This is a genomic window from Propylenella binzhouense (assembly GCF_009866965.1).
GTDB classification, from domain to species: domain Bacteria; phylum Pseudomonadota; class Alphaproteobacteria; order Rhizobiales; family Afifellaceae; genus Propylenella; species Propylenella binzhouense.
Genome location: NZ_SPKJ01000021.1, coordinates 1 through 52826 on the forward strand (window position 1 = coordinate 1; position 52826 = coordinate 52826).

The window sequence follows — 52826 nt, forward strand, 5'->3', positions numbered from 1 at the left end:
CGCCGCCCCCGCCCGCCGTCCAGCCCGCGGCGGAGCGCCCGCGGCCGGCGAACGCGGAGGGACGCGGCTGGGTGGCCGACCTCCTGCGGCGGGCCTCCGCCGACGAGGACCTGCCGCCGCTCAGGCCGGAGAAGGAAGACGGCCCCGACGATCAGGCGGTCGCGGGAGCCCCCAACGGCGCCGCGGAGCCCCCGCAGGCGTCTCCCCTTCCGAAGGCCGGCCGCTCCCCGTCTCAGGTCGTGGAATCGCTCAACTCGCTCTCGATCGACATCGCGCGCGCGATCGATCACGAGGCCTCGGTCGAGCTGTGGGACCGCTACAAGCGCGGCGAGCGGAACGTGTTCACGCGGCGGCTCTACACGCTCCAGGGCCAGCGGACCTTCGACGAGATCCGCCGCAAATACGAGCGCGACGGCGATTTCCGCAGGGCCGTCGACAATTACATCAACGATTTCGAGCGCCTGCTGGCGCAGGTCTCGAAGAACGAGAGCGATCCCGCCATTTCGCGGGCCTACCTCACCTCGGATACCGGGAAGGTCTACACCATGCTCGCGCATGCGGCGGGCCGGCTGAACTGACCGCCGGACCCGCAAAGGCCGAAAGCGCGACGGCCCGCCGCAAACCCTGCGGCGGGCCGTCTGCCGTCCTGGCGGATGGTCCGCTCAGATCCGGGCGAGCACCTTCCGGGTGACCTCGACGAAAGCCGCGTCCATCGCGGCATCGAGGGCGGCGACATAATCCTGATTGGTGCTGCCGACGACCGGCGACCGCGCCTGCACGATATCGCTCGCCACCACCCGGCCCGTGCGGTCATCCATCAGCTTCAGCGCGAAGTCGGCGACGGCCGCGTGGTCCGCGATCTCGAAGGCGCGGATGTCGAGGATGATCTGGTAGTCGATGAGCACCCCCTGCCCCGGCAGCGCGGCCGCGCGCACGCGTCCCGTGTCCTGGAGCGTTTCGAGCAGGCGGGCCTGCAGCAGGCTCGGCAGGCTGTCCGCCCAGACGGCACCCGGCAGATAGGCGTATTCGGACGCGGACGGCCTCGCCGCGATGCGCTCCGAGGCCAGCGCGCGCACGGCCGAGGGGGTCGGGACGAGGATTTGGGCATTGCTGCCTGCCGGCACGGAGAATCCCGTCGGCGCGCTGAGGTCGTAGATCGCGTCCGGGGTCTGTGGCAGGAGCCGCGCGCATCCGCCGACCAGCGCGACTGAGATCGCGATGGCCAGGCCGGCTGCGAGGCCGGACCGGCCGCCGGCGGTTCGTGTCTTTCCGTCTCGGACCACGCGCGCTTCCACCCTCTTCAGCGGCGCTGGGCGCCGCGATACTCTGGTACCCTGTCGGGGCCGAAGATGACCTGGCTCGGGTCGCGGCTCAGATTCCCGATCACGACGTTGAGGCGGCTCACGGTCTGGCGCCCCTCGTTGATGAGGCTCTGCAGGTCGCGGAGCCCGCGATTGGTGAATTCGCTCGCGCCGCCGCCGATCGCCGTCACCTGCTTGTCCAGCGTGACCGCCGCCTGGCGCACGGCCGTCAGCGTGTCCCGTGCCTGGGCGACGAGGCCGTCAGTGCCCTCGCCGGCCATTCCGTTGAGCTTGGTGAGCAGCGCATCCGCCTTCTGGCTCAGCCCGTTGAGGCGATCGGCCACCTCCCGCGCGTCCTGGACGATCCGGTCGACCTCGTCGCTGTTGCGCCCGAGCGCGTCCGCAAACTTGTTGATGCCGTCGATCGACTGGCCGACCTTCTGCGAATCGACCGCCGCCAGCAGGTCGTCGACCCTGGCGCCCATCGTCGGCAGCCGGCTCGTGAAGGTGCCGACATCCGCCGAGATGCTCGTGAGCTTCGTCACGAGCTGGTCGATCTCCTCGCGATGCGCGCCGACCGTCTGGGCAACGCCGCTGATGGAATCGACCGCGGACCGCACCTGCTGCGGATCGACCGCCGCCGTGATCTCGTCGATCCGCACGACGGCGCGGTTAACGGCCTCCGGGTCGACTGCGGCCGCCACGTCGCGCACCCGCTCGCCCGCCGCCGACACGTTCGTCATCAGGGCGTCGGCCCGGTCGCCGAGCCCGCCGAGCCTTGCGGTGAATCCGCTGATATCCGAGGAGATCGCGGAAAGCCGCGTCACCACGGCGTCGATGTCCTCGCGCCGCGCGCCGAGCGTGTCCGCCACGCTGCCGATCGAATCGACGGTGCTGCGGACCTTCTCCGGATCGACGGCCGCGAACACCGAGCGGACCTGCTCGCCCGCGGCGCCGACATCGGCCATCAGCGCATCCGCCTTGTCGCCGAAGGTCCCGAGCCGGGCGGTGAAGCCGCTCACGTCGGAGGAGATCGCGGAGAGCCGCGTCACGACCCCGTCTATGTCCTCGCGCCGCGCGCCGAGCGTCTGTGCGACCCCGCTGATGGAATCGACGGCCGCGCGCACCTGCTGCGGATCGATCGCGCCCGCGATCTCGTCGAGCCGGGTCACGGCGCGGTTCACGGCCTCCGCGTCGACCGCCGCGACGACGTCGCGGACCTGCTGCCCGGCCTCGGCGACGTTCGTCATCAGCGCGTCCGCCTTGTCGCCGAAGGTCCCGAGCCGGGCGGTGAAGCCGCTCACGTCGGAGGAGATCGCGGAGAGCCGCGTCACGACCCCGTCTATGTCCTCGCGCCGCGCGCCGAGCGCCTGGGCGACGCCGCTGATCGAATCGACGGCCGCGCGCACCTGCTGCGGATCGATCGCGCTCGCGACCTCGTCGAGCCGCGTCACGGCGCGGTTGACGGCCTCCGCGTCGACCGCGGCCGCGACGTCCCGGACCTGCTGGCCCGCCTCGGCGACGTTCGTCATCAGCGCGTCCGCCTTGTCGCCGAATGTTCCGAGCCGGGCGGTGAAGCCGCCGACATCGTTCGCGATCGTCCCGATCCGCGTGACCAGCTGGTCGATGTCCTCCCCGCGCGCGGCAACGCTCGCGGTGAGGCTTGTCACATTGTCGACCGCCTGGCGGATCTGGGCCGGATCGACGGCGCCCATGATCGCCTCGCCGCGATCGACGAGGCCGTCGAGCTTTCCGCTGATCTGCGCGAGCGCCTTCGAGGCTTCCGAGGCGTTGTGCACGAGTTCGCTCACCTCGTCGGAGCTCGTCGCGAGCGCATCGGTGAAGGAGCGCACGTTCTTGACGATGTCGCCGACCGGCTCCGCATTGTTCTTCATCACGGCTTGCAGCGTCGCCAGCGTCTCGTCGGCGCGGGCGAGAATGCCGCGGGCCCCCGCGAGCAGGTCCTGCATGCCGGACCGCTGAGCCTGGAGCATCGGATTTTCCTGCGTCCAGATGCTCGGCGCGCCGGTCGTGCCGCCGGAAAGCTCGACATAGCCGACCCCGGTCAGGCCCTGGAAACCGAGCGAAGCCGTCGTATCGGTCTTGATCGGCGTGTCGCGGTTGACGGAGAGATCGGCGATCACCTTGGACGGGTTCTGCGGATCGAGGCGCAGCTTCTGCACGTCGCCGATCTTGATGCCGTTGAACACGACCTGTCCGCCGGTTCCGAGCCCGGTGACCGGATCGCTGAAGACCACCGAGATCCGGCCGGTATTGCCGCTGTCGTGCCCGCGCGCGAGCCAGTAGATGAACCCGAAGGCGAGCGCCAGCACCACGAGCGTGAACGCGCCGATCAGGGTCGTATTGGCCTTGGTCTCCATCGCCTCACCCAAGTGCCGCACGCGCCCGCGGGCTGTTGAAGTAGCTGCGCACCCACGGATGATCGAACCTGCGCATCGCCGCGATGTCGCCTTCGATCAGAATGCGCTGTTCCCCCACCACCGCAATCCGGTCCACGATCGCATGGAGCGTGTCGAGGTCGTGGGTTACCATGACCACCGTCAGCCCCAAAGTGTTTCTGAGATCCTCGATCAGGTTGTCGAAGTCGGACGCCGAGATCGGGTCGAGCCCCGAAGTCGGCTCGTCGAGGAACAGGATTTCGGGATCGAGCGCCAGCGCGCGTGCGAGCGCCGCCCGCTTGATCATGCCGCCCGAGAGCTCGGAAGGCATCTTCTGGCCGTCGCCCGGCTTCAGGCCCACGAGCTCGATCTTCAATTGCGAGAGCTGCTCGACGAGCGGCGGCGGCAGGTCAAGGAACTCGCGCATCGGGACGGCGACGTTCTGGGCAACGGTGAGCGCCGAGAACAGCGCGCCGAACTGGAAGAGCACGCCCCAGCGCTTCTCGATCTCGACGTCGGGGCCGTCCGGCCCGACCGCCTGCCCGAACGCCTCGACCGTGCCCGAAGAGCGGCGCACCAGCCCGAGGATGGACCGGAGCAGCACGGACTTGCCCGATCCCGACGCGCCGACGATCGCAAGGATCTCGCCCCGTCGCACGTCGAGGTCGAGATGGTCCAGCACCAACCGGTCGCCGAAACCGACCGACAGGTCGCGCACGCATATGACCGGTGCTTCGTTCGCCACGCGATCGCCTCAGAAGTCGATCGAGGCGTAGAAGATGGCGAACAGGCCGTCCACCACGATGACCATGAAGATGGACTTCACCACGGCGGCGGTGGTGTGCCGGCCGAGCGATTCCGCCGAGCCGCGCACCGCCATGCCCTCGGCGCAGGCGATGCAGCCGATGATCAGGGCCATGAACGGCGCCTTCAGGAGCCCGCTGAAGAGCGAGCTGAAATCGACCGCGTCGCGCAGCCGCACCAGGAACACGTCCGGCACGATGCCGGAATACATCCAGAGCGTCAGGAGCGCGCCGGCGAGCGCGGCCATGGCCGCCAGGAAGGTCAGGAGCGGCAGCACGAGAACGAGCGCGAGCACGCGGGGCAGCACCAGCACGTTCACCGGGTCGAGCCCCATCACCCGCAGCGCGTCGATCTCCTCGCCCATCTCCATCGAGCCGAGCTCGGCGGTGATCGCGCTGCCGGACCGGCCGGCGACCATGATCGCGGTGAGGAGCACCGCGATCTCGCGCAGCGCGATGATGCCGACGAGATCGACGGCGAAGATCTCGGCGCCGAAATAGCGCAGCTGGAACGCGCTCTGCTGCGCCAGGATGCCGCCGATCAGGAACGACATCAGCATGATGATCGGCACGGCGCGCAGGCCTGCCACGTCCATCTGCTGCACGACGGCGGTCGCCCGGAACGTCGACGGATGGAGGATGGTCGTCCCGATCTCCCGGATCACCCCGCCGAGCATTCCCACCAGATTGCGGCCGTCGCCGGCCACCGAGATCATCGTCTCCCCGACATGGGCGAGGAAGTTCTCGCGCCCCTTCACCGGCGGCACCGGCTCGGCGAGCACGTCGCGGACCCGCTTCACGAGCGCCTCGCGGGCGGGATCCGCGCCCTGCCAGACGACCTCGCGGCCGGCCCCGGCCCAGGCGCGCTCGAGCCTGACCAGCAGGTAGGCCCCGGCGGTGTCGAGCGCGCTCACCCCCGACACGTCGATCACCAGCGTCCCGGCGCTCTCCTTCGCGGCGCCGGGCGCGAAATCGGCGAGCGCCGCCTCGATCCGGCTCGCGTCCCCGATCACCCAGCTGCCGGCCGGCCGCATCACCAACCGGCCTCCGTCGAGCTGTCGATCAAGCACTGCGGTCATGGAATCCTGCGATGCTGACGGGAACGGCAGCGCGTGTTACGGAGGTCGTCGCTGCGGTGCAATGTGCCGTCTGCCCGGCCCGCCCGCAAGCGCAGGAAAGCAACAGTCCCATGGACATCCGGACTCCCTACCTTCTGTTTCTGGGCGACGTTCCAGACGCCCTCGCCGCGAAGACGGCCTACGGCATCGTGGACTGGCGCCGCGACTGGTGCGTCGGCCAGCTCAGGCTGCCCGGCTGCCGGGCCGACACGGGACTGCCCGACCTGGACATCGCCGCCGCCCGGCAGGCAGGCGCGGAGACGTTCGTGATCGGCGCCGTCAATCCCGGCGGCGTGCTGCCGGAGCACTGGATCGCGAGCATCGTGGAAGCGATCGAAGCCGGAATGGACGTCGCCAGCGGGCTCCACATGCGCCTGCGCGACATCGAGGCGATCCGCAAGGCCGCCGAGCGCCACCAGGCGGCCCTCCTCGACGTGCGGCATGCAGATCGGAGCTTCTCGGTCGGCAAGGGCGTGCGCAGGAGCGGCCGTCGCATCCTCACCGTCGGAACCGATTGCGCGGTGGGCAAGAAATATGCGGCGCTCGCGCTCGAGCGCGAGATGACGGCCCGGGGCTACGACGCCGAGTTCTGCGCGACCGGCCAGACCGGCGTGCTGATCGCCGGGCGCGGCGTGGCGATCGATGCGGTCGTCGCCGACTTCATCTCCGGCGCGGCGGAATGGCTGACGCCGGAAGCCGATCCCCGCCACTGGTTCGTCGTCGAGGGCCAGGGTTCCCTCTTCCACCCGTCCTTCGCGGGCGTTTCCCTCGGCCTCCTGCACGGCGCGCAGCCGGACGCCTTCGTCGTCTGCCACGAGCCGACGCGGCGGACGATGCGGAACGTCTCGCATCCGATCGCCGCGATCGGCGACGTCATCGAGGAGACGGTCCGGCTCGGCCGCCTCACCAACCCGGACATCCGGCCGATCGGCATCGCCGTCAACACGTCGACGCTTCCCGCCGATGCGGCCGATGCCCTCCTCGCCGCCACGGCGGCCGAGCACGGGCTTCCCGCCGTGGACCCGATCCGCACCGGCATGGCGCCGATCGTCGATCGCCTGGCGGCGCTCTTCGGCACCCCATGACGCTGCGCGTCACGGCCTGCATCGAAAAGTGGCCGATCGCCGGACGCTTCGTCATCTCCCGCGGCGCGCGGACCGAGGCGACCGTGGTGGCGGTCGAACTCTCCGACGGCAGCGCCGCCGGCCGCGCGGAGTGCGTCCCCTATGCCCGCTACGGCGAGACGCCGGAAAGCGTGCTCGCGCAGATCGAAGCGGTGGCCGGCACGCTCTCCGACCGCACGGCGCTCCAGGCCCTGCTGCCGCCCGGGGCGGCCCGGAACGCGCTCGATTGCGCGCTCTGGGACTTGGAGGCCAAGCGGTCCGGGGTTCCGGTCGCCCATCGCTGCGCCGGCATGATGCCGCGCCCCGTGCTGACGGCCTACACTCTGAGCCTCGGCACCCCCGACGAGATGAGCGAGGCGACGCGCAAGGCTGCGGGACGCCCGCTCCTCAAGGTGAAGCTCGGGGGCGATGGCGACGTGGAGCGCATCCGCGCGGTGCGTGCCGCGGCGCCGCGCGCCCGCCTCGTCGTCGACGCCAACGAGGCCTGGAGCGAAGAGAACTACCTCGAGAACATGATCGCCTGCCTCGAATCCGGCGTCTTCCTCATCGAGCAGCCGCTCCCGGCAGGCGCGGACGATCTGCTGCTCCATGTCCCGCATCCGGTCCCGATCTGCGCGGACGAGAGCCTGCACGTGTTCGAGGACCTGGAGAAGATCGCCGGCAAGTACGACGCCGTGAACGTGAAGCTCGACAAGGCCGGCGGGCTCACCGAGGCGCTCAGGACGGTGGAGGAGGCGCGCCGCCGCGGCTTTCTCGTCATGGTCGGCTGCATGCTCGGAACCTCGCTCGCCATGGCGCCGGCCGTACTCCTCGCGCAATACGCCCAGGTCGCCGATCTCGACGGGCCGCTTCTTCTCGCCCGCGACCGCCGTCCCGGCCTCCGCTATGCCGGCGCAATGGTGGAGCCGCCCCTCCCCGCCCTCTGGGGCTGAAAAGCCCTCCATTAAGGCTTTCTCAGCCTTCCTGGGCTAGGAATTCGCGACCGGCCCGCCCGGAAGAGGAGTTTCGAGATGGCCGGCCTTGCACGGCTCGGAGAGCTCAGCGAGGACGATTACAACGAGATCGCCGGGGCGCTTCTCGCCACCGCGAAGGGCCGGGCATTCCTCGGCGAGCACGGCCGGCGTTCCCGGGCGCGCGAGATCCGGCCTCTGCTGCGGTCTCTGAAGCACCTCGAGGGCGAGCTCGCCGCCCTCCGCAGCGATCCCTGGCCGCCGGCGGCCGCGCTCGAGATCGCCGCGATCGCCGACCGCATCGCCGCGCTCGCGCCGGCATCGGCCTGCGACTTTCCGGCGCCAACGACCGCCGCCGAGCGCGCTGACGAGCTCGCCGCGGTCGAGCGCGAATTGCGGGTCCTTTCGGACGTGCTCGCCAGGATCGCGCCCGTCGCCTCCGCGCCTGCGGCGGAAGCCGACATCTTCCCGGACGATGCCGGCGAGGCGCGGACCTGGCCGGCGGTGATCGAGGACGACCTGCCTCTCGCCTTTCCCGGCTGCGACGAGGCGCCTCAGCCCGCGCGGTAGGCGGCGAGCGCGGTCCGCAGCGTTTCGTCCGCGACGTTGCCGCCGGAGATGACGACGACGACCGTGCGCCCCTCGAGCGGGACCTTGCCCGCGATCGCCGCGGCGAGGGCGACCGCCCCGCCGGGCTCGGCGACGAGGCGCAGCCCATCGAAGGCAAAGCCCACGGCGTCGAGCGCCTCGGCGTCCGTGACGGAGAGCGCGCCCGCAAGCCGGCTCCGGTTGATCTCGAACCCGATCCTGCCCGGCGCGGGCGCCAGGAGCGCATCGCAGAGCGAGCCCGAAAGGCGCTCGTTTTCCCGCCGCTCGCCGGCCGCGAGCGACCGGGCGTAGTCGTCGAAGCCGGCGGGCTCCACGGCATAGACCGCGGCGGCCGGGAACGCGTCCGTCACGGCGAGCGCCACGCCTGCGGTGAGGCCGCCCCCGCCGCACGGAACGAGCACGATGTCGGGCCGTGCCCCGGCGGCCTCGCAATCCTCGGCGATCTCGAGCCCCACCGTCCCCTGGCCCGCTATGACCTCCGCATTGTCGAACGGATGGATGAGGGTGCCGCCCTCCTCCGCCACGATGCGGTTCGCGATGGCTTCGCGGTCCTCGCGGATCCGGTCGTAGAGCACGATCCGCGCCCCGCTCGCGGCGGTCCGCTCGCGCTTCACCGAGGGCGCATCCGCGGGCATGACGACGGTGGCCGGGATGCCGGCGAGGCGCGCCGCCTCCGCAAGTCCCTGCGCGTGGTTGCCGGAGGAGCAGGCGACGACGCCGGCGCGCCCCGCCTCCCCGAGCTTCGCCACGGCGTTCCAGGCACCGCGGAACTTGAACGAGCCGGTGCGCTGGAGGCATTCCGGCTTGAGATAGACGCGCGCGCCCGTTCTTTCCGAAAGCGCGGGCGCGGGGAGAAGCGGCGTCCGCACGGCATGGCCGGACAGCCGCCCGCGGGCGGCGAGGACATCGTGGATGGTGGGCCCGAGCATCAGAGGGCGATAGAGGACTGCTCGTGTTCCGGCAAGGACTCCGCGGCGACCGGGCGGCAGTGGACGCTCACGATGTTGGCGCGGAATGCGGCCGCGCTCGCCTCCCAGCTGAACCGCAGCGCGAGCGCGCGGGCATCCTCTCCGCGCAGCGACAACGCTCCGAGGGCGGCGCGGCGCAGGTCCTCGTCGAGGACGCCGGCCCCCGGATCGACGATGACGTCCTTCGGGCCGGTGACCGGAAAGGCCGCCACCGGCAGCCCGGAGGCCAGGGCCTCGAGGAGGACATTGCCGAACGTGTCCGTGAGGCTCGGAAACACGAAGACGTCGCAGCCCGCATAGGCGCGCGCCAGCGCCTCGCCTTCGAGCGTGCCGAGGAACCGCACGTCGCCGAAGCGCGCCTCGAGGTCCTGCCGCGCCGGGCCGTCTCCGACCACCACCTTCGTTCCGGGCAGGTCGAGCGACAGGAAAGCCTCGAGGTTCTTCTCCACCGAGACGCGGCCGACATAGAGAAAGAGCGGGCGCGGCAGGCCGAGATCGCAGTCAGGGCGGGGCCGGAAGAGCTCGGCATCGACGCCGCGCGACCAGCGCATCAGGTGGTTGATCCCGCGCGCCCGGAGATCGGCCTCGAGCGAGGGCGTCGCCACCATGCAGCCGGCGCCGGCATTGTGGAACCAGCGCATGTAGGCGTAGCCCCAGGCGATCGGGACCGGCAGCCGCGCGGCCAGATATTCCGGGAACTTGGTGTGGTAGCTGGTGGTGAAGGCGAGCCTGCCCTTCACGCAGTAATGGCGCGCCATCAGGCCGAGCGGCCCTTCCGTCGCGATGTGGATGTGGTCGGCCCGGGCCGCGTCCAGAAGCTCGGCGATCCGCCGCGGCGTCGTCACGGCGAGACGGATCTCCGGATAGCTCGGGCACGGCCAGGTGCGGAAGAGGTGCGGCGCGAGCACCGTCACCTCGTCGCCGCCCGCGGTCAGGATCTCGACCATCTTCTGCAGGCAGCGCACGACGCCGTTTACCTGCGGCTGCCAGGCGTCGGTCACGATCACGAGGCGCATGCGTCAGGCCGCAACCGCCCTGCGATCCGTCTGCTCCACGAGGTCCGGGAACGCGGCGACCTGCTCGCTCCAGCGGATGATCTCGAAGCTGCCGTCGTGGTGCTCGGCAAGCGCCGTGCAGCTCTCCACCCAGTCGCCGCAATTGTAGTAGGCGACGCCGAAGCGGTCGTGCATCGCCGCATGGTGGATGTGGCCGCAGATGACCCCGTCCGCATCGAGGCGCTCCGCCTCGCGGGCGAGCGCCTCCTCGAAGGCGCTGATGAAGTTCACGGCGTTCTTGACCTTGAGCTTCGCCCAGGCCGAAAGCGACCAGTAGGAGAAGCCGAACGAGCGCCGGATGAGGTTCAGGTAGGTATTCACGCCGAGCGCCACGCCGTAGGCCCAGTCGCCCAGGAAGGCGAGCCACTTGGCATGGCGCACGACCACGTCGAAATCGTCGCCGTGCGTGACGAGGAGCCGCCGCCCGTTCGCCGTCTCGTGCAGGGCTGTCCGGCAGACTTCGATCCCGCCGAAATGGGTTCCGATATAGTCGCGGAGGAACTCGTCGTGGTTCCCCGGGATATAGATGATGCGGCTGCCCTTCCGGCCCTTCCGGAGCAGCTTCTGAACGACGTCGTTATGCGCCTGCGGCCAGTGCCAGACGCGCCCGAGCCGCCAGGCGTCGACGATGTCTCCGACGAGGAAGATGGTCTCGGCATCGTGCACGCGGAGGAAGTCGAGCAGCATGCCCGCCTGGCAGCCTCGGGTACCGAGGTGCACGTCCGAGATGAAAAGGGTTCGCAGATGGCGTGGTGCCGGTTGTTCGAGCATGGCGCTGCCGGATAAGTGCGTCCCAGGCAAAGACACGATTCCGATCTCAGTTTTGTGACGCCGCGGGAATGACTGGCGCCGCGGCGGCGACATCCACGAGGAGAAGAAGATGGACTTGGGCTTGCAGGGACGGAAGGCGATCGTGTGCGCATCGACGCGGGGACTCGGGCGCGGCTGCGCCGAGGCGCTTTCCGCGGAGGGTGCGACGGTCGTGGTGAACGGCAGGACGCAGGAAGCCGCCGAGCAGACCGCCGAGGCGATCCGCCGCGCGACCGGCGGCACCGTGCTCGCGGTCGGCGGCGACGTCTCGACGAAGGAGGGACAGGCGGCGCTCCTCGCGGCCTGTCCCGATCCGGACATCCTCGTCAACAACAATGCCGGGCCGCCGCGCAAGGATTTCCGCGATCTCGACCGGACGGCGATGCTCGACGGCGTCGTCCAGAACATGGTGACGCCGGTCGAGCTCCTTCAGGCCGTGCTCGACGGCATGGTCGCGCGCAGGTTCGGGCGGATCGTCAACATCACGTCCTCGTCGGTGCTGATGCCGATCGCCGGCCTCGACCTCTCGTCCGGCGCGCGGGCGGGGCTCACCGCCTTCCTCGCCGGCATCTGCCGGCAGGTCGCCGCCTCCAACGTCACGATCAACAACATGCTGCCCGGCAAGATGGATACCGACCGGCTCCGCAGCGGGCTGCGCTGGGGCGCCGGTCAGGCCGGCATCAGCGAGGAGGAGGAGGCGGACCGCCAGCGCCGCGTGATTCCGGCCGGGCGCTTCGGAACCGCGGAGGAGTTCGGAAAGGTCTGCGCCTTCCTCTGCTCCGAGCATGCCGGCTACATCACCGGCCGCAATTTCCTGCTCGATGGCGGGCTCGTTCCGACCGCCTTCTGAGGCGCCGCCGGACCTCGCCGGGCGCCGTCCGGCGCCCGGACTCCGGCCGTTCCGCCGCCGCTCAGAACTTCCGGACCGCGGGCTCCTCGTAGCTCTCGAAGACCGGCCGTGCTCCGCCGCCGAGCTTCACCTTCAGCGCGGCGGAGATGAAGTGCAGGTCGGATTCGCCTTCGGCGACGAAGGGCAGGCCGTTGAAGCTCGGGTTGGAGGCCGAGCTGATGTCGATGTCCGGGTCCATCGCCCGGACGTAGCTGTAGGCGAAGTCGAAGGAGAAGCGCTCGTTGAAGCTGTGCGACAGGCCGGCCGAGAGCCAGAGCCGGTCGTCGTCGGCAAGCCGGGTCGAGCGCACCTTGTCGCTGATCGGCGAGAGTTCGTAGCCGATGCCGGCCCGCAGGCTGGTCGCCGGCGTCCAGGCATATTCTCCGCCGACCGAGAAGAACCAGCCGTCGTCATACTGGAAGGACAGGCCCTGCGCGCCCGCCTGGAAGGCGTTGAGATCGACCGGCGCGCCGCCGAGGAGCGGGCTCGTCACGGCCACGTCCCCGAACCGGCTCCAGTTCGTCCACTCCACCGTGCCGGCGAGCGTGAAGGCGTCGGTGATCCGCTGGCGCAGGCCGAGGCTGACCGTCTCCGGCATGTCGAGATCGGCGTCGATCGGAAGCGGCTGCGAGCCGGGGAGCTCGAGCGTGCCCTCGAGCGATTGCCTGATCGAGGAGCGGAAGCCGAGGCCGATCTCGGTGCCCGCGAACGGCCGGACCTGGATGCCGGCCGTGAAGCCGACCGACGTGTCATCGCCGGAGAGGTCCGCGGTCGGATCGCCCGGCAGGACGCCGGTCGCGGTCTTCAGGCTGGTCTTGAAGTACTGGACCTGCAGGCCGGCGCCGATCGAGATCATCTCGTTGAGCTGGTAGGCGATCATCGGGTTCACGTTGACCGAGAACACCTTCGAGGTGCGCGAATAGGCCTGGCCCGCCCAGCTGGTCTCCGGGTTGGTCGCAAGCCCGAAGGGCGAGTTCACCCCGATCCCGGCGATCAGGCTCTCGTTGATGCGGTAGGCGACGTAGCCCACCGGCGCGAAGGCGTCCTGGCCCATGTCGCCGCTCGCACTCGTCGCGGCGAAGCCGCCGCTCAGCGCATCAAGGGTCGCAACCGTCGCCGCCGTCGGCGTGACCTTGATCGTCGGCACGATCAGGGTGCCGCCGAGCTCCGCCTCGAAGCCCATCACCTGGGACAGGACGGCGGGATTCCAGAAGCTGGAGGAGAGGCTGCCGCCCGCCGCCACGCCGGCGAAGCTCATGCCCTGCCCGTACGAGCTCTGCTCCCGGAGCGCGAATGCGCCTGCAAACGCCTCCGACGCGACCCCGCCCAGAATGGCGGCCGAGCCGAGCAGCAATGCGATGCGCCCCGAAACGTTCATCAGCGTCCCCCGATTGGCGCCCGTCCGGGCGCTTTCCACTTTATCGTTCGGGCAAGCTAGCAGGCGGGACTTACCGGGAATCCTGCATTGACAGCCGGAGCGCGATTGGCTGCATTCCCGGTCGACCATGTGATAATCGCGCAACGCTTTTCGTTACCGGAGGTTGCGGACGCCGGCCTGTCGGATGGTCCAGTGATTGTACTTCCAAAGACATGTGAGGAGACGTCGATGAAGTTGGTGCGGTTTGGCGAGAAGGGTGCCGAGAAGCCCGGCGCAATTGATTCGCAGGGTCGCATCCGCGACCTGTCGGGGGTCGTCGCGGATTTCACGCCGGACGTCCTGACCATCGAGATGCGGGACCGCCTCACGGCGCTCGATCTCGAGACCCTCCCCGTCGTCGGAGGCAATCCGCGCCTCGGCGCGCCGATCGCCCGCACCGGCCACTTCATCGCGATCGGGCTGAACTATGTCGACCATGCCAAGGAGGCCGGACAGCCGATCCCGGCCGAGCCGGTGATCTTCTCGAAGGCGCCGAGTTCGCTCAGCGGCCCGGACGACGACGTGATCCTCCCCCGCGGATCGGAAAAGGGGGACTGGGAGATCGAGCTCGGCTTCGTGATGGGCCGGCACTGCCACTACGTGGCGCAGTCGGACGCCCTCTCCGCCGTGTTCGGCTACGTGCTCGCCAACGACGTCTCGGAGCGCGCCTTCCAGATCGAAGGCACCGGGCAGTGGATCAAGGGCAAGAGCGCGCCGACCTTCGGTCCGATCGGCCCGTGGCTCGTCACGCCGGACGAGATTCCCGACCCGCAGGACCTCGACATGTCGCTCGACGTCAACGGGGAGCGGCGGCAGACCGGCAACACCCGGACCATGATCTTCCCGGTCGCGGAGCTGATCGCCTATCTCTCCGAGAAGATGGATCTGGAGCCCGGCGACCTCGTGATCACGGGCACCCCGCCCGGCGTCGGCCTCGGCATGCGCCCGCAGCAATTCCTGAAGCCGGGCGACGAGATGCATCTCACCATGGCGAAGCTCGGCGAGCAGCGCCAGAAGGTGGTCGCGTTCCGGGGCTGAGCGCGGCGGCGCACCGCCGCGCCCTCCGGGAAGGTCAATCCGGGTCGCGGGCTTCCAGGAAGCTGCGCACGGACACCTCGCTCCAGGGCGCGAGCGTCGCGCGGGCCGCCCGGTAGGACGCCACGATGCGGCCGGCGATCGCATCCGTCGCGGCGATCTCGTCCAAGATCGCGGCGGCAGCGCCCTGCGCCGCCCGCACGACGTCCGCCGGAAAGCGGACGAGCTCGATGTCCTTCTCCTTGAGAGCGGCGAGCGCGCGCGCATTCATGAGTTCGGCCTCCGCGAGCGAATAGGCGTTCTCGGCGCGCGCCGCATTCTCGACGACGGCCTTGAGGTCGTCCGGGAGGGCGTTCCAGGCCTTCGCCGAGACGATCAGCTCGCCGGTGCCGTTCGGCTTGTTGAAGCCCGGATGGTGATAGTAGCGCGCGACCTTGTAGAAGCCGCTGGCGAGGTCGCTCTGCGGGCCGAGGAACTCGGCGCCGTCGATCATGCCCGACTGCAGGGCCGGCAGGATTTCGGAGACGGGCGTCGTCAGCGGCGTCGCGCCGAGGCGGCGGTAGATCTCGCCGCCGGTGCCCGCGACGCGCAGCCGGAGCCCTCGGATGTCGTCGAGGCTGCGGATCGGCCGGACGAACCAGCCGCCCATGTTGAAGCCCGGATTGCCGGCCATGAAGGGCTTCACCTCGAAGCGGGCATAGAGCTCGTCCCAGAGCGCCTGCCCGCCGCCGTGCTCGATCCAGGCCATGTGCTCGGTCGGGGTCAGGCCGAACGGAAAGGTCGTGAAGAACACGGTCGCCGGATGCTTCCCCTGCCAGTAGAACGAAGCCGTGTGGCCGGCGTCGGCGGCACCGCCGCGCACGGCGTCGAGCACCTCGAGGCCGGAGACGATCTCTCCGGCCGCGTAGAGCCGCACGGTGAGGCGGCCGCCGCTCATCGCCCCGATCCTCTGCGCCAGCCGCTCCGCCGTCATGCCGGGGCCCGGCAGGTTCTTCGGCCAGGACGTCACCATCCGCCATTCGGTCTTGCCCTGCGCGAGCGCGGGCGTGGCAAGCGAAGCGGCGGCGACCGCTCCGCCGGAGAGCAGGTTGCGACGGGTGAGCGCGTTCATCAGGGGCTCCAGATTGCGTGGAAATGGTGGACCGGCCCGTGCCCCGACCCGATCCGGAGCCGGTCGGAAGCCGCGATCGCGGCCTGCAGATAGGCCTTGGCCGCCGCGACCGAGGCGGCGAGATCGAGGCCTTTCGCCAGGCCGGCGGCGATCGCCGAGGAGAGCGTGCAGCCCGTCCCGTGGGTGTTCTCGGTCGCGATCCGCGGCGCCTCGAACCAGCGCCTCAGCGAGCCGGCCGCCAGGAAGTCGGCGGCGACGGGCTCGTCGCCGTGCCCGCCCTTGAGGAGAACGCCGTTGGCGCCGAGCGCGAGCAGCGCGTCCGCCTGCCGCTCCACCGCCGCCCTGCCCTTCGCGACCGGCTCGTCGAGCAGCCTGGCCGCCTCGTGGAGGTTGGGCGTCACGAGGAGCGCGCGCGGGAAGAGCTCGCGCGTGAGCACCGCGACCGCGTCGTCGGCGAGAAGCTTCGCCCCGCTCGTCGTCACCATCACCGGGTCGAGCACGACAGGGCCCGTCTTCCAGGCGTCGAGCCCGGCGGCGACCGCCTCGATGACCCCGGGATTGGAGAGCATGCCGATCTTCGTCGCGCCGACGCGGAGATCGGAGTAGACCGCATCCATCTGCGCATGCACGAAGTCGGGCGGGACGTCGTGGACCGCCGTCACCGTCAGCGTGTTCTGCGCGGTGAGCGCCGCGATCACGCTCGCCCCGTAGACGCCGAGCGCGGAAAAGGTCTTGAGATCGGCCTGGATGCCGGCGCCGCCGCCGGAATCGGAACCCGCTATCGTGACGGCGATCGGCGTCATGCGCTCTCCCCTGCCGCAACCCGCGCCCCGTCCACGATCTCCCGCAGCCGCCGCGTCGCGGCCGCGACGTCCTCGGCCATGAAGAGCGCCGAGATCACCGCGATCCCGTCCGAGCCGGCCCGCATGATCTGCCCCGCATTCGCCACCTCGATGCCGGCGATCGCGCCGACCGGCAGGCCGGGGCGGCGGGCGCGGACGATGGCGGCGAGCGCGCGCCAGCCGTCGACCCCGATCGAGCGCGGGTTCTCCTTCGACTGCGTGTCGAACACGCCGCCGATGCAGACATAGTCGATTTCCTCGAGCGCCGAGCCGCGCGCCTCCGCCTCCGTCTTGACGCTGAGGCCGATCAGCGCCTCCGGGCCGAGCAGGCGCCGCGCGTCGGCCGCGGCCATATCGTCCTGCCCGACATGGACGCCGCCGGCGCCGGCCGCGAGCGCGACGTCGACCCTGTCGTTGACGAGGAGGGGCACGCCGCTTCCCGCGACCGCGGCGGCGATCGCGCGGACGGCCTCGACCATGGCCCGGGTGCTGCCGGTCTTGTCGCGGTACTGCAGGAGCGTCGCGCCGCCGGCGACGGCCGCACAAGCGAGTTCGGGCAGCGGCCGTCCCCGGCTCCGCGCCGGATCCAGAATGCCGTAGAGGCTGAGGTCGACCTTGTTCATGAATGGCGTTCCAGTTGGTCCCGCGGCCCGGAAAGGCCGTGGAGTTCGTCGAGGAAGAGCGGCACGAAGCTTCCCGGCCCGCCGGCCTTTGCGCCCGCGCGCGCGCCGGCGGCGCCGAACCCTTCCACCGCCGCTATGGTTGCGGCGCAGGCATTCAGAGCCGTCGATAGGCAGGCCGCGACCACCGCGCCGAGGGCGCATCCCATCGCGGTCACCTCCGCCATGAGCGGGTGCCCCGTCTCGACGACGGATTCCCGATCCGCGCAGCCGATCCGGTCGCGGGCGCCGGAAATCGCGACGACGGCGCCCCGCGCCCTGGCGGCGGCGAGGCATGCCGCGCCGAGCGCGGCCGCCTCCGGCTCGTTGAGCCGGATCGCGGAGGGACCCGCCGCGACCAGGCGGCGGGCATAATCGGCCCGTGCCGGCGAGCGGTCCGCGAAGACGGGATCGAGCACCCAGGGCCGGCCGGCGGCGGACGCCGCCGCGACGGCCTCGCCGATCGCCTCCCGCGCGGCGGGCGTGAGCATGCCGAGGTTCACGAGCAGCGCGTCCGCGCCGGCGACGAAGGCGGCGACCTCCGCGGGGTCGCCCGACATCGACGGCACCGCGCCGATCGCCAGCAGCACGTTCGCCGTGAAGGCCTGCGCGACATTGTTCGTGAGGCAGTGCACGCGCGGCCGGCGGGCGCGCACGGCGGCGAAGACCTGCGCTGCGGGTGCGAGCGCGGCCGGCATCAGCAGCACCGGCGCGCTATGTCCGCGGACGTCGTCTCTCTGTCATGCAAGCGCCCATCCCTCCGCCGGTGTTAGCCGGATCAGGTTCGAGGGGTTGGCGTTTCGCCTCTCAGCCGCGTTCGCGGCACCCCCTGGCCAGTTCTCCTCTGCACATAATTCGGGACGCCGCTTCGCGCAACAGGCGACCGAGTTTCAGGCCGGGCCGGCCGCCTCGCCTGCCTCGCGTGGGACGGTCCGGTAGAACAACACGCGCCCGCCCGGAAGCAGCTGGTTCAGGAGGTCGAAATCGACGACGTTGCGCGTGAGGACGGTCAGGCCGAGCTTCGCGGCCTGCAGGTAGAGCACGCAATCGTGGAGCAGGCGCATCCGGTCGTCCTTGGCGTAGCCCTGCGTCCGGGAAAGGATGCCGGCGTAAAGTGCCGCTCTCGCCGATACGTCGATGTCGGGCGTAAAGAGCCTGTGCGGCGGCATCGCCTCGATCACCTTCTCGACCGCACGTGATACCGATCGGCTGCGCCGGTCGTCCGGGTCGAGTACGCCAACCACGTGCAGCAGCTCCTGGACCGCGATCGCGCTGTGATGGACGGTCCGGACCGAGAGCAGGACTTCGAGGACGGCAGGCGCTCTCCCCTGCATCTGGTCGATATAGACGCAGGTGTCGAGCAGGAGACCGTTGCCGGCGCTCGCCTCGGACCCGACAAACGGGAGCTGTTCGTCGCGCCGGCGTTGCAGCGTCGCCTTCGGATCATGCCTCAGGGCACGCCGGACGTCCCTGAACCGCAGGACCACCCCGTCAGGCGCCGAGTTCGAGATCGGCGCTTACAATGCCCCTGATTTCCTTGAACACGCTTGCGAAAACATCCTCCACCGCCAGGCTCGCAAGGGCGAATTCGACAAGCTCCGTATCCGACCTGATGCCGGTTCGAGCCTTTGCCGCGTCGATCAGCTGAGGCGAGACGCGACCGGCGATCCTGCCGGCCTTGTTCGACCTCAGTCCGCTCTCCTCCGCGCAAGCGAGCACGGCCGCTACGCGCTCCTCGCCGAATCCCGACGCCCGCCGTCGGAGCCCGCCCGGCTTGGCCGTCCGCCCGGTTTCGGAGCGCGCCGGCACTTCTTCTGACCCGACCCGATGTGCCACGGTATCACCCGCATTGTTCAACAAGATGGACAATGCGGACAACATAGCCGCGGGCTCCGGGAGCCGCAAGGAACGGCGCGGAGTCCGGCATTGCGGTCGGATCGCCGTTCGCAACGCTTGCCGGCGCGGTCCCGATCCGCTTCACTCCGGCCGATTCCGGAGGCGCGCATGACCCCCTTCTTCGTCATGATCAAATGCCGGCTCGGCAAGTCCTACGAGGTCGCGACCGAGCTCGCCGATGCGGAGATCGCATCGGAAATCTATTCCACGGCAGGCGACTACGACCTGCTGGTGAAGTTCTACGCGAGCCCCGGCGAGGACATCGGCCATTTCGTCAACGAGAAGGTGCATTCGATCCCGGGCATCGTCGACACCAAGACCATCCTCACCTTCAAGGCGTTCTGAGCACGCGGATCAGCCGTGCGGCGGCGTGGCGCGGCGCTGCCGCGCCCGCTTCAGCCCGAGCTGCCGCTCGCGGAGGATGATGAACACGCCGGAGGCGACCACCACCGGGCCGCCGAAAAGGAGCGACGGCCCGGGCAGTTCGGCGAAGACGAGATAGCCGAGCGCCACGCCCCAGATCATCGAGGCATATTCGAACGGCGCGATCGTCGAGGCATCCGCGTTGCGATAGGCGGACGTCATCAGGATCTGGCCGACGCCGCCGAAGAGGCCTGCCGAGACGAGGAGCGCGGCGTCGAAGGCCGAAGGCGCCACCCATCCGAACGGGATCGTCAGCAGGCCGGCCACGCTCGACGTCACGGAGAAGTAGAACACGATCGTGCCGGTCCCCTCGCTGTGGGTCATGCTGCGCACGAAGATCCCGGCCATCGCCGAAAGAAAGGCCGCGACGATCCCGAAGGCGGCACCGGCCAGCGCGGCGCTGCCGAGGCGACCGGACCGCAGCAGCTCGAACTGGGGCCACAGGATGATCATGATCCCGAGAAAGCCGACGAGGACCGCGCTCCAGCGATAGAGCCGCACCGGCTCGTGCAGCACCAGCGCGCCGAGCGCGACCAGGAACAGCGGCGCGGCATAGGCGATCGCCATGGCCTCGGGCAGCGGCAGGCGCTGTACGGCGGCGAATCCGAGGCCCATGGCGGTCACGCCGACCAGCCCGCGGCTGAAATGGACGAGCGGCCTCGGCGTCCGCAGCGCCGCGGGAAACAGCCCCTGCCACGCGAGCATCGCCACGATCGGGATGAGCCCGAAGAAGGAGCGGAAGAAGACGACCTCGCCCTCGGGCACCCGTCCCTCCGTCGCCTTGATCGCGACGAGCATCAGGGTGAAGAGGACGGTCGAGGCGACCTTGAGAAGGATGCCGAAGGCGGGATTCATCGGCGGCTCGTAGCATGCCGCCGGGACCGCAGCCATGGACGTAAGCGCGGGCTTGCCGCGGGAGAAGCCGCCTGCACTTCGCCGCCCCGGCGCCCGCTTCAGTGCGGATCGATGCGGCGGTAGAGGGCCTCGGCGAAGCTGTAGGCGGCGAAGGCCGCGAGGCCGAGGCCGATCGCGAGGAGAAGCAGCCAGCCGAGCGTGTAGCCCTGCACCGCCTTCAGCGCGTCCTGCAGCCCCGGCCGGTCCGCCGGGTCGTAGGCGAAGCCGCCCCTGACCGCGAGGCCCGCCAGGACGAGGAACACGGCCCCGCGCGCGATGAGCCCGGCGCGCGACAGCGGGCGCAGCCAGGGGGCGGCATCGGGCGGAATGCGCATGTACTTCTCGAACCCCGCCGTCGCGCCCTTCCAGATCAGGGCTGCCGCGGTCCCGGCAAGGATCGCGGCGGCGCCCCAGACGAACATCCACCGGAAACCGGCGCCGGGGATCGCCGCGAGCCAGCCGCCGGTCGGATCGCCGCCCCCGCCGTCGCTTCCCCATGTCGAAACGAGGCCGAGCGCGAAGAAGGCGAGCGCGAGGTTGAGGAGGCCGCTTCCGAGAAGGCCGGCGCGGATGACGAGGCCCTTCGCGTCCGTGCCGTGCCGGTCGGGATCGTTGACGGCCTGGATGAGACGCCAGGCGGCATAGCCGGCAAGCCCGATCGCCAGCATCCAGACCAAAGCGGTGCCGAAGGGCGCGCCGAGAACGGCGGCGAGCGCCCCCTCGGTGCCCTTCGCCTCCGACCGGCCGAACGCCGCGAGGGCGGCGAAGAAGCCGACGATCAGGTAGACGACGCCGCGGGCGGCATAGCCCGCGCGCGCCAGGATCTCCACGCCGCTCTCGATCGGGCCGTCCTGCGCGTTCATCGTTGCTGAACGGAAGTGCCCCGGCCAGGTTCCCCGCCGCTCAGCGCGCGGCGCCCCGGATCGCCTCCCAGACGCGCACCGGCGTCGCCGGCATGTCGATGTGGCGGATGCCGAAACCGCGGTCGAGCGCATCGACCACCGCATTCATCACCGCCGGGCAGGAGCCGATCGAGCCCGCCTCGCCGGCCCCCTTGATGCCCAGGGGATTCCATTTCGAGGGAATGTTGCGCGTCTCGAACCCGATCGACGGCACGTCCCAGGCGCGCGGCATGGCGTAGTCGTTGAACGAGGCGGTCACGAGCTGCCCGTCCGCGTCGTAGACCGTGCGCTCCAGGAGCGCCTGGCCGATGCCCTGCACCACCCCGCCATGCACCTGGCCGGCGAGGAGAAGCGGGTTCACGACCACGCCGAAATCGTCCACCACCAGATAGGCGAGCACATGCGTCGCGCCGGTCTCGGGGTCGATCTCGACCTCGCAGAGATGCGTCCCGTTCGGATAGGTCGGCTCCTCGCTCTTGTACTCGCCGGTCGCGACGAGCGTCGCCGGGCCGGCCCTGGCGGCGAGTTCGGCGAAGCCGATGCTCCGGTCGGTGCCGGCGATCCGGGCGCTGCCGCCGACGAGCTCGATGTCGGCGGCCGAGGCTTCCAGCTCGTCCGAAGCGAGCGCCTTGATCTTTTCGGCGAGTGTGCGCGCGGCGATCTCCACCGACGGCACGCCGAGCGGGATCGAGCGCGAGCCGCCCGTGCCGCCGCCGGTATCGGTGAGGTCGGTGTCGCCCTGAACGACCCGGACGTGATCGTAGTCGAGCCCGAGCGGTTCGGCGAGGAACTGGGCGTAGGCCGTCTGGTGGCCCTGCCCGTTCGACTGCGTGCCGATGTGGAGCGCGACGCGGCCGTCCGGCTCGAGCACCGCCTTCGCGACCTCCGAGCCCGGAAAGGCGCAGGCTTCGATATAGGTCGCGAAGCCGATGCCGCGCACCCGCCCGCGCGCTTTGCTCTCCGCGGCGCGCGCCTCGAAGCCGGCGAAATCGGCGCGTTCGAGCGCGCGTTCCATGTGGCCGTCGAACTCGCCGGTATCGTAGAGACGGCCGGTCTGGGTCCGGTACGGCATCTGCTCCGGCCGGATGAAGTTGCGCCGGCGGATCTCGGCCGGCGACAGGCCGGCGACCCGCGCGGCATGATCCATCAGCCGCTCCACCAGATAGGCCGCTTCGGGACGGCCCGCGCCGCGATAGGCGTCGGTCGGCACGGTGTTCGTGAAGACGCAGGTGCAGGCGAGATGGATGGTCCGGATGTCGTAGAGGCCCGTCGCCATGGTCAGCCCGAGCCAGGGGATGATCGGACCGTAATGCGAGAGATAGGCGCCCATGTCGGCGACGAGGTTCACCCGCATCGCGAGGATCCGTCCGTCGCCGTCGAGCGCGAAGGCGGCGGTGGCGACGTTGTCGCGGCCCTGCGCGTCCGCCAGGAAATGCTCGTTGCGGTCGGACACCCATTTCACGGGGCGGCCGAGCGCCTTCGCCGCCTTGGCGGCGAGCACGTATTCGCGGTAGGGCACCGCCTTCACGCCGAAGCCGCCGCCGACATCGGGCGTGACGACCCGGAGCTTCGCCGGCGGCACCTTCAGCACGCCGGCAAGCGAGGCCTGCATGCCGTGGACGCCCTGGGTCGGGAGCGTCAGCGTGTAGCGATCGGTGGACGGGTCGAACTCGGCGACCGCCGCCCGCGGCTCCATGTAGTTGCAGACGAGCCTGTTGTTCTCGACCGTGAGCTCCGCGACGAGCTTGGCCTGCGCGAAGGCAGCCTCGGTCGCGCCCGCATCCCCGTGCTCGTATTCGAAGGCGACATTCGTGCCCCGCTCCGGCCAGACGAGCGGTGCGTCCGGCGCGAGCGCCGCGAGCGAGCCGACGGCCGCCGGCAGCGGATCGTAGTCGACGAGGATCGCCTCGGCGGCGGTCCGCGCGGCAAGCGCGTCCTCGGCCACGACGAACGCGATCGCGTCCCCGACATGCCGCACGACATCGCTGCAGAGGACGGGGAAGAACGGCTTGCCGCCGGGCGACCCGGCCTTGATCGGACCCGTCGCCTCGCACGGCATCGAGCCGAGATCGGCAACGTCCGCGGCTGTCCAGACGAGGTGCACGCCGGCCGCACGCCGGGCGTCCTCGAGACCCGAGAGGCTGATGCGCGCATGCGCGGCGGCCGAGCGCAGCACGTAGGCGTGCAGCGCGCCGGCAGGCGTGACGTCGGCCGTGAAGCGCCCGCTTCCGCGCAGGAGGGCGGGGTCTTCCAGGCGGCGGACGGGCGCACCCAGTCCAAATTTGAGCGGGGCGAGTTCGGTCATGATGCTGTCTCGGAACTTCGAAGGAGGGCACGACGAGAATAGCGCGCCGGCGCACCATTGAAAGCGCCTTGCCGCAATGCAGGAACGGCCGCCCTGCGGGCGCGTTGACGGGCCCTGAGGGGGAAACGGTTCCATGCCGATCAATCTGCCGAGACGCGCCGAGGAGCTGGGGCTCCATTACGTGGAAGTCGGTGAGCTCTGCATCCGGCGCCGCCGGCGCGGCCGCGGCTTCAGCTATGTCGATGCCGACGGGCGGCCGGTCCGCGACCCCGTCGTGCTGGCGCGGATCCGCGCCCTCGTCCTGCCGCCGGCCTGGACGGAGGTCTGCATCGCGGAGGATCCCTTCGCCCATATCCAGGCGATCGGCCGGGACGCGGAGGGCCGGCATCAATATCGCTATCACGAGGAGTGGACGACGCTCAGGAACAGGGTGAAGGCGGAGCGGCTCGTCCGGTTCGGGCGGGCGCTCCCGCGCATCCGCGACAGGCTGGAGCGGGATCTCAGGCGCCGGACGCCGGACCGCATCTACGCGGCCGCCGTCGCCGGCCGGCTGGTCGACCGCGCGCTGCTTCGCTCCGGCCACAACAAGAACGGCATCGAGGATGGCGGCCGCGGCGCGACGACGCTCCTGAAGAGCGACGTGAAGCTCAACGGCACCAAGGTCCACCTCGCCTTCACCGGCAAGTCCGGCAAGCGCATCGACAAGACCGTCCGGGATCCGATCCTGCTCGATCGGCTGAGACGGCTGAAGGCGATCGGGCGCAAGCGCCTCTTCGCCTTCAAGGACGAGCACGGCCGGTGCTGCTACCTCTCCGCGCGGGACCTCAATACCTATCTCCGCGAGGCCGGCCATTCGGACGTCACCGCGAAGGACTTCCGCACCTTTGCCGCCTCGGCCCAGGCGATCGCGGAGCTTGCCCGGGCGGAGCGGCCCGAGAGCGAGCGGGCGCGGCGCCGCATCGTCGCAGCGGTGATGCGCTCCGTGTCGGAGCGGCTCGCCAACACGCCCGCCGTGGCGCGGGCGAGCTACGTCCACCCGCTCGTGGTGGAGGCCTACGAAGCGGGCGCGATCGGGCCGGAGCTCATGAAGGGACCGCTTCGCCGCGGGCTGACGCGCGAGGAGACGGCGCTGATGCGCTTCCTGGAATCCCGGCCTTCGGACGAGCGGCGGCCGTCCCGCCGGGCAGGGCCGAGCGCGCCTGCGCGGCAGGCGGCACGGCCCACCGGCGAGCCCGCGGCGGAGGCCGCTCGGCTCTGATCCGGACGGCGCTCAGAGAAACGCCCTCGGAACCGCGTTCGCCCGCGCCTCCCACTTCGCGACCGCCTCCATGCCGGCGCGGTCGAGGAGCTGGAAGGCCCGCCCCTCCCACTTGATCAGCTTCATCGTCCGCAGCCTGCCGATCACCTTGTTGGTGTGCACGAGCGACAGCCCGAGCGCATCGGCGAGATGCTGCTGGTTGAAGGGAAAGAGCACGGTCTCGTTCACGACGAGCTCGCGCTCTTCCGCCCGGATGTAGAGGTCGAGGAGAAGATAGGCCGCCCGCTCCAGGGCCGAGCGCTGTCCGACGCTGAGGAGTGCCGCGTCGAGGTGCTGTTCGTCGCTCGCCGCGACCCACACCATCTCGTAGCCGAGCTGCGGATGCCGTTCCTGCATTTCCCAGAAGCGCTTCCGCAGGAACACGCAGGTCCTCACCTCGGTCAGGGCCTCGACGCTGTGCTCCGCCGCCGCGAAGATCGAGGATTGCAGGCCGAGGAAGTCGCCCGGCAGGACGAATTTCAGGATCTGCCTGCGCGCATCCGCCAGCGTCTTGTAGCGGATCGCCCAGCCGGAGACGACCGTGTAGAGGCTGTCGGCCTCCTCCCCCTCGTGGAGGATCAGGCTGCCCGGATCGAAGGTCATCTCGCCCCGCTTCAGGTCCCGGACGAATGCGGCCTCCCCCTCCGAAAGGCACCGGAGGAACTTCAGCCCGGCAAGCGCGCAGCGCCCGCACCGGTGCGGGTCGGGGCGCAGGACCCGTCCCACGCCCCCGATAACGGTTCTCTCGGCCACCAGGCCATGCCCCTGCAAGCGCCCGCAGGCGAATACCCCGCTGCCATATCGCGGGACGCCGGTGCGCTCGTCAATGCGGCTGGTGCGCTTTGTCGGGTTCCGGGCGGTCAGCCCGCCGACGGGCCGCCGACGACCGTCGCCGAAAGCGGATCGGCTCCGAACGTGTCGTCGGGATCGAGATGCAGGAGCTCCGCGAGGCGCGTTCTCGCGCGGCTCACCCGGCTCTTGATGGTGCCGACCGCGCATTCGCAGATTTCCGCGGCTTCCTCGTAGGAGAAGCCCGAGGCGCCGACGAGGATCAGCGCCTCGCGCTGGTCGGCCGGGAGCTTCGCGAGCGCCTGGCGGAAGTCGCGCAGATCCATGTGGCTGTTCTGAGCCGGTTGCGACGCGAGCCGGGCGGCATACGCCCCTTCCGCATCCTCCACCTCGCGCCCGCGCTTGCGGACCTGCGAATAGAACTCGTTCCTCAGAATGGTGAAGAGCCAGGCGCGGAGGTTGGTGCCTTCCTGGAACGTATCGAACTTGGCCCACGCCTTCATCAGCGTTTCCTGGACCAGATCGTCGGCGCGCTCGCTGCTCCCGCACAGCGACACCGCGAAGGCGCGCAGGTTGGGAATCGATGCCAACAGGTCTTCCCGAAGTGCGTCAGAGACCGGCATGGTTCAGCCTAGCCTTTGCGCGACTGCTCGAGTTTCGTAAGTAGATCCAGCAGGTGCTTTGGAACCGGCTCATTGATTACGTCGTCGTACATCGCCCGCAGATGCTTTCCGATCTCGGTCTGAATACGCGGATCGATCTGAGCCTCATCCGACGACGCACCCCTTCCGATCTTCTTGGGGGCAGCTTTCATGTCGCGCTCTTCGTTACCGGTCATACTGTCATACTCCAGACGCGGCATTGCTCCGTGCGTCGTCGTCATCGTGTCGTCCATCCGGCTCACAGCGGCGCGTGGAACGCCCGTCCATCCACTCCTCGGTACGACGGAAACGAAACTCGGGCCGCGCTGTTCCGGCAAACGGCAATTTCCTTCAAATTGCACGCAACGTCGTTAGCAAACTCCTACACTCTCCGTCGACCTTGCCGGTTTGCCTCAGCATGGTCGCTACGACCGGTTGGCGCTGTTCTATGGCCGGCACGGCACTTGGCAAGGGCGAAAAAAAATTCGCGGCCTGCGGAACCGAATAGAGGGGCGTCCGTTTTCCGGTTGCTTGGATGTTCAGACCTGGTCACCAGAGCGAGCAAAAAAGCAAAAGCAGACGTGTCCAACGGCCACGGCCGCAGGAGCGGAGCACCAGATGAACGGATCGTCCCAACCGTTCGGTGCCGAGCGCGAGCGTGACTGATGGACACAACCCCGGCCGGCCTCCTCCTCATGCCCCCTTCCCCCTCGCGGTCGGCCGGGGCCCCCTCTCAGGACCTTCCCCTTCGACCCGGCGTCACGCGCCGGCGGTGGCGGGCCTCCGCCCGCCTCAGGACGCCGGACTCCCGCCGCGACAGATGGCCGGATGCCTGATATCCTCGATTCCTGATCCGCCGGCCGGCATGAGCGGGTTATATGCGGGCCGAGCGATGCGGCTTGCCTCGCAGAGGGATGAGCGGAGCTTCCCAGGGCGATCGGCGCGGACAGGCCTTCTCCGGGATCTCGCACGCTCTGAAAGATCGAGACGAGGAGCCCTTCCCCCATGACGCTCGATGACCCTGCTGCGGGGAGCCCCGGCAGTCCCCGGGCGGCGGATGCCGGGCCCGGGCTGCGGGTCGATCTCGCGGCGATCTTCCGCGCCTCGCCCAATCCCTATGTGATCCTCGACCCGGATCTCACCATAGTCGGCGCCAACGACGCCTATCTCCGGGCCACCATGCGGAAGCTGCCGGAGATCGTCGGGCGCAACATGTTCGAGGCCTTTCCGAGCGATCCGGCCTCGGAGAGCTTTCGCCTGCTGCAGGGCTCCTTCGACCGGGTGCGCCGCAACCGGAGCGCGGACCATCTCCCGCTCATCAAGTACGACATCGCCGGTCCCGACGGCCGGCTCGAGGAGCGCTACTGGAGCGCGACGCACGTTCCGCTTTTCGATGCGGCGGGCGGGCTCGCTCACATCCTCCAGCATACGGTGGACGTCACGGAGCTCCAGAGGCTCCGCCGGATGGCGGACCGGAACGCCGGAACCGTGCCGCCCGTCCAGCCGCTGGAGAGCGGCGTCCTGTGGCGCGCGAAGGCGGTGCAGGACGAGAATGCGGCACTCGAAGACGATCTCCGCAGCCTCAGGGAGCTCTTCGAGCAGGCGCCCAGCTTCATGGCGGTCTTGAAGGGCCCGGAGCACGTCTTCGATCTGGCGAACGCCGCCTATCTCCGGCTCGTCGGCAACCGCGCCGTCCACGGCAGGCCGGTGCGGGAGGTGCTCCCCGAGGTCGAGGGACAGGGATTCTTCGAGCACCTGGACAGGGTGTTCGCGACCGGCGAGCCCTTCGTCGGCCAGAGCATGCGCGTCCTCCTCCGCGAGACGCCGGACGCTCCTGCCGCCGAGCGGCATCTCGACCTGGTCTACCAGCCGATCCGCGATACGGAAGGCCGCGTGACCGGCATCTTCGTTCAGGGCCACGACATCACCGAGCAACGGCGCGCCGAGGCGGCCCTGCGCGAATCCGAGGGGCGGTTCCGGCTCGTGGCGGAGAGTGCGCCGGTCATGCTCTGGATGGGCGACGCCAACGGCAAGTGCGTCTATCTCAACCGGGAGCTCCGCCGGTTCTGGGGCGTCGAGGAGGAAGCGACCGGGGGCTTCGACTGGAGCGTGACGCTCCACCCGGACGACCGCGAGACGCTTTTCCGGCCGTTCGAGGAAGCCATGCGGGAGCGCCGCGGCTTCCAGGTCGAGGCGCGCTACCGCCGTGCCGACGGTGCCTTCCGCGTGCTGCGGACGGAGGCGCAGCCCCGCTTCGACCCGGACGGCACGTTTCTCGGCATGATCGGCGTCAATGTCGACGTCACCGAGGCGCGCGCGGCCGAGGCGGCGCTTCACGAGCTGAACGCGACGCTCGAGGAGCAGGTCCTGGAGCGCACGCGCGAGCTCCGCGAGCGCGAGGCCGCGCTAAGGCAGGCCCAGAAGATGGAGGTGATCGGACAGCTCACCGGCGGCGTCGCCCACGATTTCAACAACCTCCTCCAGGTGATCGTCGGCAATCTGGAGATCCTGCAGCGGAACATCGCCGCCGAATCCAGCCGCCTGAAGCGCGCCGCCGACAATGCGATGAACGGCGCGCGGCGCGCGTCCACCCTCACCCAGCGCCTGCTCGCCTTCTCCCGCCGCCAGCCGCTCGACCCCCGCCCGCTCAATGCGAACAGGCTCGTCTCGGACATGTCGGAGCTGCTGCACCGGACCCTCGGCGAGACCATATCGGTGGAGACGGTGCTCTCGGCCGGCCTGTGGTCCGTCGAGGCCGACGCCAACCAGCTCGAGAGCGCGATCCTGAACCTCGCGGTCAACGCGCGCGACGCCATGCCGGACGGCGGCAAGCTCACGATCGAGACCGCCAATACCCGCATCGACGAGGCCTATGCCGCCACCCACGCGGAGGTGGCGCCCGGCCAGTACGTCGTCATCTGCGTCTCCGACAACGGCGAAGGCATGACCAGGGAGACGGCGGCGCGGGTGTTCGAGCCGTTCTTCACGACGAAGGAGCCCGGCAAGGGCACCGGCCTCGGGCTCAGCATGGTCTACGGCTTCGTCAAGCAATCGGGCGGCCACGTGAAGATCTATTCGGAGCCGGGCCACGGCACGACGGTGAAGATCTACCTGCCGCGCATGGTCCATTCCCTCGGGGAGGACGAGGAGATCGGCCAGGCCGCCATCATTCCGGAGGGCTCTCAGGACGAGACGATCCTCGTGGTCGAGGACGATGACGACGTCCGCGGCTATTCGGTCGAGATCCTGCGCGAGCTCGGCTACCGGGTGATCGAGGCGCATGACGGCACCGCCGCCCTGAGGCTGCTTGCGCGCCAGAACCGGGTCGACCTGCTCTTCACCGACGTGGTGCTGCCCGGCGGCATGAACGGCGCCGACCTCGCCCGCGACGCGCGCGCGATCCGGCCCGGCCTCAAGGTGCTCTTCACGACCGGCTATGCGCGCGACGCGATCGTCCACCACGGCCGGCTCGATCCCGGCGTCCAGCTCATCACGAAGCCGTTCATCTATGCCGACCTCGCCGCCAAGGTCCGCGACGTCCTTGACACGGAGCGCCCCTCCCGGCCGCCTCAGCCGCCGAGATAGGCGCGGAGCACGCGGCCGTCGGCGGCGATCTCCGCCGCCGGCCCGGCGCCGACGATGCGCCCGGCCTCGATGAGATAGGCGCGGTCGGCGATCTTCAGGCTCTGCCGCGCATTCTGCTCGACGAGCATGATGCCGACGCCGCGGTCGGCGATGCGGCGGATCGCGCGGAAGACTTCGGTGGTCAGCGCGGGGCTGAGGCCGAGCGAGGGCTCGTCGAGGAGGAGGAGCGCGGGGCCTGACATCAGCGCGCGGCCGAGCGCCACCATCTGCTGCTCGCCGCCGCTCATCGTCTCCGCCGCCTGGGCGCGCCGCTCCCGCAGCCGCGGAAAGAGCGCGAACACGTCGGCGAGACGCTCCGCGCCGGCCGCGCCGTCCGGCCGCGCGAAGGCGCCGAGCGCGAGGTTGTCGGCGACGCTCATGTCGGCGAAGAGCCCGCGCCCCTGCGGCACGGTGGCGATTCCGAGCCGGGCCCTGCGGTGCGGCGGCATGTTGCCGATCGCCTCGCCCCGGAAGCGGATCGTGCCGGCGCCCGGCGCGAGCATGCCCGACAGCACGCCGATCAGGGTGGTCTTGCCGGCGCCGTTCGACCCGAGCACGACCACGAGCTCCCCTTCCGCGACCTCGAGCGAGACGCCGTCGAGCACGGCATGGCGGCCGTAGCCGGCGGAGACGCCACGCACCTCAAGCATCCTCGTCCCCGAGATAGACCCGGACGACCTCCGGGTCGGAGAGGCAGGCCTCGACGCTTCCCTCCGCGATCAGCCGGCCGGCATCGAGCACCGCGACGCGTTCGCAGAGCGTCCGGATCGCCGCCATCACGTGTTCGACGACGACGAGCGTGAGCGCATGGTCCCGGCGAAGGCCGGCGACGAGATCGAGCGCATCGGCGAGCTCGGTCGGCGTCAGCCCTGCCAGCCATTCGTCGAGAAGGAGGATGCGCGGCTCGGTCGCCAGCGCACGGGCGAGCTCCACCCGCTTCTGGTCGGAATAGGTAAGGGCCGCGGGCAGCGCATGGCGGTCGGCGCCGAAGGCGACGCGCTCGAGCAGCTCGTCCGCCAGGTGCCGCGCGCGCTCGATGCCGAGGCGCCGCCGCCCGTACATCGCGGCGACGGCGACGTTGTCGCGCGCGGAGAGCGTGTCGGGCAGCCGCACGAGCTGGAACGTGCAGGCGATCCCGGCGCGGCAGAGCCGCACCGAATCCCGGCCGGCGACGTCGCGGCCGTCGAGCCGGATCGCGCCCGCGCTCGGCCTCTGGCGTCCGGCGATCACCGAGAGGAGCGTGCTCTTGCCCGAGCCGTTCGGCCCGATCAGGCCGAGCACCTCGCCTGGCCGCACATCGAGGTCGATGCCGGCGAGCGCCAGAAGGCCGCCGAAGCGCTTGGTGACGCCGCGGAGCGAAAGCACCGGTGCCGGGGCGGGCGCGCTCACGGCAGGCCGGCCGCCTGCGGGCGCAGCCCGCCGGTCCGGCGCGCCAGCAGGCCGGAAAGGCCGTCCGGGACGAAGAAGACGATCGCCAGGAAGGCGAGGCCGAGCACGATCGAGAAATAGTCCGGCACGGTGGTCGCCAGATAGTCGGAGAGGAGCGCGAGCGGGACGGCGCCGAGCGCCGGGCCCCAGAAGCGCCGCATGCCGCCGAGCAGCGCGGTGACGACGGTCATGAACGAGATCGTCGGATTGAACGCGATGGTCGGATCCATGAAGCTCCAGCGCGGCGCCAGGATCGCGCCGGCAAGCGTGATCGCCACGCTCGACAGGACGAAGGTGGCGAGCTTGAGCCCGATCGAGCCGATGCCGATCTGGCGCGCCACCGTCTCGTCCGCGCCGATCACCTCGAGCGCGTAGCCGATCCGGCTGCGGTCGCGCAGCCACCAGCCGAAGAGGAGCACGGCCGCGAGCGCCGCGAGCTGCCACAGGATCTCCGCCTCGCCGACATCGAGGAAGACGTAGCGGCCGACCGTATGGGTGACGTTGAACTCCCACCAGTTCACGAGTTCGCGCACGAGCTCGGAGAGGCCGAAGGTGAAGATGACGAAGTACATGCCGCGCAGGCGCAGCGTGGCGAGCCCGACGATCGCGGCGAGAACGGCGCCGGTCAGCGCGGCCGCGAGGAGGCTCGGCACGTAGCCGATGGCCTCGCCGAGGACCGCGACGGCATAGGCGCCGGTGCCGAAGAACGCCCCCGCCGCGAGCGAGACGTAGCGGGTCGGGCCGGAGAAGAAGGCCCAGGCCGTCGCGAGCACGATGGCGTTCAGGAGATTGATGAGCACCGAGATGCCGTAGCTGCCGACGACCATCGGCGCGGCGGCGACCGCAGCGGCGGCGGCGAGGATCGCGGCCGGCGCCAGCATGTCCGGCGCCCTCATCGGCGCCGCCTGCCGAGCAGCCCCTCGGGACGCAGCACGAGCACCAGGATGAAGAGCGCGAAGGCGATCGCCGTGACGAGGCCCGGGTCGATGAAGGCGGCGCCCATCGTTTCGGCGAAGCCGAGGGCGAGGCCGGCGAGAAGCCCGCCGAGCACGTTTCCGATCCCGCCCATCGTGACGACGATGAGCGCCTTCATCGTGTATTCGGTGCCGATCGCGGGATTGATGTTGATGAAGGAGGAGACGAGTACGCCGGCGACGCCGGCAAGGAGGCCGCCCGCGGCGAAGGCCCAGCCCGACAGCCGCTCGACGTCGATGCCGACGAGCGGCGCCGACGCCGCGTTGGAGGCGATCGCCCGGAGCGCGCGGCCGGTCCGGGTGAAGCGCAGGACGAGATAGGCCGCGGCCGCCGTCACGAGCGCGCCGGCGAGCGCCAGGAGACGGTTGGCGGCCGTCACGGACCCGAGCACCGTCACCGGCTCGGCGAGATAGGAATAGGCGCGGTCCGACCCGCCCCAGAGCGCGAGCGCGGCGCCCTGGAGCAGGAAGACGAGCCCGAAGGTGGAGAGGATCGCGTTCACCTCGAGCGAGGCCCGGTCGCGCGACCGCCGGACGAGGGGCCGGAACACGAGCCTGAAGAGGAGGAGGTTGAAGGCGAAGGCGACCGGCGCGCCGAGGACGAGCGTCAGGAGCGGCGACAGTCCGGCGAGCGTGAAGGCCCAGAACGTGCCGAAGGCGGCGAGCATCATCAGCTCGCCATAGGCGAGGTCGAGGATGCGCGCGACGCCGTACTGGAGGTTCAGGCCGACCGAGACCAGCGCGTAGAGCCCGCCGGAGAGGAGCGCCGTCATGATGAGGTCGGCGAACGCCATCGGTACGCTTTCCTGCGGGGATCCGGGGGCCGGCCTCCGCCCTCGCTCAGTCCACCACCGGCGGCACGGCGTTCGGCATGTCGGCGGGCGCGACGCCCTTGAACTCGCCGCCCTGCCACTGCCCGACCCACCATTGCTTCACGAGCCGGTTGTTCTCGAGCCTGATCGGCCCGGCGATCGTCTGGAACGTGTCGCTGCCGAGGCTCGCGCTGATCTTCTCCCGGTCGATCTCGCCGACCTTCTCGATCGCCTGCTCGAGCATCTGCAGCGAGGCGTAGGTGAGCGGGCTCGCCCAGCGGTCCGGCTCCTGCCCCGTCACCGCCACGTGCCGCTTGAAGTAGTCCTGCGCCCCCGGCACCGTCGGATCCCAGCCGCCGATCCCGAAAATGCCCTCGGCCTTGTCGCCGAACTTCTGCTTGAAGACCGGGAAGGCCGTCCCGACGGCGGTGTAGAAGACCTTCGGGCGGAAGCCGTTCACCTGGGCCGTCTCCACCAGCATCAGCGTGTCGCGCGGGTAGGAGAAGGCGATGAAGGTGTCCGGCGCGGCGGCCTGGGCCGCCTTGATCTGGGGCGTCAGGTCCTTCACGTCGACCGGGTAGCTCGCCTCGTAGACGATGTCGAAGCCGCCGGCGGCGAGCGCCTCCTTGGCCGGGCCGATGAGCTCGGCGCCGAATTGCTGCGCGACGGCGAGGAGCGCCACCTTGTCGCCGATCTTGCCCTGCTGCCGGAGCGCGGAGAGCATGTCGACGAGCGCCTTCGAGGCCTCCGATGGCATGCCCAGATAGAAGAACACGTCCTTCCAGCGCTTCGTGAGCTCCGGGATCTTCTCGTTCACCGCGGTCACCGCCAGGAGCGGATAGCCGTGCTTGTGGTAGACCGGCGCGACCGCGAGATTGGTGCCGGTGCCCCAGGGCGCGAGCACGAGATCGACCTTCTCGGAGGTCATCAGCCGCTCCGTCAGGCGGACGGCGTCCTCGATGTTCGACCGGTCGTCGAGCTCGATCAGCTCGACCGGAATGCGCTTGCCGTATTTCGACAGCATCAGCCCGCCGCGATCGTTCACGTCCTTCACCCAGAGCCGGTAGTTCGGGACGGTCGTCGTCAGGGTTCCGGGCGCCAGCGGGCCGGAGAGCGAGGCGACGTAGCCGATCCGGATCTTCTCCGGGGCGTCCTGCGCGGCGGCGATTGTTGCGGCGAGCGACAGGACCGCGGCGGCGGCCAGACGCAGCATGGATCTCACGTTCATGCCTTCCTCCCATCCTCGTTCGAGGTTCCAGTTGGTTTGTGCGCAAACTATCTCGGATCGGGAGAGATTTCCAGCGCCGTGATGGCGGGACATGATTGCGGATGGCCGAAGGCCGCGCCGCCGCACTGGCGGAGCGCGGCGGAGGAAATCGCGCGCGGCGGTCGCTCAGGGTCCGGGCGTTTCCAGCGAAAGGTGCATGAACCGGCTGAAGCTGTTCTCCTGGTAGGTCGAGAACGCTTCGCCCTCCACGAAGCCGCGCCTGGCGTAGAGCGCGATCGCGGGTTCGAAGGCGGGGCCCCTGCCCGTCTCGAGGCTCAGGCGGCGCATGCCCCGCGCCCGCGCCTCGGCGATGATGTGCTCGAGCAGCGCCGCCGCGACGCCGCGCCTCAGGTGGTCGGGATGCGTCCGCATGGACTTCACCTCGCCGGTGCCGTCGCCGAGTTCCTTGAGCGCCCCCATGCCGGCGACCGCATCGCCGATCCACGCCGTCCAGACCGTGACGCCGGGCGCCGTCAGGCCGGAGAGGTCGAGCGCGAACACCGCATCGGGCGGCGAGTTCGCCCGCATGCCCGCCAGATGGAAGGCGAGCAAAGCGCGCGTCGCGGCGCCGGAAAGATCGTCCTCGCGGATCTCGAACATGGTGTCGCCCGGCCTCACGGCGCAAGTCTAGCCTGCCGGCGCGATCCCTCAATCCCCGTTCCTGCCCGACAGGAATCGAGCGGCAGGCGCCGCATTGTCGCGGCCGCCGGCCATCCCGCTAGTCCCGGCCGAGGAAGGGCTCCACGATCCCGCTCGCGCCGAAGCGGCCGATCCGCTTGATCTCCCATTCCAGGCGGATGCCGGAATGTTCGAGCACGCGCAGGCGCACCGTCTCGCCGAGCGTCTCCAGATCGTGGCCGGCCGCGCCGCCATTGTTGATGAGGAAGTTGCAGTGCATCTCGGAGACCTGGGCGTCGCCGATTGCGAGCCCGCGGCAGCCGGCCGCGTCGATGAGCTGCCAGGCCTTGCCGCCGGGCGGGTTCTTGAAGGTCGAGCCGCCGGTCCGGCTTTTGATCGGCTGCGCGGTCTCGCGGTGCGCCTGGACGGCCTCCATCTCGGCGCGGATCGCGTCCCTCTCGGCCGGATGGCCCTCGTAGACCGCCTCCACGAAGATCAGGTCCGCCGGCGCGGCGGAATGCCGGTAGGCGTAGCCCATCTCGGCGTTCGAGAGGACGCGGCGCCCGCCCGCCCGGTCGATCGCGACGATCTCGACGACGCGCTCGCGCGTTTCGACCCCGTTCGCGCCGGCATTCATCCTGAGCGCCCCGCCGATGCCGCCCGGAATGCCGTGATAGAAGGCGAAGCCGCCGATCCCGGCCTCGAGCGCGTGGGCCGCCACGCGCCGGTCGGCGAGCGCCGCCCCGACGCGCAAGCGCTGTCCGTCGACCGCGATCTGCCCGAAGCCGCGGGCCGAGAGCCGGACCACGACGCCGGGCACGCCGCCGTCGCGCACGAGGAGGTTGGAGCCGAGCCCGATCACGGTCACCGGGATGTCCGGCGGCAGCGCCCGCATGAGGAAGGCGAGGTCCTCGGCGTCGGTCGGCAGAGCGAGGATCTCGGCCGGGCCGCCGGCGCGGAACCACACGATGGGCGCGAGCGGCTGGTCCGCCTGCAGCGTGCCGCGGAAGCCGTCGAGACGGCCCTGCAAACGGTCGAGGAGATGGCTCGGCATGGCGCTACGGGCGCGCCGTCTCTGGCATGCCGAAAGCGGCGAGCGCCTGCGGCAAAGCGTTCGCCCAGCGGGAGATCGAGCCGGCGCCGAGGCAGACCACCATGTCGCCCGGGCTCGCGATCTCGGCGATGATCGGGGCGAGCGCCTCCTCGCCGGGGAGCGCGCGGACGTCGCGGTGGCCGCCGGAGCGCAGCCCCTCGATCAGGCTCTCGCGGTCGGCGCCCTCGATCGGGGCCTCGCCGGCCGGATAGACGTCCGCCACGAGGACGGTATCGGCCTCGTTGAAGCAGGCGCAGAATTCCGGGAAGAGCGACTTCAGGCGGGAATAGCGGTGCGGCTGGACGACGGCGATCACCCTGCCCTTCGCGGCCGAGCGGGCGGCGCGCAGCACGGCCGCGATCTCGACCGGGTGGTGGCCGTAATCATCGTAGATGTCGATGCCGTTCCAGCTCCCCGTATGCGTGAAGCGCCGCTTCACGCCGCCGAAGCCCGCAAGGCCCTTGCGGATCGCGTCGCCGGCGATCCCGAGGGCGCGGGCGACGGCGATCGCGGCGGTGGCGTTCGAAACGTTGTGCTCGCCCGGCATCGGCAGCACCAAATCGGCGATCGTCTCGGTCTCGCCCGTGACGCGGTCCCGCCGCTCCACGGTGAAGTGCGACCGCCCGCCCGCCGCGGCGACGTCGCGGAAACGCACCTCCGCCTGCGGGTTGCGGCCATAGGTGATGATGCGCCGATCCTCGATGCGGCCGACCAGCGCCTGCACCTCGGGATGGTCGAGGCACATGACGGCGAAGCCGTAGAACGGCACGTTCTCCACGAAGGCGCGGAACGCCTCGCGCACGTGGTCGAACGAGCCGTAATGGTCGAGATGCTCCGGGTCGATATTGGTGACGACGGCGATGTCCGCCGGCAGCTTCACGAACGTCCCGTCGGATTCGTCGGCCTCCACCACCATCCAGTCGCCGCTGCCGATGCGGGCGTTCGTGCCGTAGGCGTTGATGATGCCGCCGTTGATGACGGTCGGGTCGAAGCCGCCGGCGTCGAGGAGCGCGGCGACGAGCGAGGTGGTGGTGGTCTTGCCGTGCGTGCCGCCGATCGCGATCGCCGAATGCAGCCGCATCAGCTCGGCGAGCATCTCGGCGCGCCTGACGACCGGCAGCCCGCGCGCGCGGGCCTCCTTCAGCTCCGGGTTGTCGCGCTTGATGGCCGAGGAGACGACGACCACCGCCGCGCCGTCGAGATTGGCGGCGTCGTGGCCGATATGGACCGGGATGCCGTGCTCGCGCAGGCGCTGCACGTTGGCGCTGTCGGCGACGTCCGATCCGGTCACGCGATAGTTCTGGTTAGCGAGCACCTCGGCGATGCCGCTCATCCCGATGCCGCCGATCCCGACGAAATGGACGGGCCCGATGTCCCGAGGCATCTTCATGGGCTGACTACTCCCTGCGCCCGCTGGCGATCGATTCGACGAAATCGGCGAGCCGTTCGGCGGCGTCCGGCCGCCCCTGCCCCGCCGCGGCCCGCGCGGCGACGGCCAGCTGTTCCGGAGCCTGCATAAGATCCGCGAGCCGGTTCGCAAAGCCCCGCGCCGTGAAGTCCCGCTCCGGCACCACCCAGGCGGCGCCGGCGGCCGCGAGCGCCGCCGCGTTCGCGGCCTGGTCGTGGTCGAGCGCATGGGGATAGGGCACCAGGATCGAGGGCCGCCCGATCACCGCGATCTCGGTCACGGTCGAGGCGCCGGCACGGCTCACGACCAGATGCGCCGCGGCGAGCCGTTCCGGCATGTCCCGGAAGAACGGCTGGAGCTCAGCCTCGACGCCGAGCCGCCCGTAGGCGGCGCGGGTGCGCTCGATGTCCTCCGGCCGGCACTGCTGGACGATGCGGAGGCGGCGCCGCTCGGGCGCGGCGAGCGCCGCCACGGCGTCGGGGACGACGTCGGAGAAGACGCGGGCGCCCTGGCTGCCGCCGAAGACGAGGAGCCGGAACGGCTCGCCGGCCGCCGGCGCCGGATATAGCTCGCCCGCGCGGAGCGCGATCGCGCTGCGGACCGGATTGCCGACATGCGTGCGGCGCCGGGCCTTCTCGCCGCCGCCGGGCTCCGGGAAGCCGGTGGCGAGCTGCGCGCCGAAGCGGACGAGCAGCCTGTTCGCCCGGCCGAGCACGGCGTTCTGCTCGTGGACCGCGATCGGCAGGCCGGCGAGCTTTGCCGCGAGCAGCGGCGGCACGGTCGGGTAGCCGCCGAAGCCGACCGCGACCTCCGGGCGGAGGCGCGCGACCAGCCTGCGGGATTCCGACAGCCCGAGCGCCATGGTGCCGAGCGAGCGCAGGATCGCGAGCGGATTGCCGCCGCTGATCGTCGCGGAGCGGACGACGTGCCTCGCCTCCGGCGGGACGCCTTCCACATAGGCGCCGACGCGGGGATCGGTCGCGAGCTCGACGCGCCAGCCCCGGGCGGTCAGCACCTCGCGGAGCGCCAGGGCGGGGAAGAGGTGCCCGCCGGTGCCGCCCGCGACCAGCAGAACGGTGCGCACGCGATCCGTCGTCACGTATGCCCGACCGCGGCCGCGCGCGGGACGACCGTCACGTGCTGATCGTAGGAGCGGCGGGAGAGCGCGAGCAGGAACCCCATGGTGACGGCGGCCGAAAGCAGCGCGGAGCCGCCATAGGAGATGAATGGCAGCGTCATGCCCTTGGCCGGCAGGATGTTGAGGTTCACGCCCATGTTGATGAAGGACTGCATGCCGATCTGGGTGGCGAGTCCGGCGATCGCCAGCCTCTCGAAGGCGCTCTTGCGCCGGAAGGCCTGCATCAGACCGCGGATCACGAGTCCCGCGAAGAGCAGCATCAGCAGCATGCAGATCAGGATGCCGAACTCCTCCGCCACCACGGCGAAGACGAAGTCCGTGTGGGAATCCGGCAGGATGCGCTTCATCACGCCCTCCCCCGGCCCGGTTCCGGACCAGCCGCCGCGCTCGAAGGACTGGATGGCGGTGTCGACCTGGAAGGTGTCGCCGCTCGAGGGATCGAGGAAGCGGTTGATGCGCTCCGAGACGTGCGGAAAGATCGTGTAGGCGGCGGCGAGGCCCGCGACCGAGATGCCGCCCAGGCCGGCGACCAGGATCGGCGAGACGCCGGCGAGGAAGAACAGCGCGCCCCAGACCGCGAGCGTGAGCATCGTCTGGCCGAGGTCCGGCTCGGCGACGAGGAGCGCCGCGACGATGACGAGGAGGAGCACCGCGAGCAGCCGGCCGGGCACGTCCGGCCGGTCGCTGCCCTCCGCGAAGAGCCAGGCGGTGATGACGATGAAGGCGGGCTTCATGAATTCGGACGGCTGCAGGGAAAGGCCGCCGAGATAGATCCAGCGCCGCGACCCCTTCACCTCGGCGCCGACGAACAGCACCAGGATCATCATCGCCAGCGAGACGAGGAGCAGCACGAGCGCCGCGCGGCGGACCTGGCGCGGCGTCAGGAAGGAGAGCCCGATGACGAGCGCGGCGGCGAACGGGGCGTAGAAGGCGTGGCGAAGCACGAAATGGAGGCTCGGCAGCCCGATCCGTTCGGCGACCGCGGGGCTCGCGGCGAGCGACAGCACGAGCCCCGCCGCGTAGAGGACCAGCGTCAGGCCGAGCATGGTGCGGTCGACGGTCCACCACCATTCGGCGATCGGCGTGCGATTGGCGCGGCTGATCATCAAACGGCCTCCTGGATCACGTCTTCGTCGAGACTGGCGACGGCACGGCGGAATGCTTCGCCGCGCGCTTCGAAATCGGCGAACTGGTCGAAGGAGGCGCAGGCCGGCGAGAGCAGGACCGCCGCTTCCGGCGACGAATCCTGCGCGGCATCCTGCGCCGCCATGGTTACCGCCGTCTGAACGTCGCCGGCGATCGCGTGCGGGACCCGGCGCGCGAGGGTCTGCGAGAAGGCGTCGGCCGCGGCCCCGATCAGATAGGCCTTGGCGATCCGCGGGAAGAAGGGCGCGAGGTCGTCGATCCCGCCGCTCTTCGCAAGCCCGCCCGCGATCCAGTAGATCGGGCGGAAGGTTGCAAGCGCCTTCGCCGCCGCATCGGCGTTGGTCGCCTTCGAATCGTTGACGAAGAGCGTCCGGCCGCGCCTTGCGACGATCTCCATCCGGTGTGCGAGGCCGGGGAAGGTCCGCATGCCCGCCATGATCCGGTCCGGGGCGACGCCGAGCGCGCGCGCCGCGGCGAAGGCCGTCGCCGCGTTCTGCCAGTTGTGCGCCCCGCGCAGCGTCGCGAGATCGGAGAAGTCCGCGGCGATCTCCGCCCCGCGGAAGAGCCGGCCCCCGGCATCGACCCGCCAGCCCGGCGCCGCCTCGCCGGCCCCTTCCCCCGGCGCCACCATCACGGTCTCGACGGCAGGGCCGTTCCGCTCCCGCAGCGTGCGGGCGACCGAAAGCATGACCGGCTCGTCGATGCCCACGATGGCGGTGTCGGTCGTCGCCATGTTGGCGAAGATGCGCTCCTTGGCGCGGCGGTAGCCGGCCATGTCGCCGTGCCGGTCCAGGTGGTCCGGCGTCAGGTTCAGCCAGACCGCGACGTCGGGGCGGAAGCGGTGGACGAGATCGAGCTGGTAGGACGACATTTCGAGCACGTAGACGCGCTCCGGCGCCGGGCCCTCGAGGTCGAGCGCCGCCCGCCCGATATTGCCGCCGACTTCCGCCTCGAAGCCCGCCGAGCGGAGGACGTGGCCGAGCAGCGCCGTCGTCGTCGACTTCCCGTTCGTCCCGGTGATGGCGACGAAGCGCGCCTTCCCTTCCGCCTCCCGCCAGAGCAGCTCGATGTCGCAGACGATCCCCACCCCTGCGGCATGCGCCGCCGCGGCGACGGGATGCGGCTTGGGATGGGTGAGCGGGATGCCGGGCGCCAGCACGAGATCGGAAAGAACCCGCCACGGCCAGTCGGCGAACGGCAGCGCGCGCGCGCCGAGCGCCTCCGCCTCCGTGCGCGCCTGTTCGCGGTCGTCCCAGGCGACGACAGTCGCTCCGCCCGCCACCGCGGCGCGGATCGTCGCGAGGCCGCTCCGCGCCAGGCCGAAGACAGCGATCGTCCGGCCGGCGAGATGGTCGAGGGCGACGGCCACGCCTACCTCAGCTTGAGCGACGACAGGCCGACGAGCGCCAGGACGACGGCGATGATCCAGAAGCGGATCACCACCTGCGGCTCCGTCCAGCCCAGCTGTTCGAAATGATGGTGGATGGGCGCCATCCTGAAGACGCGCTTGCCGGTGAGCTTGAAGGAGGCGACCTGGATGATCACCGAGAGCGCCTCGGCGACGAAGATGCCGCCGATGATGGCGAGCACGATCTCGTGCTTGGTCGCCACCGCGATCGTGCCGATGAGGCCGCCGAGCGCGAGCGAGCCGGTGTCCCCCATGAAGATCGCCGCGGGCGGCGCGTTGAACCAGAGGAAGCCCAGTCCGGCGCCGAGCAGCGCGCCGCAGATCACCGACAGCTCGCCCGTGCCGCGGACGAAATGGATCTGCAGGTAGTCGGCGAAGACCGCATTGCCGGAGACATAGGCGATCAGTCCGAAGGAGGCGCCGGCGATCATCACGGGGACGATCGCCAGGCCGTCCAGGCCGTCGGTCAGGTTCACGGCATTGCCCGCGCCGACGATCACGAAGGCGCCGAAGGCGATGAAGAAGATGCCGAAGTCGATCAGGACGTTCTTCAGGAACGGCAGGGTCAGCGAGGTCGAGAGCGCCGGGTCGCCCGCCCGCATCATGATGAAGACCGCGATGCCGGCGATCACGAACTCGATCCCGAGCCGCGCCTTGCCGGAAAAGCCGCGATGCGAGGCGCGGGTCACCTTCAGATAGTCGTCATAGAAGCCGATCGCCCCGAAGCCGATCGTGACGAGCATCACCGACCAGACATACGGGCTCGACAAATCGGCCCAGAGGAGACCGGAGACGATCAGGCCCGACATGATCATCAGCCCGCCCATCGTCGGCGTGCCGGCCTTCTTGAAATGCGTCTGCGGCCCGTCCTGCCGGATCGGCTGGCCCTTGCCCTGGCGCAGCCGCAGGAGCTGGATGATGCCGGGGCCGAACAGGAAGACGAAGAGGAGCGCCGTCATCGTCGCGGCGCCGGTCCGGAAGGTGATGTACCGGAAGACGTTGAAGAACGAGACCTGGTCGGAGAGCCCGCCGAGATAGGTCAGCATCGCGCGGCTCCGCCCGCGGCGCGCCGGGGCTCGGCCGCCTGCGCCGGCGCGAAGCGGCGCCTGAGCTCCTCGACGAGCGGGCCGAGCCGGCTCCCGAGCGAAGCCTTGACCATGAGCACGTCCCCCGGCCGGACCGCCTCGGCGACGACCGGCGTCAGCGCCTCGGCCGTCGCCGCATAGCCACCCTGCCGCGCCGCCGGCAGCACGTCCCAGAGCGCCTTCATCTCCGGCCCCGCCAGAAACACGAGGTCGGCCCCGGCCTCGGCGACGGGCCCAGCGAGGTCGGCATGGAGATCGCGCGAGCGGCCGCCGAGTTCCCGCATGTCCCCGAGGACCGCGATCCGCCGTCCGCCCGCCGCCGGCACGGCCTGGCCGAGCAGCGCCAGCGCCGCCCGCATCGAGGCGGGGTTGGCGTTGTAGCTCTCGTCGATGAGCGTGAAGTCGCCCCCCGGATGGGCGAGCCGGTGCCGCTCGCCCCGCCCCTTCGGCGCGCGGAAATCGGCGAGCGCCTCGGCAAAGCGGGGCAGGTCCGCGCCGAGCACGTGGGCCGCACCGATCACGGCCAGCGAGTTCTGCACGAGGTGACGGCCGGGCGCGCCGAGCCTGTAGGCGATCGCCGATCCGTCGATCTCGGCATGGACGGTCGATCCTTCCGGACCGAGTTCCGCCTTCACGAGCCGGACCGCGGCATCGGCGTGCTCCCCGAAGCCGACGATCCGCGCGCCTGCGCGCGCCGCCCGTCCGGCAAGCAGATCGAACCAGCGATTGTCGCGGTTGAGGATCGCCGTGCCGCCCGGCTCCAGCCCCTCGAAGATCTCGGCCTTCGCCTCCGCGATCCCCGCTTCGTCGGAAAAGAACTCGATGTGGACGGGTCCGACGGTCGTCACGATCGCCACGTGCGGACGGACCATGCGCGTGAGCGGGCGGATCTCGCCGGCATGGTTCATGCCGAGCTCGAAGATGCCGAAGCGCGTCTCCCGCGGCATGCGCGCCAGCGTGAGCGGGACGCCCCAATGGTTGTTGAACGAGCCGACCGGCGCATGCGTCGCCCCGAGCGTGGCGAAGCCGGCGCGCAGCATCTCCTTCGTGCCGGTCTTGCCGACCGACCCGGTGACGGCGACGATCTCCGCCGCGGCGCGGCTCCGCCCGGCGCGCCCGAGGCGTTCCAGCGCGTCGAGCGGGTCGTCTTCGATCACGAGCAGCGGCCCGGCGCCCTCCGGCCGGCGCGCTGCGGAGACGACCGCGAGCGCCGCTCCGGCGCGCAGCGCCTGCGGCACGAAATCGTGCCCGTCGAAGCGCTCGCCGCGAATCGCGAAGAAGGCGTCGCCCGGCGCAGCCGTGCGGCTGTCGATCGAGATTCCCCCGATTGCGGCAGGCGCGCAGCCCTCGAGCCTGCCCGCGACCGCAGCGGTGAGCTCGTCCGTGCTCCAGAGAATCGTCATCATCCTTCCGTCAATGCGCGCAGAGCTTTACGGACTTCCTCCTGGTCCGAGAAGGGCAATGTGAGGCTGCCGACGATTTGGCCGGTCTCGTGTCCCTTTCCCGCAACGAGGAGCACGTCGCCCGTCGTCAGGCCGGCCACGGCGGCGTTGATGGCGGCGCGGCGGTCGCCGATCTCCGCCGCCGCGGGAGCGCCCGTCAGGACGGCGTGCCGGATGAGCGCCGGATCCTCGGTGCGCGGATTGTCGTCCGTCACGATGACGACGTCGGCGCTCCCGGCCGCCGCCTCGCCCATCAGCGGCCGCTTCCCCGGGTCGCGGTCGCCGCCCGCCCCGAAGACCACGACCAGCCGGTTCTCGGTGTGGGGGCGGAGCGCCTGCAGGGCGTTGGTGAGCGCATCGGGCGTGTGGGCGTAGTCGACGAAGATGCGCGCCCCGCTCGGATGCATGCCGACGAGTTCGAGGCGGCCGCTCGCGCCCTCGAGGTCCTCGAGCGCGGCGAGCGCGGCGTCGGTGGCGACGCCGGTCGCGATGGCAAGCCCCGCCGCCACCAGCGCGTTCGAAACCTGGAAGCGGCCGACGAGCGGCAGCTTCACCTCCCTGACGCGCTCTCCGGCCGCCACCTTCAGCCGCGCGCCGTCCGGCAGCCGCTCGATCGCTGCGAGCCTCAGCGCGTCGCCGGCCTCGCCCACGCCCAGGAACCGGAGCCCCCTCCGCTCGGCGACGGCGCGGACGCGCGCCGATTCCGGTTCGTCGGCATCCGCCACGACGGCGGCGCCGTCGGGAAGGAGCGTATCGAACAGGCGGAGCTTGGCCGCGAAATAGTCTTCGAGTGTCGCGTGATAGTCGAGATGGTCGCGCGAGAGGTTGGTGAAGCCGCCCGCCGCGAAGCGAACCCCGTCGAGCCGGCGCTGCTCCAGCCCGTGGCTCGACGCCTCGAGCGCGAGATGCGTGACCCCCTCTCCGGCGAGCCCGGCGAGCGTCGCCTGCAGCGATACCGGGTCGGGCGTGGTCAGGCTGCCGCTCACCTTGCCGCCGGGCGCGACGAGGCCGATCGTGCCGAGGCTTGCCGCCTGCCGGCCGGCATGCTCCCAGATCTGGCGGAGGAAGACGGTGACAGAGGTCTTGCCGTTCGTGCCGGTGACGGCGACGACCGTCTCCGGCTGGCGCCCGTAGAAGCGGGCGGCCGCGAGCGCGAGCGCCCGCCGGACGTCGGAGACGCGGACGACCGGGACGGCGATTTCGCCCGCGAGCGCCTGCTCCGCCCCGATCATCACCGCCGCGGCGCCGCGCGCCAGAGCCTGCGGCACGAAGCGCGCGCCGTCGGTCCGGGTGCCGGGAATTGCGACGAAGAGCGCGCCGGGTCCGACCGTGCGGCTGTCGGCCGTGATCGCGGCGATCGAGATTTCCGCGGCGTCGCCCGCGACCGAGCCCGCCGGAACGAGATCCCCGAGCGGCAGCCGCCGCGACCCGCCCTGCACGCGCCGATCCTACCTGGCGAAGGCCAGCGCCATCGCCGGCTCCTCCTCCGGGTCGACGAGCAGCGGCTCGACCCCGAGCATCGGAGCGATGCGGCGGATGATGCCGCTCACCATCGGGGCCGCGTTCAGGCCCGCGGTCGCGCCGATGCCCGGCTTCTCCGGTTCGGGCTCGTCGATCACGACGAGGACGAGATATTTCGGCGCATCCATCGGGAAGCCGGCCAGGAAGGCGTTCCGGCGCTTGTCGTTCGAGTAGCGGCCGTTCACGACCTTCTCGGCCGTGCCGGTCTTGCCGCCGACGCGATAGCCGGCGACCGACGCGTTCCTGCCGGATCCCTTCAGCACGTTGAGCCGGAAGAGATGGCGCAGGTAGTCGCTGGTTTCCGGCTTCAGCACCCGCCGCGCGACCTTCATCGCCTCCTCCTCGCTCCGCGGCAGGAAGGTCGGCGGGATGTAGACGCCGCCATTGATGAGGGAGACGCCGGCGGCGGCGGTCTGCAGCGGCGAGACCGATATGCCGTGGCCGAACGCCATCGTGACCGACGAGATCTTGCTCCAGGGCAGCTTCGGCACGATCGGCGCGCCGCTCTCGGGCAGCTCCGTCCGGAGTTCGCTCAGGAAGCCGAACCGCTCGAAATAATCGTGCTGCAGGTCGGTGCCCGCCTTCAGCACCATGCGGCCGGTGCCGATGTTCGAGGAATAGATGAAGACCTCCGGAACCGAGAGCCAGCGGTGCTTGCCGTGGAAGTCGTGGATGCGGAAGCCGGCGATCGCGAGCGGGCTGGTGGCGTCGAAGGTATCGTGGATGGTGGCCGCGCCGGAATCGAGGGCGAGCGCCGTCGTGAAGCCCTTGAAGGTCGAGCCCATCTCGAAGACGCCGACGGTCGCGCGGTTCATCCGGTCCTTGTCGAGCACCTCCGAGCGGTCGTTCGAATCGTAGTCCGGCACCGAGCTCATGCCGACCACCTCGCCGGTCCGCACGTTCATGACGATGCCGACGGCCGCCTTGGCATGATACTTCGCCATCGCATCGACGAGTTCCGTCCGGATCGCGTGCTGGACGCGCAGGTCGACGGAGAGCCGGAACGGCTCGAGACCGCGTTCGGAGGCGAAGCCTGCGGCCTGGAGGTCCTTGAGGAACGACGTGTCGATATAGCGCTCGATCCCCGCAATGCCCTGGTTGTCGACATTGACGGCGCCGAGAATGTGTCCGGCGGTGGCGCCGCCGGGATAGAAGCGCTTGTTCTCGACCCGGAAGCCGATGCCGGGAATACCGAGCTGGTGGATCGCCTGCTGCTGGCGCGGCGTCACCTCGCGCTTGAGGTAGAGAAACGCCGAGCGCGTCGAGAGCTGGCGGCGCAGGCGGTCGCGGTCGAGATCCGGGAACACGCTCGCAAGCTTCTCGGTCGCCTCGTCCGGATCCACGATGCGGCGCGGCTCGGCATAGAGCGAGGCGGTCTTGATGTCGGTCGCGAGGATCTCGCCGTTCCGGTCCACGATGTCGGGCCGCGACATCGCCGCGCTCTGCACGAAGGAGCCGGTGCCGTCCTGCCAGTCCGCCGAGGCGACGCCGAGAACCGTCATGCGGGCGGCGAGCGCGCCGTAGAGCAGGGTGAAGCCGGCAATGATGAGCAGCACGCGCGCCCGGCTCTGGCGCTCGCCATTCGTGTGCCGCGCCGCGGAACCGAGGGCCGTCCGGGCGTGGCGCCAGGCTGCTGCAGGCGGCTGGATCGTCACTGGAGCGAATCCTTCGGCTTGTCGAACAGGGCGGAGAGCGCCTCCTTGTCGGTCATCGTCGCGCCCTCGAGCAGCGAGGCGAGCGCGTCCTTGTCCTCCGTCTTCGGCCCGGCCGGGCGGAACGGCAGGTCGGCGATCCTCACGAGCTGCTTCGGATCGAGCGGCTTCAGCCCGAGCTGCTCGCCGTGGCGCTGGACGAGCTCCTGGATGCGGTTCGGCTGGATCAGGTAGCTCCATTCCGCCTTCAGGAGCGAAAGCGTCTCCCGCTCCGAATCGAGCTGGCGCTCGAGCTCCGCGGTGCGCTCGGCGACCGCCTCGGCGCGATACTTCACCTGGAAGACGAAGACCGCGGCGGAGACGGCTGCGGCGACGGACAGGACCTGCACTATGCGGATCATCGATAGGCCTCCGGGCCCGGGATGGTGAGAAGCGGCACGCCGATCGCCGCCATGTCGAGGGCATGGGCCGGGGCGCCGGTCCGGATCGCGGCGCGCAGGCGGGCGGAGCGCGCGCGCGGATTGCGTTCGGTCTCCTCGGCGGAGGGCTCGACTGGCTTCCGGTTGAGGAGCTCGAAGCTCGGCTCCGGCCCCGCCGCGATCGGCGCATGCCGCGAGCCCTGCCCGGATCGGCTCCGGGATTGAAGGAAGCGCTTCACGATTCTGTCCTCGAGGGAATGGAACGTCACGACGGCCAGCCGTCCGCCCGGCTTCAGGACCGATTCCGCGGCGCCGAGGCCCTCCGCGAGCTCCTCGAGCTCGCGGTTGACGAAGATGCGGAGGCCCTGGAAGGTCCGGGTGGCGGGGTGGATCCGCTGCGGCCCCGGGCGGCCCACCGCGCGTTCGACGATCTCGGCGAGCTGCCGCGTGGTCTCGATCGGCCGCTCGCTCCGCGCCGCCTCGACGGCGCGCGCCACGCGCCCGGCATGGCGCTCCTCGCCCAGCGCGCCGAAGATGACGGCAAGATCGCGGACCGCAGCGCGGTTCACAATCGCGGCCGCATCGGGCCCCTCGGCCCCCATCCGCATGTCGAGCGGACCGTCTTTCCTGAACGAGAACCCGCGCTCTGCTTCGTCGAGCTGCATGGAAGAGACACCGATGTCGAGAACGACGCCGTCGACGGGCGCAAAGTCCTGCGCCGCGACGTGGGCTTCCAGGTCCGAAAAGCGTCCCTCCACTAGAATCAGCCTGTTACGGAATTTTTCTACTATGGCCTGCCCGTCCGCAACGGCCTTTGGATCGCGATCGATGGCGAGCACGGTTCCGCCGGCCTCGAGGATCGCGCGGCTGTAGCCGCCGGCGCCGAACGTGCCGTCGACGTAGCGCCCGCCGGGAACGACCGCGAGCGCCGCCAGCACCTCCGCAAGGAGTACCGGCAGATGGCGGGCCGGTCCGCCAGCGCCCTCGTCAGAGGGGCGGCCCGCCATCACGCCTGGTCTCCCGCGGCCGAGCGCCCCGGATTGTTGCGCCCGAGCCCGCGCGTCACGGAACGCAGATGCGTCCGCGCCTCCTTCTGCCGCTCCTCGAAGCGCTCCGGCGACCAGATCTGGAACTTGAAGCCCTGCCCGACGAACACGACCGTGTCCGTGATGCCGGCATAGGTCCTGAACTCCTCCGGCAGCACGATGCGGCCGTCCTGGTCGATCTTCAGGACCCTGCTGTCGCCGTAGAAGGCCGTCGAGAGGATCTCGTGCTCCTCGGAGAAGGTCTCGAACACGGCGAGGCGGCTCGCGATCGCCTCCTGCAGCCGGCTCCCGCCGCCGTCGATCGCCGGCTGGTCGAGCGCCGGATAGCAGTAGAGGCCGTCCTGCCCTTCCCGGGCGAGAAGCGAACGGAAGGGCGCCGGAACCGAGACCCGACCCTTCTGGTCGAGCCGGTTCGTATAGGTCGCCACAAAGCCGTCCATTCCCCATCGAACCCCACTCCGTCCGGGCCCCGCGTCACGACGCGCGTCCGGGCAGCCCCATCACCCGCGGTTCCCGGGCCACGGCCGCAGCCAGGGTGGCGCATGGGATCCCACTTATGGGACTACATGGAGGTACCATGGGATTGTATGGGCGTCAATGGAATCGCCCGTTTTCCGCCGCAATCGGAGCGCGCAGGAGCGGCTGAACTCGTGACCCAGCAACCTTTCACAAGCAGCGGAAATGTCTTAAGAAACCACTCATGATATCCGAGGTGCCGACCGAACCCGGCTGGATCGATCGCCTGGAACCGGCCGGCATCGCCGTCGGCCGTGCGCCGTCGCCGAACCATGGCGAGCGCCGGTGCGGCCCCACCGACATCCTGCTGATCCACTACACCGGCATGCCCGACGCCGATCAGGCGCTTGCGTGGCTGCGCAACCCGGAAAGCGGCGTCTCCTGCCATTTCTTCGTGTTCGAGGACGGCCGGGTGGTCCAGCTCGTTTCCGAGGAAAGGCGCGCCTGGCATGCCGGCCTCTCGCGCTGGGCGGGGGAGGCTGACGTCAATTCGCGGTCGATCGGCATCGAGCTCGCCAATCCCGGCCATCCCGCCGGCTCGCCGCCCTTTCCCGAGGCGCAGATCCGCTCCCTCGTCGCGCTCTGCCGCACCCTGGTGGGGCGCCATCCCATGCCCGCCCGGAAGGTGCTCGCGCATTCCGACGTGGCGCCCGGGCGCAAGCTCGATCCGGGCGAAATCTTTCCCTGGGACCGGCTCGCCGCGGCGGGCATCGGCCACTGGTGCGCGCCTGCGCCGATCGGTCCGGGACCGTCCATCGGGCCTGCGGATCGCGGGCCGGACGTGGCGCGGCTCCAGGCGCTGCTGGCGCTCTACGGCTACGGGATCGCGGTGACCGGCGCCTTCGATCCGGCGACCGAGGCGGTGGTGGCGGCGTTCCAGCGCCACTTCCGCCCCGCCCGCGTCGACGGCGTCGCCGATCCGTCCACCCGCGCGACGCTCCGCCGCCTCCTCGCCGCGCTACCCTGATTCGGCGGCCGGGCTTGCGCCGCCGGCCGGCCCCGGTCCGAACTCGTTTTCATCGGGCGGCGGCGCGAGCATCTCGGCGAGCCGGGCGACCCGGCCCGTCGGCGGCGGCCGGCCTTCGTTCGCCAGCGCCTCGTCGCAATCGACCCAGCCGCGCGCCATGGCGAGCTCCTCGGCATTCGCGCCCATGCGGAGGATGTCGGCGATCAGGATGTCGTCGACCGGGCCGAGCACGGCCACGATCTCGTCGCGCGTCAATGACGCCATAACGACCTCCCCAATTGTCCGCGAATGCAGCCGGAACGCGTCGCTCGCCCGCATGTTCCGAAGCCAGCTTCCGTAGTGCCGAACCTCGAAATCAGCGGAGCGGCTGCGCAAGCGTTCTCAAAGCCTGCGGCGTGAGTTCCCAGACCGCACCGTTGCTGATCTCTCTCGACGCCGGCACCCTGGCACTGCGCGGTCTTCCCGATCGGGTAACAGCGCGGCGACCGCCGAACTGCTGGACGAGATCGCCAATGAAGCCGCCGCAGGCCTGCTTCACGAACCCGCGTCTGCTCTGTGGCAAGGCTTGCAGCAAGGGGTCCAACTCCCATGCGGCCGCAGCGATCGCGGGCTGTCCGATCACTGACATCAGTGCGTAGCCGTAGCGGTGATACGGCTGGCCCAGCACTTCCGCAAATGGCTGGCCCTCGTCCGACTCAAAGAACGCCCGGTGGTTTGAATTCATCGCCACCTCCTTTGCTCAGTAAGGTTACCGGGCGTAACGTTACTGAGCAAGCCCCAACCGTGGCGTCGGAGACCTGCGGGAAGACCTCGGGGAAGAGTGCCAGCCGGCCTGTAAGCCGGGTTCTGTAAGGCCGCGGGCCGGAGCCCGCGACGCGACGGCCATTCATCTGGAGCGCCCGTCGCCGGACGCTTCGCGCGACCGACCCGGACGGCTGGCTCGGAAGCAGCCTGGGCAGAAGCCCGCGCCGTCCCTTCTTGGTCTTGCTCCCGGTGGGGTTTACCGTGCCGTCCCCGTTGCCGGCGACGCGGTGGGCTCTTACCCCACCCTTTCACCCTTACCCCGCCGGCCGAGCGGCGCATCCGCTGGTGTGCCGATCGGCAGGCGGGGCGGTTTGCTTTCTGTGGCACTTTCCCTGGGGTCGCCCCCGCCGGGCGTTACCCGGCACCGTTCTTCCATGGAGCCCGGACTTTCCTCCCCGCCCTCCTTGCGGAGATCTGGCGAGGCGGCCGTCCGGCCGGCTGGCGGGCCTCAGGTGGCATTGTGCCGGCGGAACGTCAAGCCGAGGCCGGCGCGCCGAGGGCCGGCACATGGTCGTCCCGCCCGGCCGCCCAGCCCGACATCGCCGCCAGCACGGCGATTGCGGCGAGGAACGGCCCGATCGCCGACCATCCGCCGAACCAGTCGTGGATGAGGCCGACGGCGAGCGGGCCGCCCGCCGCGATCGTGTAGCCGACGCTCTGCGCCATGCCGGAAAGCTCCGCGGCCGTCGCCGCATCGCGCGAGCGCAGCACGATGAGCGTGAGCGCGAGCGCCATGCTGCCGCCCTGGCCGAGCCCGAGCAGGATTGCGGCGGGAACGACCGCCGAAGTCTCCCCGTAGACGCAGCCGAGCAGCCCCAGGAGGGTTGCGGCGGAGACCGCCACGGCGACCGGGCCCTGCCGCTTGAGCCTCGTCGCCACCAGCGGCGAGACGAGCGCGCCCGCCACCTGCACCAGGATCGAGCCGGACACGATCAGGCCGGCATCGACGGCGTCGAACCCGCGGGCGCGGAGGATCGGCGCGAGCCAGCCGAACACGACGTAGCTCAGCGCGGATTGGAGCCCCATGAAGAGCGTCACGTGCCAGGCGAGCGCGCTCCGCCACAGCAGCCCGGCCGGCCGGCGCGCGCTTGCCGGCCGGTTCCGGCTGCGCAGGAGGATGGCCGCCCAGACGAGCGCGGTCGCTCCCGCCGGAACGGCCCAGAAGGCGAGCGCGCGATGCCATCCGCCCATCCCCTCCGCGAGCGGAACCGCCGCGCCGGCGCCGATCGAGGCTCCGGCGCAGAGCGCCATCGTGTAGGCCGCCATCATCGGCCCCGTCCAGCGCGGGAAGTCGCGCCGCACCAGCGCGGGAAGGAGGACCCCCATCACGCCGAGCGCCGCGCCGCAGGCGATCGTTCCGACGATCAGCGCCGGGTAGGCGGCGAGCAGGCGCACGAGCGAGCCGGCCGCGATCAGCGCGAGGGCCGCGACGATCGCCGCCTCCGTTCCTGTGCGCCCCGCAATGCGCGGCGCGGCGAGCCCGAAGACGCCGAGACAGAGCACCGGGATCGTGGTCAGCACGCTCGCGCCGGCGGCGGAGATGCCGGTGTCGCGGATGATCTCCGGCAGCACCGGCCCGAGCGTCGTAAGGGCCGGGCGAAGGTTGAGCGCGGCGACGAGGAGCGCTGCCGCGAAGAGGATCAGACGCGCAGGCCGGTTCGTCTCCTGCGGGTCGCTGCTGGGCGGTCGGCGCGGCTCTGGGCCGGCCTTGCTGGTGGGAGGCATCGGAGAATCCGGACTGGGCGGCCCGCGCGCTTTAGCGGTGGCCATCCCGCCCGGCAATGCCTTCGGGCGCGCAACCTGCTATTGCGGCATCGTCTGCGGTTCCGGGGGCGCCGGCCGCACGTCGCTGGCGGGCGGGTTGCCCGGTGCCGCGGATGGCGCAGCGTCGCCCGGTGCCGTCCGCCCGTTCTCCGGAGGCCGGTCCGGGCCCCGCCCGCCGTCGGGCGCTGCCGCCGAGGGCGATTCCGGCTGGTCGGAGAAGAGCGCGTCGGCGGCCTGCTTCAGCCGGGCCGCGGCCTCGCTCGCCGTCTCCTTGGCCGTCTCGGCCGCGTCGCTCGCGCGCTGCCGGATCTCCGGCGCCTTCTCCTTCAGGGCCTCGAATGCCGCGTTCCCCGCTTCGCCCGCCTTCCGCGCCGCCTCGCTCGCGGCCCGCCCGGCCTCCTTCAGCGCCTGCCCGGCGCGGGTCATGGCGTCCGGCTCGGCCGCGGGGCCCGCGCCG

At 70.6% G+C, this 52826-nt stretch carries 50 protein-coding genes, 1 other RNA gene, 2 pseudogenes and 1 riboswitch; of the genes and pseudogenes, 10 read left to right on the forward strand and 43 right to left on the reverse strand.

Annotated features, from left to right (window positions below):
* Nucleotides 1-578, forward strand: a pseudogene (locus E4O86_RS08500) (apolipoprotein A-IV repeat region-like domain-containing protein); the annotation flags it as partial.
* Between the two features lie 84 nt (nucleotides 579-662).
* On the opposite strand, the gene E4O86_RS08505 reads toward E4O86_RS08500, so the two are convergent.
* The 4 genes from E4O86_RS08505 to E4O86_RS08520 are packed head-to-tail and all read right to left on the reverse strand — an operon-like array spanning nucleotide 663 to nucleotide 5582.
* Nucleotides 663-1283: an ABC-type transport auxiliary lipoprotein family protein gene (locus E4O86_RS08505; protein ID WP_161140106.1), complete on the reverse strand. Its 621-nt coding sequence runs from the start codon at nucleotides 1281-1283 to the stop codon at nucleotides 663-665.
* 17 nt (nucleotides 1284-1300) lie between these two features.
* Nucleotides 1301-3682 (reverse strand): MlaD family protein, encoded by a 2382-nt coding sequence (locus tag E4O86_RS08510; RefSeq protein ID WP_161140107.1) that lies wholly within the window; start codon nucleotides 3680-3682, stop codon nucleotides 1301-1303.
* A gap of 4 nt (nucleotides 3683-3686) precedes the next feature.
* Nucleotides 3687-4445 (reverse strand): ATP-binding cassette domain-containing protein, encoded by a 759-nt coding sequence (locus tag E4O86_RS08515; protein ID WP_161140108.1) that lies wholly within the window; start codon nucleotides 4443-4445, stop codon nucleotides 3687-3689.
* Between the two features lie 9 nt (nucleotides 4446-4454).
* Entirely contained in the window at nucleotides 4455-5582 is a 1128-nt protein-coding gene (locus E4O86_RS08520) for an ABC transporter permease (RefSeq protein WP_246206299.1), read from the reverse strand.
* Between the two features lie 110 nt (nucleotides 5583-5692).
* Between E4O86_RS08520 and dgcN the strand changes: the two genes are divergently transcribed.
* The 3 genes from dgcN (at nucleotide 5693) to E4O86_RS08535 (ending at nucleotide 8265) form a co-directional block, all read left to right on the forward strand.
* Entirely contained in the window at nucleotides 5693-6706 is a 1014-nt protein-coding gene (dgcN, locus tag E4O86_RS08525; protein ID WP_161140109.1) for an N-acetyltransferase DgcN, read from the forward strand.
* The gene (gene dgcA / locus E4O86_RS08530) at nucleotides 6703-7677 is read left to right on the forward strand and encodes an N-acetyl-D-Glu racemase DgcA (protein WP_161140110.1); all 975 of its coding nucleotides are present in this window, start codon (nucleotides 6703-6705) and stop codon (nucleotides 7675-7677) included. Before dgcN ends, dgcA begins: the two co-directional genes overlap by 4 nt.
* 78 nt (nucleotides 7678-7755) lie before the next feature.
* Complete coding sequence (locus E4O86_RS08535; protein ID WP_161140111.1) at nucleotides 7756-8265, forward strand: hypothetical protein; 510 nt, start codon at nucleotides 7756-7758, stop codon at nucleotides 8263-8265.
* Here E4O86_RS08535 and E4O86_RS08540 read toward each other — a convergent pair.
* The 3 genes from E4O86_RS08540 to E4O86_RS08550 are packed head-to-tail and all read right to left on the reverse strand — an operon-like array spanning nucleotide 8250 to nucleotide 11098.
* Nucleotides 8250-9233, reverse strand: a complete 984-nt coding sequence (locus E4O86_RS08540) for a threonine ammonia-lyase (RefSeq protein ID WP_161140112.1) — start codon at nucleotides 9231-9233, stop codon at nucleotides 8250-8252. The two genes, E4O86_RS08535 and E4O86_RS08540, sit on opposite strands and share 16 nt — an antisense overlap.
* A complete protein-coding gene (locus tag E4O86_RS08545; protein WP_161140113.1) occupies nucleotides 9233-10288 on the reverse strand; it encodes a glycosyltransferase family 4 protein in 1056 nt (351 codons plus the stop codon). The genes E4O86_RS08540 and E4O86_RS08545 overlap by 1 nt, the downstream gene beginning before the upstream one ends.
* A gap of 3 nt (nucleotides 10289-10291) precedes the next feature.
* Nucleotides 10292-11098 carry a UDP-2,3-diacylglucosamine diphosphatase gene (locus E4O86_RS08550; protein ID WP_161140114.1) on the reverse strand — a complete coding sequence of 269 codons (807 nt, stop codon included), beginning with the start codon at nucleotides 11096-11098 and terminating at the stop codon, nucleotides 10292-10294.
* Between the two features lie 109 nt (nucleotides 11099-11207).
* Here E4O86_RS08550 and E4O86_RS08555 point away from each other — a divergent pair, with 109 nt between their 5' ends.
* Nucleotides 11208-11987, forward strand: coding sequence for an SDR family oxidoreductase (locus E4O86_RS08555; protein WP_161140115.1), 780 nt, complete (start codon nucleotides 11208-11210; stop codon nucleotides 11985-11987).
* 61 nt (nucleotides 11988-12048) lie between these two features.
* Here E4O86_RS08555 and E4O86_RS08560 read toward each other — a convergent pair whose 3' ends face one another.
* Entirely contained in the window at nucleotides 12049-13404 is a 1356-nt protein-coding gene (locus E4O86_RS08560; RefSeq protein WP_161140116.1) for an OmpP1/FadL family transporter, read from the reverse strand.
* A 228-nt stretch (nucleotides 13405-13632) separates the two neighbouring features.
* Between E4O86_RS08560 and E4O86_RS08565 the strand changes: the two genes are divergently transcribed.
* On the forward strand, nucleotides 13633-14481 hold the full coding sequence (locus E4O86_RS08565; RefSeq protein WP_161140117.1) for a fumarylacetoacetate hydrolase family protein: 849 nt from the start codon (nucleotides 13633-13635) through the stop codon (nucleotides 14479-14481).
* A gap of 34 nt (nucleotides 14482-14515) precedes the next feature.
* Here E4O86_RS08565 and E4O86_RS08570 read toward each other — a convergent pair whose 3' ends face one another.
* The 6 genes from E4O86_RS08570 to E4O86_RS08595 all read right to left on the reverse strand — a co-directional run bounded on the left by E4O86_RS08570 (nucleotide 14516) and on the right by E4O86_RS08595 (nucleotide 18809).
* Nucleotides 14516-15589: a TRAP transporter substrate-binding protein gene (locus E4O86_RS08570; protein WP_161140118.1), complete on the reverse strand. Its 1074-nt coding sequence runs from the start codon at nucleotides 15587-15589 to the stop codon at nucleotides 14516-14518.
* Nucleotides 15589-16392: a bifunctional hydroxymethylpyrimidine kinase/phosphomethylpyrimidine kinase gene (gene thiD, locus E4O86_RS08575; RefSeq protein ID WP_161140119.1), complete on the reverse strand. Its 804-nt coding sequence runs from the start codon at nucleotides 16390-16392 to the stop codon at nucleotides 15589-15591. The genes E4O86_RS08570 and thiD overlap by 1 nt, the downstream gene beginning before the upstream one ends.
* A complete protein-coding gene (gene thiE / locus E4O86_RS08580; protein WP_161140120.1) occupies nucleotides 16389-17054 on the reverse strand; it encodes a thiamine phosphate synthase in 666 nt (221 codons plus the stop codon). Before thiE ends, thiD begins: the two co-directional genes overlap by 4 nt.
* Nucleotides 17051-17788 (reverse strand): hydroxyethylthiazole kinase, encoded by a 738-nt coding sequence (locus E4O86_RS08585; RefSeq protein ID WP_161140150.1) that lies wholly within the window; start codon nucleotides 17786-17788, stop codon nucleotides 17051-17053. Before E4O86_RS08585 ends, thiE begins: the two co-directional genes overlap by 4 nt.
* A gap of 40 nt (nucleotides 17789-17828) precedes the next feature.
* A riboswitch (TPP riboswitch) is annotated at nucleotides 17829-17930 on the reverse strand.
* Between the two features lie 50 nt (nucleotides 17931-17980).
* Complete coding sequence (locus tag E4O86_RS08590; RefSeq protein WP_343039127.1) at nucleotides 17981-18577, reverse strand: type II toxin-antitoxin system VapC family toxin; 597 nt, start codon at nucleotides 18575-18577, stop codon at nucleotides 17981-17983.
* 4 nt (nucleotides 18578-18581) lie between these two features.
* On the reverse strand, nucleotides 18582-18809 hold the full coding sequence (locus E4O86_RS08595) for a hypothetical protein (RefSeq protein WP_161140121.1): 228 nt from the start codon (nucleotides 18807-18809) through the stop codon (nucleotides 18582-18584).
* A 285-nt stretch (nucleotides 18810-19094) separates the two neighbouring features.
* On the opposite strand from E4O86_RS08595, the gene E4O86_RS08600 reads away from it, so the two are divergent.
* Nucleotides 19095-19331, forward strand: a complete 237-nt coding sequence (locus E4O86_RS08600) for an Lrp/AsnC ligand binding domain-containing protein (RefSeq protein ID WP_161140122.1) — start codon at nucleotides 19095-19097, stop codon at nucleotides 19329-19331.
* A gap of 9 nt (nucleotides 19332-19340) precedes the next feature.
* On the opposite strand, the gene E4O86_RS08605 is transcribed toward E4O86_RS08600, so the two are convergent.
* The 3 genes from E4O86_RS08605 to E4O86_RS08615 form a co-directional block, all read right to left on the reverse strand.
* Nucleotides 19341-20264 (reverse strand): DMT family transporter, encoded by a 924-nt coding sequence (locus E4O86_RS08605; RefSeq protein ID WP_161140123.1) that lies wholly within the window; start codon nucleotides 20262-20264, stop codon nucleotides 19341-19343.
* A gap of 98 nt (nucleotides 20265-20362) precedes the next feature.
* Complete coding sequence (locus E4O86_RS08610; protein WP_161140124.1) at nucleotides 20363-21166, reverse strand: DUF1206 domain-containing protein; 804 nt, start codon at nucleotides 21164-21166, stop codon at nucleotides 20363-20365.
* A gap of 40 nt (nucleotides 21167-21206) precedes the next feature.
* Nucleotides 21207-23510, reverse strand: a complete 2304-nt coding sequence (locus E4O86_RS08615; RefSeq protein WP_161140125.1) for a xanthine dehydrogenase family protein molybdopterin-binding subunit — start codon at nucleotides 23508-23510, stop codon at nucleotides 21207-21209.
* Nucleotides 23511-23643: 133 nt separating this feature from the next.
* Here E4O86_RS08615 and E4O86_RS08620 point away from each other — a divergent pair, with 133 nt between their 5' ends.
* Nucleotides 23644-24768, forward strand: coding sequence for a DNA topoisomerase IB (locus tag E4O86_RS08620; RefSeq protein WP_161140126.1), 1125 nt, complete (start codon nucleotides 23644-23646; stop codon nucleotides 24766-24768).
* Between the two features lie 12 nt (nucleotides 24769-24780).
* On the opposite strand, the gene E4O86_RS08625 is transcribed toward E4O86_RS08620, so the two are convergent.
* The 3 genes from E4O86_RS08625 to E4O86_RS08635 form a co-directional block, all read right to left on the reverse strand.
* A complete protein-coding gene (locus E4O86_RS08625; RefSeq protein WP_161140127.1) occupies nucleotides 24781-25560 on the reverse strand; it encodes a cyclic nucleotide-binding domain-containing protein in 780 nt (259 codons plus the stop codon).
* 107 nt (nucleotides 25561-25667) lie between these two features.
* Nucleotides 25668-26219 (reverse strand): sigma-70 family RNA polymerase sigma factor, encoded by a 552-nt coding sequence (locus E4O86_RS08630; protein ID WP_161140128.1) that lies wholly within the window; start codon nucleotides 26217-26219, stop codon nucleotides 25668-25670.
* An 8-nt stretch (nucleotides 26220-26227) separates the two neighbouring features.
* Complete coding sequence (locus tag E4O86_RS08635) at nucleotides 26228-26491, reverse strand: NepR family anti-sigma factor (protein WP_161140129.1); 264 nt, start codon at nucleotides 26489-26491, stop codon at nucleotides 26228-26230.
* A gap of 751 nt (nucleotides 26492-27242) precedes the next feature.
* On the opposite strand from E4O86_RS08635, the gene E4O86_RS08640 reads away from it, so the two are divergent.
* Nucleotides 27243-29822 (forward strand): PAS domain-containing protein, encoded by a 2580-nt coding sequence (locus E4O86_RS08640; RefSeq protein ID WP_161140130.1) that lies wholly within the window; start codon nucleotides 27243-27245, stop codon nucleotides 29820-29822.
* Here the strand turns inward: E4O86_RS08640 and E4O86_RS08645 are convergent.
* The 18 genes from E4O86_RS08645 to mraZ all read right to left on the reverse strand — a co-directional run bounded on the left by E4O86_RS08645 (nucleotide 29807) and on the right by mraZ (nucleotide 48758).
* On the reverse strand, nucleotides 29807-30511 hold the full coding sequence (locus tag E4O86_RS08645) for an ABC transporter ATP-binding protein (protein WP_161140131.1): 705 nt from the start codon (nucleotides 30509-30511) through the stop codon (nucleotides 29807-29809). The genes E4O86_RS08640 and E4O86_RS08645 overlap by 16 nt on opposite strands.
* On the reverse strand, nucleotides 30504-31250 hold the full coding sequence (locus E4O86_RS08650) for an ATP-binding cassette domain-containing protein (protein WP_161140132.1): 747 nt from the start codon (nucleotides 31248-31250) through the stop codon (nucleotides 30504-30506). Before E4O86_RS08650 ends, E4O86_RS08645 begins: the two co-directional genes overlap by 8 nt.
* A complete protein-coding gene (locus E4O86_RS08655) occupies nucleotides 31247-32185 on the reverse strand; it encodes a branched-chain amino acid ABC transporter permease (protein ID WP_246206301.1) in 939 nt (312 codons plus the stop codon). The genes E4O86_RS08650 and E4O86_RS08655 overlap by 4 nt, the downstream gene beginning before the upstream one ends.
* On the reverse strand, nucleotides 32182-33057 hold the full coding sequence (locus E4O86_RS08660; protein ID WP_161140133.1) for a branched-chain amino acid ABC transporter permease: 876 nt from the start codon (nucleotides 33055-33057) through the stop codon (nucleotides 32182-32184). Before E4O86_RS08660 ends, E4O86_RS08655 begins: the two co-directional genes overlap by 4 nt.
* Nucleotides 33058-33103: 46 nt before the next feature.
* Entirely contained in the window at nucleotides 33104-34303 is a 1200-nt protein-coding gene (locus E4O86_RS08665) for an amino acid ABC transporter substrate-binding protein (RefSeq protein ID WP_246206302.1), read from the reverse strand.
* A 165-nt stretch (nucleotides 34304-34468) separates the two neighbouring features.
* Nucleotides 34469-34942, reverse strand: coding sequence for a GNAT family N-acetyltransferase (locus E4O86_RS08670; RefSeq protein WP_161140134.1), 474 nt, complete (start codon nucleotides 34940-34942; stop codon nucleotides 34469-34471).
* 118 nt (nucleotides 34943-35060) lie between these two features.
* On the reverse strand, nucleotides 35061-36014 hold the full coding sequence (gene murB, locus E4O86_RS08675; protein ID WP_161140135.1) for a UDP-N-acetylmuramate dehydrogenase: 954 nt from the start codon (nucleotides 36012-36014) through the stop codon (nucleotides 35061-35063).
* Nucleotides 36015-36018: 4 nt separating this feature from the next.
* Nucleotides 36019-37443, reverse strand: a complete 1425-nt coding sequence (murC, locus tag E4O86_RS08680; protein WP_161140136.1) for a UDP-N-acetylmuramate--L-alanine ligase — start codon at nucleotides 37441-37443, stop codon at nucleotides 36019-36021.
* 7 nt (nucleotides 37444-37450) lie between these two features.
* Nucleotides 37451-38545 carry an undecaprenyldiphospho-muramoylpentapeptide beta-N-acetylglucosaminyltransferase gene (gene murG, locus E4O86_RS08685; protein ID WP_161140137.1) on the reverse strand — a complete coding sequence of 365 codons (1095 nt, stop codon included), beginning with the start codon at nucleotides 38543-38545 and terminating at the stop codon, nucleotides 37451-37453.
* Between the two features lie 11 nt (nucleotides 38546-38556).
* The gene (gene ftsW / locus E4O86_RS08690; protein ID WP_161140138.1) at nucleotides 38557-39705 is read right to left on the reverse strand and encodes a putative lipid II flippase FtsW; all 1149 of its coding nucleotides are present in this window, start codon (nucleotides 39703-39705) and stop codon (nucleotides 38557-38559) included.
* Nucleotides 39705-41114, reverse strand: a complete 1410-nt coding sequence (gene murD, locus E4O86_RS08695; protein ID WP_161140139.1) for a UDP-N-acetylmuramoyl-L-alanine--D-glutamate ligase — start codon at nucleotides 41112-41114, stop codon at nucleotides 39705-39707. Before murD ends, ftsW begins: the two co-directional genes overlap by 1 nt.
* A gap of 2 nt (nucleotides 41115-41116) precedes the next feature.
* Nucleotides 41117-42199 carry a phospho-N-acetylmuramoyl-pentapeptide-transferase gene (mraY, locus tag E4O86_RS08700; protein WP_161140140.1) on the reverse strand — a complete coding sequence of 361 codons (1083 nt, stop codon included), beginning with the start codon at nucleotides 42197-42199 and terminating at the stop codon, nucleotides 41117-41119.
* Nucleotides 42193-43644, reverse strand: a complete 1452-nt coding sequence (locus E4O86_RS08705; RefSeq protein WP_161140141.1) for a UDP-N-acetylmuramoylalanyl-D-glutamyl-2,6-diaminopimelate--D-alanyl-D-alanine ligase — start codon at nucleotides 43642-43644, stop codon at nucleotides 42193-42195. Before E4O86_RS08705 ends, mraY begins: the two co-directional genes overlap by 7 nt.
* Nucleotides 43641-45098: a UDP-N-acetylmuramoyl-L-alanyl-D-glutamate--2,6-diaminopimelate ligase gene (locus E4O86_RS08710; RefSeq protein WP_161140154.1), complete on the reverse strand. Its 1458-nt coding sequence runs from the start codon at nucleotides 45096-45098 to the stop codon at nucleotides 43641-43643. The genes E4O86_RS08705 and E4O86_RS08710 overlap by 4 nt, the downstream gene beginning before the upstream one ends.
* Nucleotides 45099-45128: 30 nt before the next feature.
* Complete coding sequence (locus E4O86_RS08715; RefSeq protein ID WP_205520784.1) at nucleotides 45129-46856, reverse strand: penicillin-binding transpeptidase domain-containing protein; 1728 nt, start codon at nucleotides 46854-46856, stop codon at nucleotides 45129-45131.
* Nucleotides 46853-47254 (reverse strand): cell division protein FtsL, encoded by a 402-nt coding sequence (gene ftsL / locus E4O86_RS08720; protein WP_161140142.1) that lies wholly within the window; start codon nucleotides 47252-47254, stop codon nucleotides 46853-46855. The genes E4O86_RS08715 and ftsL overlap by 4 nt, the downstream gene beginning before the upstream one ends.
* Nucleotides 47251-48279 carry a 16S rRNA (cytosine(1402)-N(4))-methyltransferase RsmH gene (gene rsmH / locus E4O86_RS08725; RefSeq protein ID WP_161140143.1) on the reverse strand — a complete coding sequence of 343 codons (1029 nt, stop codon included), beginning with the start codon at nucleotides 48277-48279 and terminating at the stop codon, nucleotides 47251-47253. Before rsmH ends, ftsL begins: the two co-directional genes overlap by 4 nt.
* On the reverse strand, nucleotides 48279-48758 hold the full coding sequence (mraZ, locus tag E4O86_RS08730; RefSeq protein WP_161140144.1) for a division/cell wall cluster transcriptional repressor MraZ: 480 nt from the start codon (nucleotides 48756-48758) through the stop codon (nucleotides 48279-48281). The genes rsmH and mraZ overlap by 1 nt, the downstream gene beginning before the upstream one ends.
* A gap of 260 nt (nucleotides 48759-49018) precedes the next feature.
* Here mraZ and E4O86_RS08735 point away from each other — a divergent pair, with 260 nt between their 5' ends.
* Nucleotides 49019-49801 (forward strand): N-acetylmuramoyl-L-alanine amidase, encoded by a 783-nt coding sequence (locus tag E4O86_RS08735; RefSeq protein ID WP_161140145.1) that lies wholly within the window; start codon nucleotides 49019-49021, stop codon nucleotides 49799-49801.
* On the opposite strand, the gene E4O86_RS08740 is transcribed toward E4O86_RS08735, so the two are convergent.
* The 5 genes and pseudogenes from E4O86_RS08740 to E4O86_RS08760 form a co-directional block, all read right to left on the reverse strand.
* A complete protein-coding gene (locus tag E4O86_RS08740; protein WP_161140146.1) occupies nucleotides 49793-50065 on the reverse strand; it encodes a hypothetical protein in 273 nt (90 codons plus the stop codon). The two genes, E4O86_RS08735 and E4O86_RS08740, sit on opposite strands and share 9 nt — an antisense overlap.
* A gap of 91 nt (nucleotides 50066-50156) precedes the next feature.
* Entirely contained in the window at nucleotides 50157-50525 is a 369-nt protein-coding gene (locus tag E4O86_RS08745) for a hypothetical protein (protein WP_161140147.1), read from the reverse strand.
* 95 nt (nucleotides 50526-50620) lie between these two features.
* Nucleotides 50621-51047: RNase P RNA component class A (gene rnpB / locus E4O86_RS08750), an RNA gene on the reverse strand.
* A gap of 32 nt (nucleotides 51048-51079) precedes the next feature.
* The gene (locus E4O86_RS08755; protein WP_161140148.1) at nucleotides 51080-52330 is read right to left on the reverse strand and encodes a CynX/NimT family MFS transporter; all 1251 of its coding nucleotides are present in this window, start codon (nucleotides 52328-52330) and stop codon (nucleotides 51080-51082) included.
* A 78-nt stretch (nucleotides 52331-52408) separates the two neighbouring features.
* Nucleotides 52409-52826: pseudogene (locus tag E4O86_RS08760) on the reverse strand (hypothetical protein); the annotation flags it as partial.

What these genes read in the sequence shown, in the direction of transcription:
- thiE (WP_161140120.1), bottom strand. Translation starts at nt 17,054, where the DNA reads ATGAACAAGGTCGACCTCAGCCTCTACGGCATTCTGGATCCGGCGCGG.
- dgcN (WP_161140109.1), top strand. Translation starts at nt 5,693, where the DNA reads ATGGACATCCGGACTCCCTACCTTCTGTTTCTGGGCGACGTTCCAGAC.
- E4O86_RS08520 (WP_246206299.1), bottom strand. Translation starts at nt 5,582, where the DNA reads ATGACCGCAGTGCTTGATCGACAGCTCGACGGAGGCCGGTTGGTGATG.
- E4O86_RS08545 (WP_161140113.1), bottom strand. Translation starts at nt 10,288, where the DNA reads ATGCGCCTCGTGATCGTGACCGACGCCTGGCAGCCGCAGGTAAACGGC.
- rsmH (WP_161140143.1), bottom strand. Translation starts at nt 48,279, where the DNA reads ATGGCGGGCCGCCCCTCTGACGAGGGCGCTGGCGGACCGGCCCGCCAT.
- ftsW (WP_161140138.1), bottom strand. Translation starts at nt 39,705, where the DNA reads ATGATCAGCCGCGCCAATCGCACGCCGATCGCCGAATGGTGGTGGACC.
- E4O86_RS08670 (WP_161140134.1), bottom strand. Translation starts at nt 34,942, where the DNA reads ATGTTCGAGATCCGCGAGGACGATCTTTCCGGCGCCGCGACGCGCGCT.
- E4O86_RS08630 (WP_161140128.1), bottom strand. Translation starts at nt 26,219, where the DNA reads ATGCCGGTCTCTGACGCACTTCGGGAAGACCTGTTGGCATCGATTCCC.
- E4O86_RS08620 (WP_161140126.1), top strand. Translation starts at nt 23,644, where the DNA reads ATGCCGATCAATCTGCCGAGACGCGCCGAGGAGCTGGGGCTCCATTAC.
- mraY (WP_161140140.1), bottom strand. Translation starts at nt 42,199, where the DNA reads ATGCTGACCTATCTCGGCGGGCTCTCCGACCAGGTCTCGTTCTTCAAC.
- E4O86_RS08540 (WP_161140112.1), bottom strand. Translation starts at nt 9,233, where the DNA reads ATGCTCGGGCCCACCATCCACGATGTCCTCGCCGCCCGCGGGCGGCTG.
- ftsL (WP_161140142.1), bottom strand. Translation starts at nt 47,254, where the DNA reads ATGATCCGCATAGTGCAGGTCCTGTCCGTCGCCGCAGCCGTCTCCGCC.
- E4O86_RS08755 (WP_161140148.1), bottom strand. Translation starts at nt 52,330, where the DNA reads ATGCCTCCCACCAGCAAGGCCGGCCCAGAGCCGCGCCGACCGCCCAGC.
- E4O86_RS08585 (WP_161140150.1), bottom strand. Translation starts at nt 17,788, where the DNA reads ATGCCGGCCGCGCTCGCACCCGCAGCGCAGGTCTTCGCCGCCGTGCGC.
- E4O86_RS08615 (WP_161140125.1), bottom strand. Translation starts at nt 23,510, where the DNA reads ATGACCGAACTCGCCCCGCTCAAATTTGGACTGGGTGCGCCCGTCCGC.
- E4O86_RS08645 (WP_161140131.1), bottom strand. Translation starts at nt 30,511, where the DNA reads ATGCTTGAGGTGCGTGGCGTCTCCGCCGGCTACGGCCGCCATGCCGTG.
- E4O86_RS08570 (WP_161140118.1), bottom strand. Translation starts at nt 15,589, where the DNA reads ATGAACGCGCTCACCCGTCGCAACCTGCTCTCCGGCGGAGCGGTCGCC.
- thiD (WP_161140119.1), bottom strand. Translation starts at nt 16,392, where the DNA reads ATGACGCCGATCGCCGTCACGATAGCGGGTTCCGATTCCGGCGGCGGC.
- E4O86_RS08635 (WP_161140129.1), bottom strand. Translation starts at nt 26,491, where the DNA reads ATGGACGACACGATGACGACGACGCACGGAGCAATGCCGCGTCTGGAG.
- E4O86_RS08555 (WP_161140115.1), top strand. Translation starts at nt 11,208, where the DNA reads ATGGACTTGGGCTTGCAGGGACGGAAGGCGATCGTGTGCGCATCGACG.
- murB (WP_161140135.1), bottom strand. Translation starts at nt 36,014, where the DNA reads ATGCCGAGCCATCTCCTCGACCGTTTGCAGGGCCGTCTCGACGGCTTC.
- E4O86_RS08705 (WP_161140141.1), bottom strand. Translation starts at nt 43,644, where the DNA reads ATGATGACGATTCTCTGGAGCACGGACGAGCTCACCGCTGCGGTCGCG.
- E4O86_RS08610 (WP_161140124.1), bottom strand. Translation starts at nt 21,166, where the DNA reads ATGAACGCGCAGGACGGCCCGATCGAGAGCGGCGTGGAGATCCTGGCG.
- E4O86_RS08510 (WP_161140107.1), bottom strand. Translation starts at nt 3,682, where the DNA reads ATGGAGACCAAGGCCAATACGACCCTGATCGGCGCGTTCACGCTCGTG.
- E4O86_RS08655 (WP_246206301.1), bottom strand. Translation starts at nt 32,185, where the DNA reads ATGAGGGCGCCGGACATGCTGGCGCCGGCCGCGATCCTCGCCGCCGCC.
- E4O86_RS08735 (WP_161140145.1), top strand. Translation starts at nt 49,019, where the DNA reads ATGATATCCGAGGTGCCGACCGAACCCGGCTGGATCGATCGCCTGGAA.
- E4O86_RS08640 (WP_161140130.1), top strand. Translation starts at nt 27,243, where the DNA reads ATGACGCTCGATGACCCTGCTGCGGGGAGCCCCGGCAGTCCCCGGGCG.
- E4O86_RS08660 (WP_161140133.1), bottom strand. Translation starts at nt 33,057, where the DNA reads ATGGCGTTCGCCGACCTCATCATGACGGCGCTCCTCTCCGGCGGGCTC.
- mraZ (WP_161140144.1), bottom strand. Translation starts at nt 48,758, where the DNA reads ATGGACGGCTTTGTGGCGACCTATACGAACCGGCTCGACCAGAAGGGT.
- E4O86_RS08535 (WP_161140111.1), top strand. Translation starts at nt 7,756, where the DNA reads ATGGCCGGCCTTGCACGGCTCGGAGAGCTCAGCGAGGACGATTACAAC.
- E4O86_RS08665 (WP_246206302.1), bottom strand. Translation starts at nt 34,303, where the DNA reads ATGAACGTGAGATCCATGCTGCGTCTGGCCGCCGCCGCGGTCCTGTCG.
- E4O86_RS08560 (WP_161140116.1), bottom strand. Translation starts at nt 13,404, where the DNA reads ATGAACGTTTCGGGGCGCATCGCATTGCTGCTCGGCTCGGCCGCCATT.
- murC (WP_161140136.1), bottom strand. Translation starts at nt 37,443, where the DNA reads ATGAAGATGCCTCGGGACATCGGGCCCGTCCATTTCGTCGGGATCGGC.
- E4O86_RS08745 (WP_161140147.1), bottom strand. Translation starts at nt 50,525, where the DNA reads ATGAATTCAAACCACCGGGCGTTCTTTGAGTCGGACGAGGGCCAGCCA.
- E4O86_RS08605 (WP_161140123.1), bottom strand. Translation starts at nt 20,264, where the DNA reads ATGAATCCCGCCTTCGGCATCCTTCTCAAGGTCGCCTCGACCGTCCTC.
- E4O86_RS08565 (WP_161140117.1), top strand. Translation starts at nt 13,633, where the DNA reads ATGAAGTTGGTGCGGTTTGGCGAGAAGGGTGCCGAGAAGCCCGGCGCA.
- E4O86_RS08740 (WP_161140146.1), bottom strand. Translation starts at nt 50,065, where the DNA reads ATGGCGTCATTGACGCGCGACGAGATCGTGGCCGTGCTCGGCCCGGTC.
- dgcA (WP_161140110.1), top strand. Translation starts at nt 6,703, where the DNA reads ATGACGCTGCGCGTCACGGCCTGCATCGAAAAGTGGCCGATCGCCGGA.
- E4O86_RS08550 (WP_161140114.1), bottom strand. Translation starts at nt 11,098, where the DNA reads ATGCTCGAACAACCGGCACCACGCCATCTGCGAACCCTTTTCATCTCG.
- E4O86_RS08600 (WP_161140122.1), top strand. Translation starts at nt 19,095, where the DNA reads ATGACCCCCTTCTTCGTCATGATCAAATGCCGGCTCGGCAAGTCCTAC.